Source organism: Actinoplanes sp. ATCC 53533 (genome assembly GCF_003947245.1).
Genome location: NZ_QHHV01000037.1, coordinates 1 through 54,038, shown reverse-complemented (window position 1 = coordinate 54,038; position 54,038 = coordinate 1). Strand labels below are relative to the sequence as shown.

The following is a 54,038-nucleotide window of genomic DNA, read 5'->3' as shown; positions in this document are numbered from 1 at the left end:
GACTGGATCGAGAACCTGCTCGGATCGGACATGCGCAGCGCCGACGACATCCTGCCGCAGTTCCAGGATCTCGCCGTGGGCGACGTACTGCCGATCGGACCGAAGGGCCCCGGCATGCGGGTGGAGATCCTCGATCCGGAACGTACGCTCGCGCTCCGGTCGACCGACGGCGCCTGGGTGTGGATCTTCCACCTGGAGACCCGCTGGCTGGAGACCCGGCTGATCAGCCGGAACCGGATAGCCGCGGGCGCCTCGTGGCCGCGCCGCCTGGTCGACCGGGTCGTCATGGAGCCGGGCGGTCTCGTCATGGAACGGCGGATGCTGCGGGGCATCAAGGAGCGTGTCGAGTGGAGCGGGCACCTTTCCGCGTCGTTATCCAGCCCGTCATGAGCACCGCCTCCGGCGAACTGATCTGTTGAACGGGACCTTTGGCCCGGGTGTCTGGGGCACGATCATGGTGGGGTGAATCGGCGGGTTCGGGTCGCGTCGGTGTGTTTACGGCAGGAACCCGGCCACCCGAGGTCACCAGCGGAGGAACGAGGCGGCGAATGGCGGGCGCGACCGACAGCGCGGGACAGGCACTTCTCAAGTTCGGTGGCCTGGTGCGCCGTGCGGAGGTGTCCACAGACGGGCGAACTCTGCATCAGATCGGCGGCCGGGAGGCGGACAGCTTCTACCGTGACCGCTGGTCGTATGACAAGGTGGTCCGCTCCACCCACGGGGTGAACTGCACCGGCTCGTGTTCCTGGAAGGTGTACGTCAAGGACGGCATCATCACCTGGGAGCAGCAGCAGACCGACTACCCGAGCGTCGGTGCGGACCGACCGGAGTACGAGCCACGCGGTTGCCCGCGCGGAGCGGCGTTCTCCTGGTACACCTACTCGCCCACCCGGGTGCGCTATCCGTATGCCCGGGGCATCCTGGTGGAGATGTTCCGGGAGGCCAAGGCCCGCCTCGGCGGCGATCCGGTCGCGGCCTGGGCCGACATCCAGGCCGATCCGGTACGCCGGCGCCGTTACCAGCAGGCCCGGGGCAAGGGCGGCCTGGTCCGGGTGGGCTGGGACGAGGCGCAGGAGATCGTGGCCGCCGCGCACGTACACACCATCGCCACCCACGGCCCGGACCGGGTCGCCGGGTTCTCGCCGATCCCGGCCATGTCGATGGTGTCGCACGCCGTCGGCGCCCGGTTCCTGTCGCTGATCGGCGGGTCGATGCTGTCGTTCTACGACTGGTACGCCGACCTGCCGGTGGCCTCACCGCAGATGTTCGGCGACCAGACCGACGTGCCGGAGTCCGGCGACTGGTGGGACGCCTCGTACCTGATGATGTGGGGCTCGAACGTCCCGGTGACCCGCACCCCGGACGCGCACTGGATGGCCGAGGCCCGCTACCGGGGCCAGAAGGTCGTCGTGGTGTCGCCCGACTATGCCGACAACGTCAAGTTCGCCGACGAGTGGCTGCCCGCGCAGCCCGGCACGGACGGCGCTCTCGCGATGGCGATGGGGCACGTCATCCTCAAGGAGTTCTTCGTCGACAAGACCACCGAGCCGTTCGTCGACTACGTGTCGCGGTACACCGACCTGCCCTATCTGGTCGCCCTGGAGCCGGTCGACGGCGGCGGATACCGGCCGGGCAAGTTCGTCACCGCCGCCGACCTGGGCGAGACCGACGCCGAGGCGGCGTTCCGGCCGGTGCTGTGGGACACCGCGACCGACGCGCCGGCGGTGCCCAACGGCTCGCTCGGGCACCGCTTCAACGACGCCGGCGTCGGCAAGTGGAACCTCGACCTCGGTGCCATCGTCCCCCGGCTCAGCTGCGCCGGCGGGGACGGTGCCGAGATCGCGCTGCCCCGCTTCGACAACGACACCCCCGAGCTGATGCGCCGCGGCGTGCCCACCGCGCGGGTCGCCGGCAAGCTGGTCACCACCGTCTTCGACCTGATGCTCGCCCAGTACGGTGTCGCCCGGCCGGACCTGCCGGGAACGTGGCCGACCGGCTACGACGACGCGGAGGTGCCCTACACCCCGGCCTGGCAGGAGCCGATCACCGGCGTACCGGCGGCGGCCGTGGCCCGCATCGGCCGGGAGTTCGCCGACAACGCCGAACGCTCGGGCGGCCGGTCGATGATCTTGATGGGCGCGGGCACGAACCACTGGTTCCATTCCGACACCACCTACCGGGCCATGCTGATGCTCACCACGATCACCGGGTGCCAGGGTAAGAACGGTGGCGGCTGGGCGCACTACGTGGGTCAGGAGAAGTGCCGCCCGGTCACCGGCTGGTCGCATCTGGCCTTCGGCCTGGACTGGGTCCGGCCGCCGCGGCAGATGATCGGTACGGCGTTCTGGTATCTGCACACCGACCAGTGGCGCTACGACCAGTACACCGCCGACGTGCTGACCTCGCCGCTGGCCAAGGGCGAGTTCGCCGGCCGGCACACCGCGGACCTGCTGGCGAAGTCGGCCCGGCTGGGCTGGATGCCGACGATGCCGACCTTCGACCGCAGCCCCCTGGACGTGGCCGACGAGGCGCTCGCCGCCGCGCCGGAGGACCCGGCCGGGTACGTGGCCAAGGAACTGGTCGACGGCCGGCTCAACTTCGCCTGCACCGACCCGGACGCCGAGCAGAACTGGCCGCGGGTGCTGACTGTGTGGCGGGCCAACCTGCTGGGCTCGTCGGCCAAGGGCAACGAGTACTTCCTGCGGCATCTGCTCGGCACCGACGCCTCGCTGCGCGCCACCGAGGCGTCGCCGGAGAAGCGACCGCAGGACGTGGTCTGGCACGACCAGGCACCCGAGGGCAAGCTCGACCTGCTGCTGTCGCTGGACTTCCGGATGACCTCCACCACCCTGTTCTCCGATGTGGTGCTGCCCGCCGCGACCTGGTACGAGAAGCACGACCTCAATACCACCGACATGCACCCGTTCATCCACGCGTTCACCCCGGCGATCAATCCGCCGTGGCAGACCCGGACCGACTTCGACGCGTTCCACGGCATCGCCAAGGTCTTCTCCGAGCTGGCGGGCCCGCGCCTCGGCGTGCGCAAGGACCTCGTCGCGGCGCCGCTGCTGCACGACACCCCGGATGCGATGGCCACCCCGGGCGGCGTGGTGCGGGACTGGAAGACCGGCGAGGTGCCGGCGGTGCCGGGAAAGACCATGCCGAAGTTCATCGTGGTCGAACGCGACTACGGGGCGATCAGCGCGAAGATGGGCTCGCTGGGTCCGCTGCTGGACCGGCTCGGCACCACCACGAAGGCCGTCAATGTGGACGTCAAGCCGGAGGTCGAGTTCCTGAAGAAGGTCAACGGCACGGTGCGGGGTGGTGTCGCCGACGGCCGGCCGCGGCTGGACACCGACATTCGTTGCTGCGAGGCGATCCTGGCCCTGTCGGGCACGACCAACGGGCGGGTGGCCACCGAGGGGTTCCAGTTCCTCGAACGGCGTACCGGGCGGAAGCTGGCGGACCTGGCGGCCGAGCACGAGGGCAAGCAGATCCGCTTCGCCGACACCCAGGCCCGGCCGGTGCCGGTCATCACCAGCCCGGAGTGGTCGGGCAGCGAGCACGGCGGGCGCCGCTACTCGCCGTTCACCATCAACGTCGAGCGGCTCAAACCGTGGCACACGCTGACCGGGCGGCAGCACTTCTACCTCGACCACGACTGGATGCAGGAGCTCGGCGAGGAGTTGCCGGTCTTCCGTCCACCGCTGGACATGCACAAGCTGTTCGGGGAGCCCCGCCTCGGCCCCAAGGGCGAGCTGGAGCTGACGGTGCGCTATCTGACGCCGCACTCGAAGTGGTCCATCCACTCGGAGTACCAGGACAACCTGATCATGCTCACGCTCTCCCGCGGCGGCCCGACGATGTGGATGAGCGAGATCGACGCGGCGAAGATCGGGGTGACGGACAACGAGTGGATCGAGGCCGTCAACCGCAACGGCGTCGTGGTCTGCCGCTCCGTGGTGACGCACAAGATGCCCGAGGGCACCGTGTACCTCTACCACGCCGCCGAGCGGGTCATCGACGTGCCCAAGGCCGAGACGAACGGCCGTCGCGGCGGCATCCACAACTCGCTGACCCGGCTGCTGATCAAGCCCAGCCACCTCATCGGCGGCTACGCCCAGCTGTCGTTCGCGTTCAACTACCTCGGCCCGACCGGCAACCAGCGCGACGAGGTCACGGTCATTCGCCGCAGGTCCCAGGAGGTGGAGTACTGATGCGCGTCATGGCCCAGATGTCGATGGTGATGAATCTCGACAAGTGCATCGGCTGTCACACCTGCTCGGTGACCTGCAAACAGGCGTGGACCAACCGCTCCGGCGTGGAGTACGTGTGGTTCAACAACGTCGAGTCCCGTCCCGGGCAGGGCTATCCGCGCACGTACCAGGACCAGGAGAAGTGGCAGGGCGGCTGGACCCGGACCCGCACCGGGCGGCTCAAGCCCCGCGCCGGTGGCCGGATCAAGAAGCTGTTCAGCATCTTCGCCAACCCCAAGATGCCGGCCATCTCCGACTACTACGAGCCGTGGACCTACGACTACGAGCACCTGCTCACCGCCCCGGCCGGCGACGACACCCCGGTGGCCCGGCCGAAGTCGCTGCTCACCGGCGAGGACACCAAGGTCACCTGGTCGGCGAACTGGGACGACTCGTTGGCCGGCGGCAACGAGATCGCCGCCGGCGACCCCGTGCTGCGACAGCTGTCGGACCAGGTCAAGCAGGAGTACGAGAAGTCCTTCCTGTTCTTCCTGCCCCGGATCTGCGAGCACTGCCTCAACCCGTCCTGCGCGGCGTCCTGCCCGTCCGGCGCGATCTACAAGCGCGCCGAGGACGGCATCGTGCTGGTCGACCAGGACCGCTGCCGGGGCTGGCGGATGTGCGTGACCGGCTGCCCGTACAAGAAGATCTATTTCAACCACCGCACCGGCAAGGCCGAGAAGTGCACCTTCTGCTTTCCGCGCATCGAGATCGGCCAGCCGACCATCTGCTCCGAGACCTGCGTCGGCCGGCTGCGCTACCTCGGCCTGATGCTGTACGACGCGGACGCCGTCGGCAAGGCCGCCGCGGTCAAGGACGAGCACGCCCTGTTCGAGGCCCAGAAGTCGGTCTTCCTCGACCCGCACGACCCGTCGGTGGTGGCGGCAGCCCGGGCGGCGGACATCCCGGAGGACTGGATCACCGCGGCGCAGCGGTCCCCGATCTGGGATCTGATCATGAAGTACGAGGTGGCGCTGCCGTTGCACCCGGAATACCGGACCATGCCGATGGTCTGGTACATCCCGCCGCTGTCGCCCGTGGTCGACATCCTGCGCGACACGGGACACGACGGCGAGGATCTGAACAACCTCTTCGGCGCTGTCGACGCGCTGCGCATCCCGGTGGACTACCTGGCGGGCCTGTTCACCGCCGGTGACCCCGCGCCGGTCACCGCCGTCCTGCAGCGCCTCGCCGCGATGCGCGTCTACCAGCGCCGGATCAACCTCGGCGAGGAACGCGACGAGTCCATCGCCGCCGCCGTCGGCATGACCGGCACGGAGATGGACGACATGTTCCGGCTGCTGGCCATCGCCAAGTACGAGGAGCGCTACGTCATCCCGGCCGCCCACGCCGAGAACGCCCACAACCTCGAACAGCTCGCCACCGAGTGCAGCCTCGACACCCCGGGCGGGCCCGGCATGGGCGGCTCCGGCCCGTTCGGGGAGTCCTCCGGCGCGCCGACGCCGATCTCGATCGAGAACCTCCACATGCTCCGCGACCGGCAGACCGCCGACTCGGTCGCCTCGCCTGCGGACAAGCAAGCCCGCGTCAACCTGCTCAACTGGGATGGCAAGGGCACCCCCGCCGGGCTGTTCCCGCCGAAGAAGAACGGAGGCGACCCGTGACCGGCTTCACCAAGCCCTTCAGACCCGGCCCGGCGCACACCGCGGGTGAACCGACGTGGCGGGCGGTCGCCGCCCGCGCCGCGTCGCTGCTGCTGCGCTACCCGGACCACGACACCCTGGCCGTTCTCGCGACGCTGACCGCCGCGCTCGACGAGCTGCCCGCCGCCGTGGCCGAACCGCTGCGGTCGCTGGCCGAGCACCGCCGCACCACCGATCCCGGCCGGCTCGTCACCACCTACGTCGAGCTGTTCGACTTCCGCCGCCGGTGCTGCCTCCATCTGACCTACTACACCGCCGGCGACACCCGCAAACGCGGCGAGGCGCTGGTGCAGTTCGCCGCCGCCTACAAGGCAGCCGGCCTGGAGGTCGTCGGCGGCGAGCTCCCGGACTACCTGCCGGCGGTCCTCGACCTGGCCGCCGTCGACGACGACGGGTGGCGGCTGCTGCGCGAGAACCGCGTCGGCCTCGACCTGTTGGACAAGGCCCTCGCAGGCGAGAAGTCGCCCTACCGGCACGCCGTCGCGGCGATCCGGGCCATGCTGCCGCCGCCGCAGCCGGGCGACATCGCCGCCGCTATCCGCCTGGCCCAGACGGGCCCGCCGGTCGAGCAGGTCGGCCTGGAACCGTTCGGGCTCGTCGACACGACCGGAGGCCGCCGGTGAACGTCCTGCTGTGGGTTGTTTTTCCTTACCTGTCCATGGTCGTGCTCGTGGGCGGTCTGATCTGGCGCCACCGCTACGACAAATTCGGCTGGACCACCCGATCGTCGCAGCTCTACGAGAGTGCGATTCTGCGGTGGGGCAGCCCGATGTTCCACTTCGGTGTGCTGATGGTGCTCGTCGGGCATGTGGGCGGCCTGATCATCCCGAAACCCTGGACCGAGGCCGTCGGCATCACCGAGCACGCCTACCACCTGATGGCGGTGTTCATCGGCACCGTCGCCGGCTTCTGCACGCTGATCGGCATGGCCATCCTCATCGCGCGCCGCCGCCTGACCGGCCCGGTGTTCGCCGCCACGACGAAGAACGACAAGTCCATGTACGTGGTACTCGCCTCAGTGATCGTGCTGGGCCTGTTCTCCACCCTGCGAGCCAATGTCGCCGGCGACGGCTACGACTACCGCGAGACCATCTCACCGTGGTTCCGGTCGCTGTTCTACCTCAGCCCCGACCCCGAGATCATGGCGGCTGTCCCGATCGGCTTTCAGATCCATATCATCGCCGCGTTCGCGCTGTTCGCGTTCTGGCCCTTCACCCGCCTGGTCCATGCGTTCAGCGCCCCCGTCGGCTATCTCACCCGCCCCTACGTCCCCTACCGTTCTCGCGACACCCGCCCCGGGCTGCGCCCGTCCCGTCCCGGCTGGGAAGGCCCGCCGAAGCTGCCCACCGGTCAGAAAGCCAAGAAGGCCCGGCGTGGATGATCTGGCCGGCTTGGACAACCCCCGGTTGCTATGGCTGATGTCTACCGTGAGGTGTGGAGGGCGTCCGAAGAAGCTGGGGCGTCGTCGTGCAGGTCGCGGAGCAGGTCGGCCTGTCCGGTGAGGACGCCGGACAGGATGAGTCGTGCTACGGCCAACAGATTGGCGACGTGTGGGCTGGTGAGGGTGTAGTAGACGGTGGAGCCTTTCTTGCGGGTGGTGACGAGGTTCGCTCGTCGCAGCACGGCGAGTTGCTGAGACAGGTGGGCCGGCTCTATGCCGACCTCGGGGAGCATTTCGGTGACGGAATGTTCGCGTTCGCTGAGCAGTTCCAGGACGCGGATCCGGGCGGGGTGTCCGAGCGTTTTGAAGAATTCGGCCTTCATCTGGTATACCGGCCTGCTCACCAGTGCCCCCTTGGTCATCGGTCTCCCTGTCCGTCGGCGGTGGGTTGGTGTGGTGCTCGGCGTCGTGAGGACTCCACCGCGGCGACGGCCGCGGCCACGGTTTCCACGACCTGTGGGTCGAGGATGTCGGGCAGCAGCCGGTGCGCGCCGAGGAGATTGTCCCCGACGAGGCCGGCCAGCACGTCGGCGGCGGCAAGATGCATGGCGGTGGTGATGCGGGGTGCACGGGAGTTGAGCGCGCCGCGTGTCAGTCCGGGGAACGCCAGGGCGTTGGTGAGGTAGTTCGGGTGCTCGGGATGAGCGGTGGCGATCACCGCGGCCCGGTCGGCGAGTAGGTCGGGGTGCCACCGTGGTTCCGGGCTGGACAGGGTGAACACCACCGGTCTTGCCGCCATGACGGTCACGAGTTGAGGGGTGAGCAGACCCGGGTCGCTCAGGTCGACGACCGCGTCGGTGCCGGCGAGGACCGCCGCCGGTCCGCCATGGACGCGGCGGGGGCCGGTGAGGCGGGCCGGCCGCAGGTGACTGGCGGGCCGGCCGGTGTCCGGCTCGGCGTCCGGGAACCAGCGGGTCACGGTGCCGGACCCGGCGCGTCGCACCAGCCGGGTCAGGACGGCCCCCGTCGTGCTGGTGCCCAGCACGACGATGTGGGCCGTCGCAAGGCTCTTGCTGACCACGCGCAGCGCGTTGCGTAGCGCGGCGACTATCACCACTGCGGTGGCGTGCTGGTCGTCGTGGAACACCGGGATGTCGAGTTCGTCCTGCAGCCGTCGTTCGATGTCGAAGCAACCGGGGGCGGCGATCGCTTCCAGGCTGATCGCGCCGAATGCGGGTGCCAGCGCCCGTACGACGGCGACTACTTCGTCGGTGGTTGCGGTGTTGAGGCAGATCGGTACGGCGTCGATGTCGGCCAGCTGGGCGAACAGTGCTGCTTTGCCCTCCGCTATCGGTAGTGCCGCCAGCGGGCCGACAGCGCCCAGTCCGCGCACGCAGCTGCCGTCGGTGACCACCGCGACCCGGTTGGGCCGGCCGGTGACCTCGCGCCCGGTCTCGGGCACCGCGGCGATGGCCGACGCGAGCCTGTTCGCGCCGGTGGTGTGTAGCAGGGCCAGATCTTGTGCCGACCGTGCGGGCAGGCGCGGCCGTACCTGGATGGGTCCGCCGGCGGTCGTCGTCCACAACCTGTCGATGCAGCCGAGCACACGGCGGTGTCGGAGGGCCTCCTGGCTCAGCCGGCGTAATGCCGCCTCGTCGTCGACCTGTACCAGTACGCGTTTCTGGCCTGGCACGGCCCACGGCAGCGGGCGCAGCCCCCAGCAGGGTTCGAGGAAGCCCAGCAGTGGCGCCACCGGTTCGTCCCGCCTGGCACGCACGGTGATGACCGCGGCGAAAGCCGGGTCACCGCCGACGCGTTGTTCGTCCGATGCCTCAGCGCCTACCAGTTGCATGGTCGGACACCCCCACCTTCGCTCTCGTCGCACCGCCCAGGACTGTCACCGGTCCCGTGTTGGCCGACGCCGCAGACGGCAACGAATCATGACTTGCCAACCTTAGCAAGTAAGCAGAACGTAATGTACTCTGGTCCGGGTTTCCGAGGCGGCAATGCGTCCGACCCAGAGGCCACCCGGCTGCCTGATCCCGGCGGCTGAGGCGGCGACCCGTGTCCCCTCCGTGGGCAAGGTCACCGCCATGGCGGCATCCGCCTGGCTTGTTAATTGCTAATGTTCGCAAGTAGTGGATCCGATAGATGCCTGAGATGTCGAGGGGGTGAGCCGGGTGTCGTTGCCGGTGTGCCAGGTGAAAGCCGAGTTCTTCCGGACGCTGGGCCATCCGGTGCGGATCCGGGTGCTTGAGCTATTGCAGGGCGGGCCGAAGCCGGTCCGTGACCTGCTCACCATGATCGAGGTGGAGCCGTCCAGCCTGTCGCAGCAGCTGTCGGTGCTGCGTCGCGCGGGTCTGGTGGCCTCAACCCGCGAGGGATCGTTGGTAGTCTATTCGTTGAGTACGCCGGACGTCGCGGATCTGCTCGCCGCCGCACGCAGGATCCTCGGTGCGGTGCTGTCCGACCGCGACGGGCTGCTCGCGCAGTTGCGCACCGGTCAGCGGTCATGAGCACGGCACAGGCGATACGGTCGCTCGGTTCCCGGTTCACGGGCCTGCTACCGCAGCGTTCGGACTGGACTGCGGTACGGCGCTCGCCGCGCCGCGACCTGCTGGCGGGGCTCACCGTGGCGGTGGTGGCGTTGCCGCTGGCGTTGGCGTTCGGGGTCACCTCCGGTCTCGGCGCACAGGCCGGACTGGTCACCGCGGTCATCGCCGGCGCCGTCGCCGCGATCTTCGGCGGATCGAACCTGCAGGTGTCCGGGCCTACCGGTGCGATGACCGTGGTCCTGGTCCCGGTCGTGCAGCGCTTCGGCGCCCGCGGGGTGCTCATGGTCGGAGCGATGGCCGGTGTGGTCCTGATCGCCCTGGCCGTGGCCCGGCTCGGCCGGTACGTCCGTTACCTGCCCACCCCGGTGATCGAGGGCTTCACCGCCGGCATCGCGGTGGTCATCGCCCTCCAGCAGCTTCCGGCCGCGCTCGGCGTCACCGATGCGCACGGTGACAAGGTCTGGGCGGTGGCTGCCGACGCGGTCGCCCGCTTCGCCCGTACCCCGGACCCCGCACCCATCGCGGTCGCCCTCGGTGTCGCGGCGCTGATGCTGTTCGGTGCCCGCTGGCGTCCCGGATTGCCGTTCTCGCTGCTCGGGGTCGCCGCCGCGACGATCCTGGCGGAGGCCGCACCGATCGGTCTGACCCGTATCGGCACCCTGCCCGCCGGCATTCCGGCCCCGTCGCTGAGCTTCCTCGACTTCGGCGCCGTGCAGGCGCTGCTGCCGGCGGCGCTGGCCGTTGCCGCGCTCGCCGCCCTGGAGAGCCTGCTGTCCGCGACCGTCGCCGACGCGATGAGCGTCAACGAGCGCCACGATTCCGACCGGGAACTGTTCGGCCAAGGACTGGCGAACCTCGCCGCGCCCGTGTTCGGCGGGATTCCCGCTACCGCCGCGATCGCGCGCACCGCCGTCAACGTCCGCGCCGGCGCCGCCTCGAAACTGGCATCTCTGACCCACGCCGTGGCACTGGCCGTGATCGTGCTGGCCGCCGCACCATTGGTCGGCCGCATCCCCCTCGCGGCGTTGGCCGGGGTTCTGCTGGCCACCACCGTGCGCATGGTCGAGGCCGGTTCGCTGATCGCTCTGGCGCGTTCCACCCGCGGCGACGCGGTCGTGCTGATCCTCACCTTCACCGTGACCGTCGTGTTCGACCTGGTCACCGCCGTCGCCGTCGGGATCGGCGTGGCGATCGTGCTGGCTCTGCGCGCGGTGGCCCGCACCGCCCGTCTGCAGCAGGTCCCGCTGGAGGCCGGCGACCACAGCGCCGAGGAACACGCGCTGCTCGCCGAGCACATCGTCGCCTACCGCCTTGATGGCCCGTTGTTCTTCGCCGCCGCCCACACCTTCCTGCTGCAGCTGTCCGAGATCGCCGACGTGCGGGTTGTCATCCTGCGCATGTCACGGGTCTCCACGCTCGACGCCACCGGCGCACACGTTCTCGCAGACGCGATCAACCGGCTGCGGCGCCGCGGCATCGTCGTCCTGCTCTCCGGCATCACCCCCGGCCACGAACAGGTCCTGACCACCCTCGGATTAGCCGAGCAGCTCCGCCGCGACGGTCACGTCTTCCCCGACACCCCGACCGCCATCACCCACGCCCGCGCCCACGTCCTGAACCACGACAACGCCGACCTGACGCCACCCGCCGGCGCCACCGGACCCGCCGGCAACGGCGCCGGCCGACCCGGCAACGGACCCGACCGCGGTGGCCAGATCCGTACCGCGCCAACCCGGCACCAGCCGCAGACCGCCCCCTTCGAACCCTCACCCCCCGGAGCGTCTCCATGCGACTACTGCTGATCGGCCCACCCGGCTCCGGCAAGGGCACCCAGGCCGTGCACCTCGCCGAGCACTACGGCATCGCCCACATCTCCAGCGGCGACCTGCTGCGCCGCCACGTCGCCGAGAGCACCACCATCGGCCGGTCCGTCGCCGCATGCATCCGCCGCGGCGACCTCGTCCCCGACAGCATCGTCATGGACATCCTGCGTAAGCCCGTCGAAGCAGCCACCCGAGATGGCGGCTACATCCTCGACGGCTTCCCCCGCACCGTCGAACAGGCCGAAACCGCCTACCGGGTCGCCGAACTGCTCGGCGCCGAGGTCCGTATCGCCGTATACCTAACCGCCGCACGACCCGAACTGATCCGCCGTCTGCTCGCCCGCGGCGCGCAGACCGGCCGCACCGACGACACCGAACACGTCATCGGCCACCGCCTCGACATCTTCGACCACGCCGCCACCCCGCTGCTCGACTACTACCGGAAACGCGAAACCCTCATCACCATCGATGGCGATCGGCCGGAAGCCGAAGTCACCCGGACCGCGATCACCCACCTCGACCGGGCCCGCCGCGACCTCGGCCTGCCCGAACACCGCCACACCCCACCACCGGCCGGCTCCGATGACACCAAGCTGACAGCAACCGTCGCGACACCCGGCCGCCCGAGCCCACACGTCGCCCGGAGTCGGCTGAATACTGGGGGCGGCGGGCCTTCCCCGCTACGGCGACCGCCAGGATGGTAGGCCGCGGGAGTGGGTCATGTCGGCCCGCGCCTCCAGGCTCCCGCACGTGCCGTCGGATAGGTTGATCGTATGGCTGATCTGAGTCCATTGTCGCCTGCTGAGGCGTACGCCGTCCTGTTGGAAGGCAATTCTCGCTTCGTGCGCGGTGAGCGGCTGCATCCCAATCAGGATGCCGATCACCGATCGAGGTCGGCGCCGGGGCAGCGTCCGTTCGCTGTGCTGTTCGGCTGTTCGGATTCAAGGCTGGCGGCGGAAATCATCTTCGATCGAGGGCTGGGGGATCTGTTCGTGGTACGGACCGCTGGCCACGTGGCGGGCGCGGAGGTGCTGGGCAGTGTCGAGTACGGGGTTACCGTGCTGGGGGCACCGCTTGTCGTCGTCCTCGGGCATGACTCCTGCGGCGCAGTCACCGAGGCCAGCGAAGCTGAACGTGGGGGTGTGGCGCCGGCCGGCTACCTCGGAGACGTGGTGGAGCGTGTGATGCCGAGTGTGTTGGCCGCGCGAGCGCGGGGGTTCACCGAAGTCGATCAGTTTGTGGACGAACACATCCGGCGGACTGTCGGAGGGCTGGTGGGACGCTCGGTGCTGCTGGCCAATGAGGTGTCCGCCGGCCGATGCGCGGTGGTCGGCCTGTCGTACCGGCTGTCCGAGGGAACAGTGAGCTGCGTGGCAGAGCGAGGGCTCGGAGCATGAACGGCGAACATTGGTTTTGATCGCCGTGATCGGTGACGGCAGTGCCTTACCCGAAGGAACAGAACCGGACCCCGTGTTGTCCGGCCTTGCGCGCTGGCTCAGAAACCTGGGGTTCAATTCCTGCGCTGCGAGCTTGAGCGCTGATGAGTCAGACGCGTCTTCTGTCCTAAGTGTTGTGCGCGCTGACATGTCCGTCGTCTATCTGGTCCACACCCGAGCAGACCGGGCCTGGCAGTTTCGCCAGGCCCTTGAGGGCGCGGGCCATGTTGTGGTCACCGACACCGATCTCCTCGCCGTCGTGACTGCGACACGGGTGCTGACAGAGCTGCGTCTTACCGGACGCCCGGTTGAACGGAGCAGTGTGGTGGTTGCCGGTAGTGACGAACTGGTCGAGATGGCTCCTCTCCTGATCGCCATCGGCATCCGCAATCTGGTGTTCTGGAGGCAGGCCGACGCTTGGTCTGTGCCGCTTGCCCGGATCGCCCGAGACGCCGACGTCGTCGTGGATCTGTGCGCGACGCCCGTGGAAGATCCTCGAACGTCGGGTCAGGCGAGTCCACTGATCGTCCGGTTGCCGGCCCTCGCTGACTGCCTTGCGGTCCTACCCGGCCTGCTCGCTGCTCTGGTCGACACCCAGGCTGGCCGATTGCAGGTCGATGTCCTGGCAGCGGTAGCCCAGATGCTTGCTGCCACGGCAGCACCCGGCGCTGCGTGGGCAACGCCGGACCCGGCCCTGACCGACAGCATCGCCTGGGCGGCCCAGTGCGCCCTGTGCCACCCGCGTGGAGGATGACGGCGGTGACGAGCCCGGCCCGCGCTCACCGGCTGCTGCCATCGGCCTGTAGTTGCACCAACAGCCCACCCCGGTCGGCCAGTACCGAACCGAGAATGCGGCGGCCGGCGGCCAGGAGGTCCGCCACGTCGGGCGTGCTCAACGCGTACATCACCGACGCGCCTTCACGGCTGGACTCCACCAGCCCTGTCCGGCGCAACACCGCCAGCTGCTGGGACAGGTTCGACGCTTCCACGTCGATCTCCAGCAGGAGATCACGGACCGGTTTAGGGCCGTCTTGCAGCAACTCCAGCACTCGGATTCGCACGGGGTGGCCCAATGTGCGGAACAACTCCGCCTTCGCCTGATACAACGGCACCGACATGCGGTCACCACCCAGCCTAAGCTCGTCAGCAGCATTGATGACAAGTTTATCAGTTGCGCAAATATGCAAATTGCACGTTGACTGAGACCGTCACGGAAACTCCAGGGCCGACGTCGCTCGCTCCCGCCGGGGCCGCAGCCCTCGGAGGCGGTGCCCGCAACTACATGTCGAGCGTTCCCTCGATCGCTCGCAGTTGGTGGCGGGCCATGGCCAGGTTGGCGCGGTCCTTGTTCAGGACCAGATAGAGGAACAGGCCCTTGCCGGACCGGCTGCTCAGCGGACGGATGAGGTGATACTGGGTGTCCAGCGTGATGAGGATGTCCTCGACCTTCTCGGTGAGGTTGAGCATCTCCATGGCGCGCAGCTTGGCGCGCACCACGTCCGTGTTACCGGCCGCAGCGACCGCCAGGTCGAGGTTCTTGCCGCCGCCGGCGGTGCCCAGCGCCATGCCGCTGGTGTGATCGACTAGCGCAGCCCCGAGGGCGCCGTCGATCTGCATCGTGTCCTTCAGCGCCACATCCATCTCTGGCATGTCCGACTCCTTAGCCTGGGAATGTCGTCGGGGTCGAGCATGGTTGCGCCGCCCGGATGCGCGACACACAGACTGTCCGGCGCCTGCCAGTAGTGGCTGCGAGAGTTAGGTGGTGTTCGATGCGGCTTGAAGACTTTCGCAACTGGCAGTTTGCTGATTCGTTTCTTTGTCCTTTTGCCACGAGGCGCACTTCGGGCTGCGCAACATCTGACCTTGTCGATACGGTCGAGGGTGTGACCGCTGGCTGGCAGATCTTCCTTCGCCGAACGCTGCAGCAGTGCGGCTCGGTGATGGGTCACGGCGGGTACCTCGGCCCGGACTACACCGCCGAGTACCCTCGTAACTCTGCCGAGCACATCAAGGTCGAACTCACCGTCTCCGGGCAGCAGTAGCCGACAGAGGCCGTCAAGCGAATGCTGCGCGAGAACCGCTACGACGAGGCCAGCGGCGAGCTGGTGTTCACCGCGGAGCAGGTCTCGGCATTCCAGGATGCCACCAAGCGGTACGCCGACTTCTTCGGCACGAACAGCACGAAGTTCGGACTGATTCCTGAGGTGATCACCGACCCCGGGAGATCCACGACCGGCGTGACGAGGAGGAGCCGTGACCTGGTTCTCGGCCTCCGCCGCGACGTCCCGGCCCGGGTGAACGCCGTGGTGCTCTTCCGGGTGGTCGACCCGGTGAAGTCCGTGATGTCGGTGGAGAACCACGCGGTCGCCACGTCCCAGATCGCCCAGACCACCCTGCGTTCGGTCGTCGGCCGTGCGGATCTGGACACGTTGCTCGCGCACCGGGCGGACCTCAACGAGGACCTCGCGAAGTCGCTCGCCGCCATGATCGAGCCCTGGGGCGTCAAGGTCGACGTCGTGGAGATCAAGGACGTCGAGATCCCGGAGGCGATGCAGCGGGCGATGGCGCGCGAGGCCGAGGCCGAGCGGGAACGGCGCGCGAAGGTGATCAACGCCCGCGGCGAGCTCCAGGCGTCGGCGCAGCTCCGTGACGCCGCGAAAACACTCAGTGAGTGTCCGGCGAGCCTCCAGTTGCGTTACCTGCAAACCCTGCTCGAGTTCGGTGCCGACCACAACTCCACTGTGGTCTTCCCGTTGCCGATCGACATCATCGGCCCGTTCCTCGACGCCATCCGCGGTCAGGCCGCGCCCGGTGTCAACGGCACCTCGCCGGCGAGTCACGCCGTGGAAAGGACGCATGATGACCACTGATCTCGGCCCCGAGAAGGGCCGCCAGATCCGGCTGACCCCGGTCGCCTGGCTGCTACTCGGTGCTCATGTTCTCGACCCTGTCGGAGGGAGTGTGTCTCCGCGGGGTTGTCATCATGCGGCCACGGCTGTGCTGAGCACGAGCGTGGCGGCGACGATCTCGGCGATGCCGACCCGCTTCGGTGTCAGCCGGTATCGGGGAAGCACGGCCGCACGAACCAGCAGGAGAACGAAGACGGCCGCGATCGGGATGCTGAGAACGGCCGCCGCGCCGAGTGCGAGGACGTGGTAGGCCACCGATGCGCGGCGGTACGACGCGTTTCCGCGCTCGCGGATCATGGTCTTGACGTACAGGACCGTGCCGGTGAAGTACAGCAGGATCGCGGTAAAGGCCAGCACGACCTGGCCGATGCCGGCAGCGGCGACGGTGGCCGCGACGAAGACCATGAGGCAGCTCTGGACGACGGAGGTCAGATCGTTGACCAGGGCCCGTTCCCGGCGTCGCCACGCGTATGCGGCGTTGAGCGCCAGCAGCAGCGCGTAGGCGGGGGCGTAGGCCAGGACGTGGGGCCGGGCAAGGACGACAACCAGACCGAGTACGGCGGTGATCGGCGCGTACAGCAGTAGCTGCGGCCGGAAGCGGGACAGGCGACGGGTCTTGACGGCCTGTAGGGCGTAGTAGGAAAGCAGGTAGCCGGCGACCCATGCACCCAGCAGCGGCAGGTGCGCCCAGTGGAATCCCGCGGTCAGGACACCCGCGAGCCAGGGGACGATGAGCATCGCCCAGGCGCCGTGCTGGGGTGGGAGGTATTGCCGTGCCTTCTTGCGTCGGCCGGCCGAGGAGCGTGTGCTGCTGGTCGTCATCGGGTGGTTCACCTGACCTCGATGGTGCCGCGGTCGGGATCGACCATGACGTGGCTGACGACCGGATAGTGGCCCGGTGCGGGCAGGACGGTTTCGACGAAGCCGCCGCCGGCAGGGGTGAGGTCGAGCACCTGGGCGGCCCCGGGGTCGGCGGAGCGTAGCTGCCATCGGCCTTCCCGGTAGACGGTGTCGAACTGGGCCAGAAAGGCGGCCAGCACGGGCAGCCGCCACCGGACCGGCACCCCCGCCGAGCGGCTCATGACCGCCCCCCGGCCGCCGGGCGAGCGGGTGCCGACAGGCGTACGACACACGCGGCCGGCGCGCCGAAGGGCTCCAACACCACCGACTCGCCGGAGCCGCCGCCGTGCTCGAGGATCCCGCGGACGACCCCGAGGTGCAGTCCGCACATGGCATCGGGGTTCTGGCCCACCAGTTCCAGAAACGGGCACGTGTAGAGGTGCACCTGCGTGGTTTCCCCCACCTCGGGTGACTGGCGGCGAGGGCTGAAGCCGAGCCCGCCCAAGACGGTGATCACCGAGTCGACGGGGTCCACGTGTTCGGCACCGGCGGCGGCCAACTGCCGGCCCCATCTCTGACCCGCCCGCGCCGCGGCCTCGCGGACGTCGCTGCCGCCGCCGGACAGCTGATCGAGCAGGGCGGCGGCCAGCGCCCGGTACGGCGCCGGCGCCGGATCGGCGGCCGCCGCCCGGTAGCGCCAGGCCGGCCTGCCGGGCTGCCCACCGCTGGCGCGCGCCTTTACCAGCAGCCCGGTTTCGGCGAGCCGGTCCAGGTGGACGCGGGTCGTGGACAGGTGCTGCCCGGTCTGAGCCGCCACCTCGGCAGCCGTAACGCCGCCCTCGGCGGCACGCACCAGGCCCAGGATCGTCACCCGGCTGGCTGATCCGAGTGCCCGGTGGCGGGGCGTATCGATTGTCTCCCCGCTGGGGCCTGTTCGCGGTGTTTCCATGGTGCTTAACGTTATAACGTCGAACTACAGTAAAACTAGGGGAGGGTTCCATGTCACAGCCGAACCGCGTCGCCGATGAACAAGCCGCCCAGGCCGTGGTGCGCCACCACAGCGAACTCGCCGCCGCCCTGACCGGCCACGTCGCCCGGCTCGCCGTGCGCGACGTGTCCGGGTCCACTGCCATACCCCGACGGTGAGATGCCGTCCCCGGGCCGCACTGCGCAGGCTCAGTCGTCCGAGGTCAGCAGCACATCGGACAGTGGGCGCCGGGGCGTGCTCGCGGCGGGACGGCCGTAGCCGACGCGCAGGATCATCTGCGCCCAGATGCCCCTGGCCGGGTCGCTCAGTTGGCTGCGGACGGCGGGGATCTCGACGGGCTGGCTGACCGGTGTGGTGGCCAGATTCTGCCAGGTAGCGGTCAGAAGGACCCGTTGCAGGGCCTGGCCTGCGCGGACCCAGTCCGCGCGGTCGTCGCCGGCGGTGGCCAGCACCACGAGCGTCGGATCCGGTTCGAACTCCTCGGCCGTCCTGGCGAGGTGGGGTTGCAGCAGCCCGAAGTCGCGGATGGGCATGATCTCCAAAGCATCCCAGGGCCCGATCGCCAACGGGGGCACACCGTCGCGGTGCAGCGTGCGGTGGGTGGTCCAGCGGGCCAGCTCCGCCCGGTAGCCACCGATGGCTCGTTGCCGCCGATCGGCGTCCTGTGACAGGCGGATGATCGTGTTGCGGCTGACCGGGTTCGCGACGGTCAGCGTGGCGGCCTCCTGCCGGGCGGCGTCGATCAGGCGCTCGATCGCGTCGGCGGGAACGGCGGCGGAGGCGAATGGATACCGGTTGGTGTGCCGGTGCGGGATCGCGGCGGCCAGATCCCGCACGGCAGGGTCGAGCGCCGAGCAGTTTTCGGCGCTCAACCGTGCTACGAGGTTGGGCTTGCCCGCATCGGGAAAGAGGCCGATCTCCGGTCGATAGCCGGCACCGCGCAGTGCGAGGCCCAGCGTGAACACGGCCGCACCGACGCTGATCAGCAGTTCCCGGCCGGTCGGGTCGAGCACCTCCAGCTGTCGCCGCCAGTCAGCATACACGTCCACCACGCCGTCGCCGACCCGAAACAGCCATGGCTGGCTGTTGTGCAGCGACGGCGCGGTGGTCGCCAACCGGATGCAGCCCTCGAGAGTCTCGGGTGGGGGCATTGTCATGCTACGAGAGTCGTCCCTGCGGCGCCGGGACGGCAGGGCAGCACGTCCCGGGAGGGTAGGGCCGCAGGTCCCGTCGCTTCGACGATGAGGACCAAAGGCCCTATTCGACGGACACGACCGCGGACACGCTGGAAGGACCATCACATCCTCGTCAGGAGAACACCGTCGTGTGCGATTACTGCGGCTGCCGGGAATTCCCGCTGATCGGCCGGCTGACCGCCGAACACGAGGCGATCGCCAACTCGGCCGGGCGGCTGCGGACGGCGATCACCTCCGGCGCCGGCGATCCACTGGTGCGGCTCGACGCGCTGCTCGCATTGCTGATGCCACACACCGATTCCGAGGAGCGGGGTCTTTTCGTCGAGCTCCGCGCGGAGGGCAGCCTCACCGAAGCGGTGGACAAGTTGTGCGACGAACACGACGACATCCACGGCGTTCTCGGTGTGGTCGACCGGACGGCACCGGACTGGCCGGCGGTGCTGGCCGCCCTGGAGCGGTTGTACCGGCACATCGACAACGAGGAACACGGGCTGTTCCCGGCGGCGGTCATCGCCCTGCCCATACCGGCGTGGGACCGTCTCACCCCCCAGCAGCCGGCCGCGGCGTAGCCGAAACATGCCTGCTCCAGGCGCTGATCTCACCCGGTCGACCGGGTGCGGCATGGAGATCTTCCTGCCCGGGTCCCGCGGATCGTGCGCTGTGCCCGGGACGGCGGGCCGACCGAACCAATGACTTTCAAGCGGAAAACGGGTGAAGCGAGATGGGCAAGCAGCAGCGGGTGGCATCCCGCGAGACGCGCAAGGCGCAAGCGGCCATCGCCGCGCAACGCGGCCGGCGGATCAACTGGGTGCTCACCGTCGGCGGCATGATCATCGCCGGTCTGGTGGCCGCTATCGGACTCGTGGCGTTCAACGCCGCCAACAACGACGAGCCCACCGCCGGCGGCGGGAAGCTGGTCACCCCGGCGAATCTCACCGCGGCCGGGACGATCCCGGTCGGTGCGCCGGCCGCGCCGGTGACCGTGGAGATCGTCCTGGACTACATGTGCCCGGCCTGCGGCAGGTTCGAGCAGGCCAACGGCGCCGAACTGGACCGGCTCATCCAGGCCGGCACGGCGAAGGTGGAGCTGCGCCCGATCTCGTTCCTGGACCGTACGTCCCAGGGCACCAGATATTCCACCCGTGCCGCCAACGCGATGGCCACGGTCGCCGACCGCGCCCCGGAGAAGGTGTGGGCGTTCAACATCGCTCTGTATGACAACCAGCCCGAGGAGGGCACCCGAGGGCTCAGCGACCAGCGGATCGCAAACCTGGCCACCCAGGCCGGAGTCGGCCGGGAGGTGGTCGACGCGTTCGGCGAACGCATCTTCGAACCCTGGGTGGCCAAGGTGACCGAGGCCGCGTTCGACTCGGGTGTCGAAGGTACGCCGAGGGTGAGCATCAACGGCACGGTGTTCACCAGCGACGTGTACCGCGCGGGTCCGCTGACCCAGGCCGTAGCAGCCGCGGCCAAGAGCGGCACGTAGTGACGGGGCTACTGAGCACGATGCAGCGGGTCCGGCACGCCAACGCCTGGATCTTCGGCACGATGCTCTTCTCGTCGATGCTGAGTTTGATCGCCTCGTTCGTGCTGGCGGTCGACGCGGTCAAGCTCGCTGCCGATCCCACTGCGGAGCTGTCCTGCGACATCAACGCGGTGATCAGCTGCGGCACGGTCGCCGCCGCTTGGCAGTCCCAGCTGCTCGGATTTCCCAACGCGTTCCTTGGCCTGATCGCCGAGCCGGTGGTGATCACCCTCGCGGTGGCCTGCCTGGGCGGCGTGCGGTTTCCGCGCTGGTTCATGTTCGCCGCGCAGGTGGTCTACACCATCGGGCTGGGCTTCGCGTACTGGCTGTTCTACCAGTCGATGTTCCACATCGGCGCGCTGTGCCCGTGGTGCCTGCTGGTGACCCTCTCCACCACGCTCGTGTTCGCCACCCTGACCCACGTCAACATCCGCGACGGCAACCTGTTCCTGCCGGCCCGGCTGCAGGAGACCCTGGCCGGGGCAGTGCGGGCCAACCTCGATCTCATCGTCGTGGTGATCTGGCTGTTGATCTTGACTCTCGCCGTCGTGGTCAAGTACGGCGACCTGCTGTTCGGGTAGATCCAGACTTCCGGTCACAGGCCGGCGGCGGTCCCGTTCATGACGGGACTTTGTTCCCTGTGGCGGTGCTGGGCCCGCGAATACCCTGGGGGGTATCAAGGATCGGTCGGAGGTGGATGCGATGCGCAGGTTGCTCGTTCTGGGTGCCGGTACCGCGGGCACGATGGTGGTCAACAAGCTGCGTCACCGGTTGGCCCGCGCGGAGTGGCGGATCACCGTGGTGGAGCCCAGCGACACGCACTTCTACCAGCCGGGCTATTTGTTCCTGCCGTTCGGTATGTACACCCCGGATCAGGTGGTCAGGCCGACCCGGCCGCTGATCACCGACGGCGTGGAGCTGATAAGCGGCGAGGTTGACCGGGTGGTGCCCGACGAGAACCGGGTGGTGCTGTCTGACGGCCGGTCGTTGCCGTACGACTACCTGGTGATCGCTTCCGGCGTCACGCCGCGGCCGGACCAGACCCCGGGGATGCTCGACGGCGGGCAGTGGCGTGAGCGGATCTTCGACTTCTACACCTTCGACGGCGCCCTGGCCCTGGCGAAAGCCCTCGACGCGTTCGAGGGTGGGCGGCTGGTCGTGCACATCACCGACATGCCGATCAAATGCCCGGTCGCGCCGCTGGAGTTCATCTTCCTCGCCGACGCTTACTTCCGGCAGCGCGGCATGCGCGACCGGGTCGAACTGGTCTACGCCACCCCCCTGCCCGGGGCGTTCACCAAGCCGATCGCGTCCGCGCGGCTCGGCTCGATGCTCGACGACCGGAAGATCACCGTCGAAGCCGACTTCCTGGTCGAACGGATCGACGACACCAGCCTGGTCTCCTACGACGAGCGCGAGATCGGTTTCGACCTGCTGGTCACCGTCCCGCTGAACATGGGCGCTGACTTCGTGGCCCGTTCCGGGCTCGGCAACGAGCTGAACCTGGTCCCGGTCGACCGGCACACCATGCTCGCCAAGGCGCACGACACCATCTTCGCCCTCGGTGACGCCAACGACATCCCGACCTCCAAGGCCGGCTCGGTCGCGCACTTCTCCGTCGAGGTGTTCGCCGACAACTTCGTCGCCTACGCCGCCGGGAAGCCGATGACCGGCAGTTTCGACGGGCACGCCAACTGCTTCATCGAGTCCGGCGACGGTAAGGCCCTGCTGATCGACTTCAACTACGACACCGAACCGCTGCCGGGCAGCTACCCGGTGCCGGCGCTCGGCCCGTTCCGGCTGCTCGAAGATGCCGCGGTCAACCACTGGGGCAAACTCGCGTTCCGCTGGATGTATTGGAACGTCCTGCTGCCCGGGCGGCCGATCCCGTTGCCGGCGCACCTGTCCATGGCCGGCAAGCACATCCCGCAACCTGAGGAGTGAGCACCATGCCCATCACCACCATCGCCGGCCGCGACGTCCACGTCGACGACGAAGGCTTCCTGACCGCCTACGACGAGTGGGACCCCGACCTGGCCAAGCAGTTGGCCGCGCAGATCGGCATCGACCTGACCGACGCGCACTACAAGGCGATCACCTTTCTCCGCGCCGACTACGCCACCCAGGGCGAGACGGCCACGCTGCGCCGCGTGGCCACGCTGGGTGGCATCCCCACCAAGGAACTGTTCGCACTGTTCCCCAAGAAGCCGGCCAAGAAGATGGCCTACATCGCCGGCCTGCCCAAGCCGCACGGCTGCGTCTGAACGGGAGTACTGCCATGACCACCCAAGCCGCACCGGCGATCGTTCCGAACTTCGACGACGACGCCACCACCGGCCGCAAACTCGCCATCATCTGTTCCAAGGGCACCCTCGACATGGCCTACCCCGGCCTCATCCTCGCCAACGCCGCCCTGGGCGAGGGGGTGGAGACGCACTTGTTCTTCACCTTCTGGGGCTTCGACATGATCACGAAGTCGCGGATGGGTGACCTGAAGTTCACGATGCTGGGTAACACCGCCACCCACCTGCCGCAGGGGATCGGTGGCCTGCCCGGGATGACCGCGATGGCCACCCACCAGATGAAGAAGCAGATCGCCGAGGTCGGCGTCCCCGAGGTGCCCGAGTTCCTCGAGCAGATCGTCGCCTCCGGCGGCCACCTGTGGGCCTGCCGGATGTCCGCCGACATGATGCACCTGAGCAAGGACGATCTCTACGAAGGCGTCGAGGACATCATCAACGCCGCCGACTTCATCGAGAAGACCGACGGCGCCCAACTGCTGTTCATCTAGGCGAGTCGCCAGGAGGCACGAAGTCATGTCGGGTGTGGTCCTCGTGGTCGAAGACGATCGGGAACTGCGGGAACTCGTCCGCCGCTATCTCGAACGGGCCGGCCACGCTGTGCACACCACGGGCTCCGGCGCAGAGGCGTTGAGCCTGCTGGAAACCGGCGGGGTTGGCCTGGTCGTCCTCGATCTGGGCCTGCCCGACGTGGACGGGCTGGAAGTCCTGGCCGCGGCCCGCCAGAGTCGGGAGGTGCCGGTGGTGGTGCTGACGGCGCGCAGCCAGGTCGAGGACCGCATCGACGGGCTCCGTCGCGGCGCCGACGACTACGTCACCAAACCGTTCAGCCCCACCGAACTCGTCCTGCGGGTCCAAGCCGTCCTGCACCGCACCCAGGGCGCCGGCGGCGTGGCCGAGGCGGCCAGTTTCGGTAGCGGACGGCTGCGAATCGACGACCCGCGGCACGAAGCCCACCTCGACGGCGCCGAGTTGGAGCTGACGCCCACCGAATGGGGGCTGCTGACCGCCCTGGCAGCCGCCCCGGGCCGGGTGTACTCCCGCTACGAACTGGTCAACCGGGTCCGCGGGTACGAGTTCGCCGGCTACGAACGCACCATCGACTCGCACGTGAAAAACTTGCGCCGCAAACTCGGCGACCCCGGCGGCGAGATCGTCGAGACCGTCCTCGGCGTCGGATACCGCCTAGGGTGGTCCCGTGACCACTGACCGGTGGTTCCAGGGCCCGCTCCGCAGCCCGCTCGGGCGGCGGCTGCTCGCCGCGTTCCTGTTCGTCGCGCTGTCCTCGGTCGCGGTCCTGACCGCCGCGGCCCTGGTCGGCACCGCCCAAGGTCTGACCAGTGCCCAGCAGAGCGACCGCCGGCAGGCCGCCGCCCGCACCGCCGAGGCCGCCGCCGTCGCCTACGAGCGGGCCGGCGGCTGGGCCGGCGCGGACCTGAGCGCCGCGTCGGCGACCGCCGGTGCGGCCGGCGCCCGACTCATCGTGCAGGACACCGATGACCAGATGGTCTGGCCGGGCCGGGGAATGGGACCGGGAATGAGTGGAATGCACGCCACGGCAACCGCGGCAGTGATCGAGGCGCCCGTCGTCCTTGCCGGCGGGCAGACCGTCGGCAGCGTCCGGCTCGCGTTCACCACGACCGCTACCGCCGGGCGCGCGGTGGCCTGGTCGTGGGTGCTCGCCGCCGCCGCCGTCGCGTTGCTCACCGCCCTGGTCGCCGCGGGCTACGTGACCCGGCGACTGACCCGACCGCTGCACGCCCTCACCGGCGCCGCACGCCGGTTCGCCGCCGGGGAACCCGGCGCCCGCGCCGGCACCGGCGGTCCCGGCGAGCTCGGTGAGCTCGCCACCGCGTTCGACACCATGGCCGACGATCTGGTCCGCGCCGACCAGGTTCGGCGCAGCCTCGCCGCCGACGTCGCCCACGAACTGCGCACCCCGCTCGCCGCGTTGCAGGCAGGGCTCGAGGAACTCCGCGACGGCCTGCGCGCTGCGGACACCGAACGCCTCGCCGCCCTACACGACCAGACGCTGCGCCTCGGCCGGGTGGTCCAAGACCTCGCCGACCTGTCCGCGGCCGAGTCCGCCGCGCTGTCGCTGCGGCGCACCGACGCCGACCTCGCCGAGATCGCCCGCACCGCACTCGCCGCGCACCAGGCCCCACTCGACGCCGCCGGCCTGCACACCGACACCGACCTGCCGGCCGCGCTGCCCGTGCACGCCGACCCGGACCGGCTGCACCAGGCCGTCACCAACCTGCTCGCCAATACCGCCCGCTACTGCCACCCCGGCGACCACGTCACCATAAGCGGACACCGCGACGGCGGCCTCGCCGTCCTGGAGATCGCCGACACCGGCCCCGGCATCCCCGCCGACGAACTCCCACACGTCTTCCAACGACTCTGGCGCGGAGCCCACACCCGGTCCGTCGCCGGTTCCGGGATCGGCCTCGCCGTCGTCCGTGAACTGGTCACCGCCCACGGCGGCACCGTCACCGCAGCCTCACCCACCGGCGGCGGCACCACCATCACCATCCAGCTCCCGCTGACCGGCGAAGGCTGGGCAGATCGATAGGTTCGCCGCCCAAGACGGGGCTGGGTCGAGGCGACGGGTGTGACCCGGCCTCGACCCGCCGTCTACCGGGTGGACCAGTTCTGGAACGCGATCAGGTGATGCTGCGAGGCCATCCGCAGCCGGGTGTAGACCTGTGTGACATCGGGTGCGCTCAGCCCGTCCAAGGCGGCGGTGAGGTCGGCGATGTCGGTCTGCTCGACCGTCACGCCCGCCTGCAGCGCGGCCGCCTGGCCGGCCTTGCCCCGCGCCAGCAGCTTGTCGTAGGTCACCTGCACCGCCGGGTCGCTGAACTGCCCGGCGGGCTTGCCCACTGTCGGGTCGGCGACGCCGTACCGGGACAACAGGGTACGCACCGCCTCCAGGTGCCGGGACTCCGAGGCGGCGATCCGGTCGAAGACGACCGCGTCGTACTTGCCGGCGAACGCCGTGTACAGGTCGCGCGCCAGCTTCTCCTCCTGCGCCATCGCCACCAAGGTCGCCTCCTGCTTGTCGGTGAGCGTGCCCTTCGCGGCGGTGATCGCCGGGTCGAGGCAACTGCCGTCTCGGGCACCGGTTCCCATCATCCCGGAGCCGCCCATGCCGTACCCGGAACCCATGCCGTACCCGGAACCCATGCCGTACCCGGAACCCATGCCGCCGCCGTACCGTCCCGGCCCCGGAGCGGTCGCCGTGACCGATGGGCCGGCGAACGGACCCACCCCGGCCAGCGCCGGTGCCGTCACCACGAGCCCACCGAGACCGAGCGCACCCGCGGCCGCCAGAATCGTCGCCCGGCGTGTCGTCGTCCTCATCGCTTCCTCCTTCATCGATCTGGCTGATACCCCTACCGTTACGCCGCGCCGTGCGGGTCGGATGGAACCGATGTGGAGAACCCATGGAGCCCTCCGCGAGATGTCCCCGTTCGCCCACCTGGCACCGGTGCCGCTGACCGCCGTCGACTGGGCCGCCACACTGATCATGACTGCGCTCGCCGTGGCCCTGGCAATAGCGGGCGCCGTGGGCTACCAGCGGCGTGATCTCCAAGGGTGATGCGGACCGGGTCCGGTCAGGCGGGTTCGGGATCGGGGCGGGGAAAGCTCAGGCCGGCCTTCCCTGAGGACGGGACCTTCGGCCCTGAGCCCGAGGCGGGAAGATCCGCAGAATCGGGTGCAGCCGTGGAAAGGAAATTCCCGTGGATGCGCTCGATCTGGCCCGATGGCAGTTCGGCATCACCACCGTTTACCACTTCATCTTCGTGCCGATCACCATCGGGTTGTCGGCGCTGGTCGCGGGGTTGCAGACCGCCTGGGTGCGGACCGGCAAGGAGCAGTATCTGCGGGCCACCAAGTTCTGGGGCAAGCTCTTCCTGATCAACTTTGCGATGGGTGTGGTCACCGGCATCGTGCAGGAGTTCCAGTTCGGGATGAACTGGAGCGACTATTCGCGCTTCGTCGGTGACATCTTCGGTGCGCCACTGGCGATCGAGGGTCTGCTCGCGTTCTTCCTGGAGTCGACGTTCCTCGGGCTGTGGATCTTCGGGTGGGACCGGTTGCCGAAGCGGCTGCATCTGGCCACGATCTGGCTGGCGTCGATCGGGACGTTGCTGTCGGCGTACTTCATCCTGGCCGCGAACTCCTGGATGCAGCACCCCGTCGGCTACGAGGTCAACGCCGAGACCGGCCGGGCGGAGTTGCACAGCATCGGCGCGGTCCTGACCAACTCCACGACGTTGGTGACGTTCCCGCACACCATCACCGCCTGCTTCCTCACCGCGGGCGCGCTGCTGCTCGCCGTCAGCGCCTGGCATCTGCGCAAGCGCAATCAGGAGGAGATCTTCCGGCCGGGTCTGCGGCTCGGCGCCTGGGTGGTGCTGATCGCGGGGGTCGGGGTGCTGATCACCGGTGACCTGCAGGCCCGGATCATGACCGAGCAGCAGCCGATGAAGATGGCCGCCGCGGAGGCGCTCTACGACACCTCGAAACCGGCGAGCTTCTCGCTGTTCACCATCGGCTCGCTGGACGGGCGCGAGGAGATGGCCAGCGTCCGCATCCCGTCGCTGCTCTCCTTCATGGCCACCGGCAGCCCGTCCGGCGAGGTCGAGGGCATCAACGACCTGCAACAGCAGTACGCCGAGAAGTACGGCCCCGGCGACTACACGCCCTACGTGCCGGTCACCTACTGGTCGTTCCGCTTGATGATCGGCTTCGGCGGGCTCGCCATGCTGGTCGCGCTGCTGGCGCTCATGCTCACCCGGCGCGGCCGGGCACCGGCGAGCCGCTGGCTCTGGATCGCGGCGATCAGCACGGTCGCGATGCCGCTGCTCGCGAACTCGTTCGGCTGGATCTTCACCGAGATGGGCCGGCAGCCGTGGACCGTCTTCGGCGTCTTCAAGACCGCCGAGAGCGGCTCGCCGTCGGTCAGCACTGGCGAGGCCGCGACCTCCCTGATCGTGCTGACCGCCCTCTACGGCGTGCTCGCCGTGATCGAGGTCGGCCTGTTCCTCAAGTACGCCCGCGCTGGCGCGCCGGAGATCGAGCCGCCAGCCGAGGACGAGGACGCCGACCGCCCGCTAGCCTTCGCCTACTGAGAGGCCGACATGGAACTCACCACCGTCTGGTTCGGCCTGATCGCTGTGCTGTGGGCCGGCTACTTCCTGCTTGAGGGCTTCGACTTCGGCGTCGGTATCCTGCTGCCGATCCTCGGCCGCGACGACCGGGAACGCCGTCTGCTGATCAATACGATCGGCCCGGTCTGGGACGGCAATGAGGTCTGGCTGCTGGTCGCCGGCGGTGCCACCTTCGCCGCCTTCCCCGAGTGGTACGCCACCTTGTTCTCCGGCTTCTACCTGCCACTGCTGATCATCCTCGTCGCGCTGATCCTGCGCGGGGTCGCGTTCGAATACCGCGGCAAGCGCGACGACGCGGTCTGGAAGCGCCGCTGGGACTACTGCATCATCGGCGGCAGTCTGGTCCCGGCGCTGCTCTGGGGGGTCGCGTTCGGCAACATCGTGCGCGGGGTGCCGCTGGACGCGAACCACGAGTACGTCGGCGGGTTCTTCAACCTGCTCAACCCGTACGCGTTGCTCGGCGGTCTCACCACGCTGACGCTGTTCACGCTGCACGGCGCGGTGTTCCTGGCCCTCAAGACCGGCGGTGAGATGCGGGAGCGGGCGGGCCGGCTGGCGGCCGGCCTCGCCGTGCCGGTCATCGCGATCGCGGGCGGGTTCCTGCTCTGGACGGCCCTGGCCCACCACGATCCCGCGGGCTGGATCCTGTCAGGCGGCGCCGCGCTCGCGCTGGTGGGTGCCGCGGTCGCCACCCGGCTGCGCCGGGAGGGCTGGGCGTTCCTGGCCAGCGGCGTGACCGTCGTGCTCGCCACGTTCGCGCTGTTCGTCACGCTGTTCCCCGACGTCATGCCGTCGACCATCGCCGACGCGAACAGCCTCACCACCACGAACGCGGCCTCCACCCCCTACACCCTGCGGGTGATGACCTGGGTGGCCGTGGCGTTCACCCCCATCGTGCTCGTCTACCAGGGCTGGACGTACTGGGTGTTCCGCAAGCGGCTGACCGTCGAGCACATCCCGGTCGCGCCGGCCCCGGTGGGCCCGGGACCTACCGCCCGGGAAACGGTGTGAGGCCGCTCGATCCGCGGCTGCTCCGGTACGCCCGCCCGGCGCGGGCGTACCTGGCGGTCACGGTCGCCCTCGGCGTCGCCCTCGCCGCCCTGATCGTCGCCCAGGCGACCCTGCTCGCGCACGGGATCACGGCGGTGTTCCTGCACGGCGCGGGCGTCGCCGAACTGACGCCGGTGCTCGGGTGGCTCGCCGTCGTGGTGGCCGGGCGCTGTTTCGTGGCCTGGGCACAGGAAGTCGCCGCCGCACGCTCAGCCGCGGGCGTGAAGTCCGAACTGCGCCGCCGGGTGCTCGCCCGGCTGGCCGCGCTGGGCCCGGACCACCCGGCCCGCACCGGCGAGGTCACCACGCTGGTGACCCGAGGGCTGGACGCGCTGGACGCCTACTTCGCGCGGTACCTGCCGCAGCTCGTGCTGGCCGCGCTGATCCCCGCGATCGTCCTGGCCCGGCTGCTGCCGGCCGATCTGGTCGCGACCGCGACCATCGCGCTGACCCTGCCGCTCATCCCGGTCTTCATGGCCCTGATCGGGCTGCACACCGAGGCCGCGAATCGCCGCCAGTTCCGGTTGCTCACCCGGCTGTCGCATCACTTCCTCGACGTCGTCGCGGGGCTGCCGACGCTGAAACTGTTCGGCCGGGCCCGCGCCCAGGCCGCGACGATCCGCCGGATCAGCGGCGAACAGCGCCGGCTCACCATGCATACGCTGCGCACGGCGTTCCTGTCGTCGCTCGTGCTGGAACTGCTCGCCACTCTTTCGGTGGCTCTGGTCGCGGTCGGCATCGGGCTGCGGCTGGTCTCCGGGCACCTGGACCTGACGACCGCGCTGCTCGTGCTCATCCTCGCGCCGGAGGCCTACCTGCCGCTGCGCCAGGTGGGCGCGAACTATCACGCCAGCGCCGAAGGCCTGGCCGCCGCCACGGACGCGTTCGAGATCCTCGAGACGCCGGTCCCGGCGGCCGGCACCGCTGCGCCGCCGGCGGGCGCGCTCGCCTTCGAGGACGTCGTGGTGCGCTATCCCGGCAGGGACGGGGACGCCCTGCGGATTTCGGCGCTGATCCGGCCCGGAGAGATCGTGGCCCTCACCGGTCCCAGCGGCTGCGGCAAGTCCACCGCGCTGGCCGTGCTGCTCGGGTTTGTGCGGCCGGACTCGGGCCGGGTCACCGTCGGCGGTGTTCCGCTGTCGACAGTGGATCCCGACGCGTGGCGCTCGCGGATCTCCTGGGTGCCGCAGCGGCCGCATCTGTTCGCGGGCACGGTCCGCGACAACATCGCGCTCGGTGCCGCGGGGGACGTGGCGAAGGCCGCGCACCTGGCCGGGGTGGACACGTTCATCGACGACTACGACACGATGCTCGGCGACGACGGCACCGGGCTCTCCGCCGGGCAACGGCAGCGGGTCGCGCTGGCCCGGGCGTTCCTGCGCGACACGCCGATCGTGCTGCTCGACGAGCCCACCGCCAATCTCGACGCGGACACCGCAGCCGGCATCATGGCCGCCGTGCGACGGCTCGCGCGTGGCCGTACCGTTGTCATCGCCGCCCACCGCCCGGAGCTGATCGCCCTGGCCGACCGGGTGATCAGCCTGGCACCGGCGGGGGTGGCGGCATGACCATCCTCGCGGTCCTGCGGCCGGCCTCGGGCCGGCTGCTGCTCGCCGTGCTCGCCGGCGCCGGTGCGGCGGGCGCGGGTATCACCCTGATGGCGACGTCCGCGTGGCTGATCTCGCGTGCCGCGCTGCACCCGCCGGTCCTGCACCTGATGGTCGCGATCGTCGTCGTCCGCGCCTGCGGCATCGGCCGCGGCGTCCTACGCTATCTCGAACGTCTCCTCGGCCACGACGCGGCGTTGAGGATTCTCGGTGCGCTCCGGGTACGGGTGTTCACCCGGCTGGAGCAGCTCGCCCCGGCGGGGCTGGCCGACTTCCGCCGGGCGGACCTGGTGCAGCGCCTGGTCACCGACGTCGACGCCGTGCTGGACCTGGTGACCCGGGTGGTGCTGCCCTACGCCGTGGCCGCGCTGGTCGGGATCGGCGCGGTCGCCCTGGTCGGCACGCTGCTGCCGGCCGCCGGGCTGACGCTGGCGGCGGCCCTGGTGCTGGTCGGGATCGTGGTGCCGCTGCTGCAGTCGGCCGCCGCGCGCCGCGCCGACGGCCGGCTCGCCCCGCTGCGCGGCGAGCTCGCCACGGCCACCGTCGACCTGCTGCACGGCCTGCCCGACCTGACCGCGTACGGGTCGGTGGGGCGGCAGCTGGCCCGGCTCGACGAGGTGGACGCCCGTTTGCGCCGCGCGGAGCAGCGCTCGGCCACCGCCACGGGCGTCTCCGCCGCCGTCACCGCGCTGAGCACCGGCCTGTGCCTGCTGGTCGGGCTCGCGGCGGGTGCGGTGGCCGTACGCGGGGGTGAGCTTTCCGGCGAGCTGCTCGCCGTCGTCGTGCTCACGCCGCTGGCGGTCTTCGAGACCGCGGGCGCGCTGCCCCTGGCCGCGCAACGCTGGGCCGGGGCGCGGGCGGCGCTGCGCCGGCTGGCCGAGATCTTCGCGGCGCCCGTCCCGGTGTTCACCGTGCCCGACCCGGACGAGGTGCCCGCCGGCCCGCACACCCTGCGCCTGGAGAACGTGACCGCGGGCTGGGCGCCGGGCCACACCGCGCTGCGGAACGTCGATCTGACGCTCGCACCGGGCAGCCGGGTCGCGCTGGTCGGCCCGAGCGGATCAGGAAAGTCCACGGTGGCGGCGCTGCTGGTGCGTTTCCTCGACCCGAGGTCCGGCCGGGTCACGCTCGACGGGATCGACCTGCGCACGCTCGCGCCCGACCGGATCCGGCAGATCGTCGGCTACCTCAGCGAGGACGCGTACCTGTTCGACACGACCATCGGCGAGAACCTGCGCCTCGCCGCCCGCGAGGCGTCGATGGACGAGCTGCGTGCCGCGCTCGGGGCAGCCCGGCTGCTGGACTGGGTGGACGCCCTGCCGCGCGGGCTCGACACGTTGGTCGGTGAGCACGGCCTGGCGTTGTCCGGCGGGCAGCGCCGACGGCTCGCCCTGGCTCGGGCGCTGCTGGCCGGCACGCCGGTGCTGATCCTGGACGAGCCCACCGAACACCTCGACGACGAGACGGCGGCGGCGCTGACCCGCGATCTGCTGGCGGCCGCCGCCGACCGCACGGTCCTGCTGATCACCCACCGCACGGACGACCTGGCGGCGGTTGACGAGGTGATCACCCTGACCGCCGGACGAATGCGAGACGCGGGCACCCGAGACCTCGTGCTACCTCTTGCGGCGGGACCTTCGGCCTGTCGATGATCAGGACTCCTGCCCCTGATCGGCCGGGCACTGCGGCGGTCCGGCAGGCCCGCACGGTCGGGACCTCAGTCCACGCCGGTGTGGTCGTTCGCCTGTGGGCACCCCCTCGGCGAGGGAGAAAGCTCAGTCTCATCGAAAGACAACCACGAAGGGACGTGAGTTCGATGACACTGACCACCGGCGCCGAGGCCCTGTTCACGAGTCCGCTGCAACCCTCCGAGGAGCCCACCCCGAGCCAGATCGATGCCGCCATCAGTGCCAGCCTCCGGGCTCACCACGGTGTCCGTGGATGCGCGGCCGCGTGTGCCGCCGAATACGGCGAGCACCCGGAGACGGCCGCGCGCCGAATGCGCTGGGCTCTCGCCGAGGTCGACACTCTTCTGCACGCGTTTGCCGCCGCCTGACGACTGCGGCGGATACTGATGGGGCTGAGCCCGGATTCGGCCTGGCGGCCCCGCCTTCCCAGGCCCTTGGACTCTCGGCCGGCGGCCGATCGGCCCTGTCGTGGGCGTGCCGGCAAGGTGCACGATCAGGTGGAAGGGCGGGAACGCCCGGAACCACGGCCGGTAGACATGCGGCAACTACCCGAACAGGGTGAGGCGGACCGAGGGATTCCCCGCGCCTACATGCGAGGTTCGACTCCTCGCCCGGCCACCATATTCCCGGCTGCCCTGGTGCGGCGCCTCCGGCTTCGCACCGCGAGGATCGCGGCTGCGGCGACGGCGGCGAGGTTGACGGCGCCGGCGACGTAGATGGCCCTCGGTAAGGCGGCGAGGTCGCCGTCGCCGTGTCGTCGTATCCGGACGGTTGCCCACCGTGGCCAGAATCCGCGACCTACTCAGTCCTCAAGCGCGCGCCGCCCGGCCCGACGAAGTCTGATCGCCGATATACCCCGCGACATCTCACACATTCTGCGAACGCCCCGCGCGACCGGCCGAAGTTCCGCCAGCTGAAGGACACTAGCCTCTGTCCGCCGGCCGCCCGGAGGACGATCCTGGGCGCAACAGCGGAACGCGACGGGAGGCCACAATGAGCGCTCAGGTCGGTGACAGGATCTTCGTCGAACTAGCACAGTACGAGGTGACGTCATGACCAAGCTGGCTGGTGCGCCCGTCGTAGCGGGAGTGGACGGGTCAGCGCGGAGTCTGGCCGCGGTGAGGGCTGCCGCAAGCGAGGCGATCCGGCGCAACCGGCCGCTGCGCCTCGTCCATGCGTTCGGCTGGCCACCGGTCGCCGCCTCGTTGACACCTGACATGTCTGAGCCGGTGCGCCAAGCGGCCCGCGAGCGCGCGACGGCGGCGCTGCGCGAAGCGGAAGCTACTGCTGCGAACGCGGAGCCGCGAGTGGCCGTCACGTCCGCCATCGTCGAGGAGACGCCGGCCGCGGCGCTGCGTGCCGAGAGCCGGCGTGCCTTCATGCTCGTCCTAGGCGACCGAGGTGCCGGTGGCTTCACCGACTTGCTGGTCGGATCGGTGGCGGTGCAGACAGCGGCGCACAGCTTGTGCCCGGTCATGGTGATCCGTGGCGAACAGCACATGGGCGGTCCGGTGGTGGTGGGAATCGACGGATCGGCCACGTCGGTCCAGGCGCTGGACTTCGCCGCCGAGATCGCCGCGCTGCGGAGCGCGGAATTGATCGCGATCCACGCGTGGAGCGTCGACGACAGCACCGAACTCACCGACACCTTGCCGATGAACTGGGAGAACTGGGCACCGGGTCCGACCGAACGGCGGGTCTTCGCCGAGGCCCTGGCGGGGCTGGGCGAGCGTCACCCCGAACTGGTGGTCCGCAGGGAAATGCCCGAAGGCCCGGCCCGTCGCCTGCTGGCCGAACGGTCGGCCGGGGCGCAACTGCTGGTGGTCGGAGGCCGTGGGCACGGTGGCTTCGCAGGCTTGCTGCTCGGCTCGGTGAGCCAGTATCTCGTGCACCACGCCGCCTGTCCGCTCGTCGTGGTCCGTCAGGCCGGGTCGTAGGGCATACCGGGCTGAGACGAAGATGGGAGGTCTTCGGTGGAACACCGCTTCCCTCGTCGGGACCTGCTGCGCTGGGCCGGAAATGGAGCCTTGGCGCTCGGTGTCGCCGGTACCGGGATGCTGGCTTACCGGGCGGAGGATCAGTGCGTCATCGGCCCCGACCGAGGTGACGCGTTCCGGGGTTGGCACACCTGGCGTGCGGTGCCCGGACCATCCGGCCTGGTCGCCGCCGCGCTGCTGGCCGCGAGCCCGGCTGCCGCCACCACCGGTCAGGAGTCGTGTTGCTGCTGGCCGGGGCGGTGCCGTTCGCCATCCTGACGTGGTGGAGCCTTGTCGTTCCGCTCGCCGGTGGGCTGGCGGTGGTCAGCGGCATCACCGCCATGTCCCGCCCCGGACACCGTGCCCCAGCGGATCCGGCTGCCGGAAACCGCCGCCGAGTCGGGTCAAAGGACCCTACTCGTCCATCGATGACGTGTTGATCATTGAGGTAGGTCCTCGTGGCGAGGGCCGGGACGACGTCTCGGAGGTCACGCCATGACGTACATCGGTTCCACCATCCCCGTCCACATCCGCACTCACGGCGCTGTCCCGCCGGAGGCAACGGATTACGCGGTGGAGAAACTCGACGCGGCCCTGCAGCACGCACCGGATCCCGTGGTCGCCTCCTGGGTCACCCTGGATGCGGCAGCGCCCGGCGACCGGGTCGACGCCCACGTGAACATCAGCGGCATCCACGTGCACGTGCACGCGGTGGGGGAGACGTTGCAGGAAGCCACGGACATCATGCAAGAGCGGCTCCGGTCCCGGCTGCGCCGCATCCGTCGCCGGCACGGTCACGACACACCCATCGCGTTCTGACGCCGTCGCCCGGCGGTGGGCGCCGCAGGATGAGCGTCGCCGGATGGCAGAGACCGGGGACCAACGGCCCTGATCGCGTTAGCAGCGGATAGCTAATCTGTGAATTGAGATGAGGAAGGGAGGTTGCGATGACCACCACGACTACCCGGTCCGCCAAGCGCACCGAGCCGGCCAAGCCTGCCGCAGCTGTCGAGGAGCGGCGCGAGCGTACGCGCCACATCGGCCGCGAGATCGGCACCCTTGCGGTGAATGTCTACGAGCGCGGGGTCGCCGACCTCGTCGCGTTCGAGAAGGACGCCGCGAAGGTTACGCCGTACCCGTGGGCGAAGAACGCTCACCTTGAGCGCCGGGCTCGTCGAGGACGTCGGCGCGGCCTACGTCCGGACGGCCCGCCAGATCCTTCGGTGAACCGCCACCCGTCAACGGCCCGGGGTCAATCCCCGGGCCGTTCTCCGTCCCGGGCCCGCCGTTCCCTCCTGCGTCGGCCGATCGTGGTCTCGGCCATGGCCGCGTAGACCTCGCCGAGGGCCTGACGTTGCCGTGCGGTCAGGTTCGGATCGGCGGCGATGGCAGTGAGCACAGCCGGCGGCCCGGGCTCCACCGGTGCGGCTTGCTTCATCATCGCGTCGGCTGTGGTCCGCAGCGATGTCGCGATCGCGTGCAACACCCGCTCGGACGGGGCGCGCAATCCGCGTTCGATCTGGGACAAGTACGGGTTGGAGATGCCGACCATCGACGCCAGCTGCCGCATTGACAGCTCGGCCAGCTCGCGTTGCCGCCGGATGATCTCTCCCAGCGTCACCGGGTTGTCCTGGAACTCCATCGTGCATGCAGCTTAACCGCCTGGCGCGCCTGGGTCAGCGGCTTGCGACCGGCGGGGGCGCGGTGGCCAGCTGGTGCTCAGCCAGGGACAGGTACAGACGAGCCCGGTCCCGCTGTTTCTCCTCCGACCGCGACAGCGCGGCCGCGCAGGACGACAGCCGCCACCGCCACTGCGCCGTGATCCGCAACTGCCGGTCCGTCATCCGCCGGTAGCGGTGATCTCGGCGAGCGGCCAGGCGCAGGACTCGGTCGGTCTCCCGGGCCAGCCCGGCCCGCCACTTTTCGTGGCAGCGCTCCGCCTCGTGCAGGCAGGCCACGGCCTGCTCGTTCCAGTCGAGCTGACAATGCCTGTAGCCGGGCGGTACCCACACCGGCCAGTATCGCGGATCGCCGTCGCGGGGGGCGATGAGCCGGCCGGCGCAGGGCACGACGCCGTTGCGACCGGCCCGTGGGCAGGCCCCGTTGGGAGCCGGTCCGCGGCAGGCACCTGTTACCTCTCCAGTGGCCGGGCTCCGGATCTCGACTGCGCGTGTGTTCATCGTTCCCGCCTCCTCGCACAGCGTGGCTGGCGACTCTTCTACCTCCAATGTCGTCGCGGCCCAGGCAAGGTCAGCAGGGTCGAATGGGCCACCCCGGACGGCCAGTCGGCAGTGCGGAAGGCACGCGCCCAGGGACCTTCGCCCCTACAGATGGCACCGCTCAGGGTTTCGACTGGAGGCGAGGTGAACAGCTGTGACCACGAACGTCAAGCCAGGCATGCCAGCGGCCCGCGTGTTGGTGTACTGGTTGCCGCTCGGCGCCGGCGGGCACGTGGTGCGTTGGAACGGCCGGCTTTTCGAGGCGATCGCGGCTCGGCGCGAGCATCGGCCGGCCGCCGGCCTCTACCACAGCGCCCTGGAGATCATCGTCGACGGCGACAGCTCCGTCATCGAGATGGCACCGGTCTGGGCCACCCGCGCCGCCGACCGCGGCGTCGTCGTGCGGGGCCCGGTCGGTCTGCCATGGCTCGGCCGGTTCGCCGCGTTCCGATACGAGGTTCGACGGTGGCGCGACGGGGTCATCCCCGACATCGCCGAAGCCGTTGACAGCCCCTGCCTGGCCGGCGACGATGCCGCACGCGCCCGGCAGCTGCTTGAACTCGTACCGCAAGCACCACCTGTCACCTGGGGACGCGACGAACTCCGCACCGGCGACATGTGGAACTCCAACTCACTGATCGCCTGGCTACTGGCCAGCAGCGGGCATGACATGACCAGGATCCGGCCACCCGCCGACGGCCGCCTGCCGGGCTGGCAGGCCGGCCTGGTCCTCGCCGGCCGGCGACCCTTCAGGGCGCGGCGCGCTGCCGCGTCAGACCGCGATGGGAGGCCATCATGATCACCAAAACCGTACGCAGCCGACCGCCTAGGGCGGCGCGCATCTTCGGCTATACCATCGCGGCCGCCGTGAACTTCGCGCTGCTCTACCTGGTCAACGTCCGGCCCGGCTGGGGTGTGGTGCCGTTCCTGACCGCGGACACCCGCCAGGTGCTGGTCCTGTTCAACCTGTCGCTGGTCGCGGGGATCGCTACCAACCTGGCGTACGTGCTCTACGACGCGCCGAGGTGGAAGGCTCTGTGGGATCTGGTCGCTAATGGCATCAGCCTCGCCGTCCTGATCAAGGTGTGGGCGGTGTTCCCGTTCGCCTTCGACGCGCAGGAGTGGACCCTGGTCACCCGCACCCTCTTGATAATCGCGATGGTGGGCACCGCGATCGCCATCCTCGCGCAGGCCATCTCGATGACCGGCGGCACCATCCGCTCGGTCTCCGGTCGCACCTCATAGAGCGAGACTCACCACAGGGACGTGATCAGGCCGAGACTGTCGTCGGAGGACCGTGGCCGCACCCCCTCCTTTGCCGAGGACGTTGGCACCGCCGGTTACGCAAGCCCGTGCTGGGACCTTTGGCCCTGTCCGCACCGCCGCCGGCAGGGCTGTGATGGGCAGGGACGGACAGCTCAGGGAGGCTGGCGATGAACGACATCGGCACGCATGCAGCGGAACAGCCGAAGCAGGGTGACTCGACCGGCCTGGATCTCCTGGCTTGTGTCCGTGCGGCGACGGCCGCGCCCTCGCTGCACAACAGCCAGCCATGGCGTTTCCGTATCGCAGCGCGGACGGTCGATGTGTACGCCGACCCGCGCCGGCAGCTGGAAGTCCTCGACCCGGCGGGGCGCGAGCTGCTGATCAGTGTCGGCGCGGCAGTGTTCACCCTGCGGCTCGCCATCCGCGGCGCCGGGCACCTCAGCGATCTGAAGCTCTTTCCCGTCGCGGCGGAACCGGACCTCGTCGCCCGGGTCAGCGTAGGACGGCCGATGGCGCCGACTCCGGCCGCCGAGGCGCTGGTCGCCGCCATCCCGCACCGGCACACGAACCGGTGGCCGTTCGCCCGCTCCGTCGTGCCGGCCGACGCGGTCGAACGCCTGGCAGACGCCGCCCGTCGCGAAGGTGCGACCCTCACCGTCGCCAATCCGGTCAGCCGTACCACGATTCTCAATCTGTCCCAGGAAGCCGACCGGGTACTGCGATCGAAGGGGCTCTACCGCGCTGAGCTGGCCCGATGGACGAGTCCGCGCGAGGGCCGTGGCGACGGCGTACCGATGACGGCGGTGGGGCCGTGGGACGCGCTGGAGATCCTGCCGATCCGCGATTTCGGTCTGCTGCAGCCGCGCCTCGACCGGGCGGCCGCTGAGTTCGAGCCGTATCCGACCATCATGGTGCTTTCCACCGACGGCGACACCAGGCGCGACTGGGTCAGTGCCGGGCAGGCCCTGCAGCGAGTGCTGCTCACCGCGACCTGGCAGAACCTGTCCACCACCCCGATCAGCCAGCCGGTGGAGATCCCGGCGGTCCGCCGATTGCTGACAGACATCCGTGCCGGCCGATGGGCCCAGATGGTGCTTCGCGTCGGCTACGGCCGGCCGGCGACGGCGACGCCGCGGCGTCCACTCGCCGAAGTGCTTCTCCCCGACGACTGGGAGGAGCCGTGAGTCGGCGTCCGCCGGCGCCGGTGTGGGTGCGTCTCCTCAGGTGCTCGTAGTCGCCGATCCGGCCACCGCGTCGACGCGGAAGACCGGGAACTGGGCCGCGACCTCCTCGAAGGCCCCGACAGCGGCGTGCCGGTCCACCGGGATGTGTGGGCGTGCACCCGGTGCCACCTGCAGGTAACGACGCAGGATCGGCGCGCGCGACGCCGGGTCGACTTCCTCGAGATGCACGGGTGTACGGCTGCCCGCGCGGAGAACGGCTGCCCCACCAGCCGCCCGCACATTCGCGACCCAACCGGTGCCGGGGCCGAGCATCGCCACCAGGTACCGATCGCCCTGGTATTCGACGGGCACCAGCGGAAGCGAGATGAGCCGCCCGGTGCGCCGTCCGCGAACCTCCAGGGTCAACAGGCGGCTGCGCCACAGCCCCGTCGAGGCGACGAAGGCTCCGACCTTGTTCATCATCGACGCCAGGCGGTTCGGGCGACCTGACCGGTACATCCAGCGGGTCATCCGGCCGGGCCGCCGGTCTCGGGGCTGCGTGTCCATCACTCTTCTCCCACTCTCGAGCGGTCTCCACCCGATCCTGCCGAGACCGGGCCGAGACGTTCAGTGCCGGAAGTCCTCTTACGAAGGCCACGCCGGCCTGCGGCGTCGCGGCCGGACCGACGAACCGGGGGTGAGTAGGGCCGTTCAGCACTATCCCGCGGGGCGCAGTCGTGCGGCAAAGTGGATCGGAAGGCGTCGCTCAGCCCACCAGTTCGCAGGCGCGTTCGACCACCGCTGGGACGGCGGCGGCGACCGGCGGGGTCAATCCCTGGCCGAAGCCGAACTCGGTGCCGGAGACGGCGAGCACAACCAGCCGGCGGGGGAGCCGACCCAGCGCCTGCCCGAGCGCGACGGTGCTGCCCAGGCTGATGGCGTGGGAGCCGGCAGAGTGGTCGTCGGCGAGCTGGTCCAGGGCGTCGAGGGCGAGTTCGTGGCGGTTTCCGGCGTGGTGGTCCTCGTCGAGTACGGCGTCGACGACGACAGCGAGGTCGGTGCCGGTCCACAGGTCGATGAGCCGGGTGGGTTCGCCGTCGCTGACCCGCAGGTCGACCCCGGCCAGCCGCGGGTCGGTGGCCAGCCGGTCGATCAGTGCGGCGACGACCAACGGGCCGAACCCGTCGTCGCGGCGGTAGTCGTTGCCGACGCCGATCACCACGCGAGGGCCGGCGTGGTGCGGGCTCACCGGCGTTCCACCGTGAGGTCGAGGTAGTGCGTCGAGCAGGAGATGCACGGGTCGTAGTTGCGGATGGCCTGCTCGCACTGCCAGGTGAGGTGTTCGTCGTCGAGGTCCAGCCGGCCGGCGACGAATCGGCGCAGGTCGTCCTCGATGCTGGCCTGGTTTTGTGAGGTGGGCGGGACGATGCGGGCGGAGGTGATCAGGCCGTCGGCGTCCAGGCCGTACCGGTGGAACAGGATGCCGCGCGGCGCCTCGGTCGCGCCGTAGCCGACCGCCTGGCGGGGCGGAACATCCACGAAGGACCTGGCGGGTGGTTCGTACCGGTCGATCAGCCGGATCGCCTCGTCCAGCGCATACACGGTCTCGACCGCGCGAACGACGATGCTGCGGTACGGGTTGCGGCACTCCGCACCCAGCCCGGCCGCGTCCGCCGCCTCGAGCGCGAGCGGGGACAGCCATTGCCGGTTCAGGGTGTAACGGGCGGCGGGCCCGACGGCGTAGCGGCCGCCCCCGGCGAGCCGGGCGTGCAGGGCGGTGGAGTGCGGCACCTGTTCCTCGACGATGTGGTCCTCGAACCGTTGCACGTCGAAGGTGCGGCCCGCGGTGGTCGCGATGCTGCCGGACCCGATGGCGTAGCGCCCGGGGCTGACCAGGGCCAGCAGTTCGTGGTCGTGGTGGAAGTCGGGAAAGTCGAATCCGGCCACCCAGCGCACCGTCTCCAGGGCCTGATCGAGGGAGACGCGCAGCTTTGCCCGCAGCGGCGCCAACTCGCCCGGTGATGGCGTCCGGTAGAAGCCACCCACGCGCACGTTGATCGGATGGATCGCCCGTCCGCCGAGCAGCTCCACGATCTCGTTGCCGGCCTTCTTCATCGCCAGGCCGCGCTCCACGAGGTCGCGGCGGTCCTTGGCCATCTCCAGCGCGCTGGGGTAGCCCAGGAAGTCCGGCGCGTGCAGCAGATAGATGTGCAGGGTATGGCTCTCGATCCACTCTCCGCAGTAGAGCAGGCGGCGCAGGTCGGCCACGGCCTGGTCCACAGTCACGGCGCAGGCGTCCTCGATCGCCGCGCACGCGCTCATCTGGTACGCGACCGGGCAGATCCCGCAGATGCGTGCGGTGATGTCCGGCGGCTCGGTGTGCCGGCGCCCGCGCAGCAGGGCCTCGAAGAAGCGCGGTGGCTCGTAGATGTCGAGGCGCACGTCTTCGACGGTGTCACCGCGCACGCGGACGTGCATGGCGCCTTCGCCCTCCACCCGGGCCAGCGAACGCACGTCCAAAGTCCGATCGGCGCGGTGTGTCATGGTCTCCTCCGATCCGGCTCGTCGCGAGCGTATTGACCGCTGAGCAGGTGACGGTAGGGCCAGAAGTCACGGTTGGGATTCCGCACTGATGACCGGTTCGGGTCCATCGGCAGCGCCGCCGGGACCGTAGCCCCTGATCAACTCGTCTGCGGGGGCGTTGGCTTGCAGACATGTCCCGGATCACCCGGGCCGAACCCCAGAAGCAGCTGGAGGATCCCATGAAGTATTCGCCCCCCGGCACCGCCGGCAGCATCGTCGACGTTGCGCCGCACTACGACAACTTCATCGGCGGCAAGTGGATGCCGCCGACAACCGGTCAGTACCGTACCAATCTGAGCCCGGCCACCGCGGGCGCGATCACGGAGATCGCCCATTCGGCGCCGGCGGATGTCGAGCTGGCGCTCGACGCCGCGCACAGTGCGGCGCCCGCGTGGGGCGAGCTTGCCCCGGCCGCCCGGGCCGAGGTGCTATTGGCGATCGCCGACGCCATCGACAAGAACAAGGAGATGCTGGCCGTCGCGGAGAGCTGGGAGAACGGCAAGCCGGTCCGAGAGACCCTGAACGCTGACATCCCGCTGGTCGTGGACCATTTCCGCTACTTCGCCGGCGCGGTGCGGGCCGAGGAGAACCGGTCCACCGAGATCACCAAGGACCTGGTCGCCTACCACTTCCGCGAACCGCTCGGCGTGGTCGGCCAGATCATCCCCTTCAACTTCCCGCTGCTGATGGCCGCCTGGAAGCTGGCTCCGGCGCTGGCCGCCGGGAACTGTTCGGTGCTCAAGCCGGCCTCGCCGACGCCATGGTCGATCCTCAAGCTGCTCGAGGTCATCGAGGGAGTGGTGCCGCCGGGTGTGATCAACGTGGTGAACGGTCCGGGCGCCGAGATCGGCAAGGCCCTGGCGACCAGCAAGCGGATCGCGAAGATCGGCTTCACCGGGGAGACCGAGACGGGCCGGCTGATCATGAGGTACGCGGCGGAGAACCTGATCCCGTCGACGGTGGAGTTGGGCGGAAAATCGCCGAACATCTTCTTCGCCGATGTGATGGACCACGACGACAAGTTCCTCGACAAGGCCATCGAGGGTCTCGTGCTGTACGCGTTCAACAAGGGCGAGGTGTGCACCTGCCCGTCGCGGGCGCTGATTCAGCAGGACATCTTCGACGCGTTCATGGATCGTGCGATCGGTCGCATCGCGGCGATCCGGCAGGGCAACCCGCTGGACACCGAAACCCAACTGGGTCCGCAGGTCTCCGCGCGGCAGCTGGAGACGATCGCCGGGTACGTCGACATCGGCCGCAAGGAGGGTGCCGAGGTGCTGATCGGCGGGGCTCCGGCGGTGATCGGCGGCGACTTCGCGGACGGCTACTTCTACCAGCCGACCGTGCTCAAGGGCGACAACCGGATGCGGGTCTTCCAGGAGGAGATCTTCGGCCCGGTGCTGGCCGTGACCACGTTCAAGGACGAGGCCGACGCGCTCGCGATCGCCAACGACACGCCCTTCGGCCTCGGCGCCGGGGTGTGGACCCGCAACGGCAACCGCGCCTACCGGATGGGCCGCGGCATCAAAGCCGGCCGTGTCTGGACGAACTGCTACCACCAGTACCCGGCGGGAGCGGCATTCGGCGGCTACAAGATGTCCGGCATCGGCCGGGAGACCCACCTGATGATGCTGGACCACTACAGCCAGACCAAGAACCTCCTCGTCAGCTACAGCGACGACGCGCTGGGTCTGTTCTGAGCCGGGGGATGAGATGACGACATCGATCGGTGTCGTCCGGGAGGCAGCCGTGGGTGAGTGCCGGGTGGCGCTCACCCCCGACGGCGCCGGACGACTACAGAAGCTGGGACTACGGGTGGTCATCGAGACAGGCGCGGGGGAGAGCGCCTGGTTCGACGACGCGGACTACGTCGCGGCGGGTGCCGCGATCGGCAGCCGGGAGCAGGTGTACGCCGAGAGCGACGTGATCGTCTGCGTGCGGCCGCCCGCGGATGCCAGGTCGGCACGCACCGGCGTGATGGTGGTCGGGCTGCTCGGCTTGCTGGCCGATCCGGCACTCGCCGAACAACTGGCGGGTGCGGGCCTGACCGCGGTCAGCGTGGATCTGCTGCCGCGCACGCTCAGCCGGGCGCAGGGGATGGACGCGCTGACCTCACAGGCCAACGTGGCCGGTTACAAGGCCGTCTTGGTCGCTGCCGGCGCGTACGGTGGCTACCTGCCGATGCTGATGACCGCAGCCGGCACCACCCGCCCGGCCCAGGTGCTCGTGCTCGGCGCCGGTGTCGCGGGGCTGCAGGCGATCGCGACCGCGCGGCGGCTGGGCGCCATGGTCACCGGCTACGACGTCCGCGAGGCTGCGCAGGCGGACATCGCCTCGACCGGCGCTGCGGTGCTCGACCTGGCCGCCACGGCCGGGAACGGCGAGGGCGGCTACGCCCGCCGGCTGACCGACGAGGAGGCACAGGCGCAGCAGGGCGCCCTGGACGCGGCGATCGGCCGCTTCGACATCGTGATCACCACCGCCCAGGTGCCCGGCCGCCGGCCGCCGCTGCTGGTCACGGTGGATGCGCTGGACCGGCTGCGGCCGGGTGCGGTGGTGGTCGACCTGGCCGCGAGCGAGTTCGGCGGCAACGTCGCCGGATCGCAGCCGGATACCACCTGGGTGACGCCTCGTGGCGTGACGGTGATCGGCGCCGGGAACCTGCCCGCCTCCGTGCCGCAGGCCGCGTCCACCGCGTACGCCCGCAACATCTGCGCCCTGCTGCCGGTCCTGCTCGCCGACGGCGAGATCCGGATCGACTTCGGCGATGAGGTTCAGGCCGGTGTGGTCGTCACCCATGACGGCACGGTAGTCCACCCCCAGGTGCGGGCGGCCCTCCAGAAGAAAGAGGTGCGGTCATGAGCGTGCTCTTGATGGCTGACATCACGGTGTTCGTGCTCAGCTTGCTGGTCGGCTTCGAGGTGATCAGCAAGGTCCCGGCGACGCTGCACACGCCGCTGATGTCGGGCGCCAACGCCATCCACGGCGTCGTCCTGGTCGGCGTGATGCTGCTCGCGGCGAGTGCCAACACCCTGGCGGGATACCTGTTGCTGCTGGTCGGTGGCGCGTTCGCGGCGATGAACGTGGCCGGCGGCTACGTGGTCACCGACCGCATGCTCGCGATGTTCCGCACCCGCAAGGAAGTGCACTCATGAACACCTTCGACACCGTCGTCCACCTGGTGTACCTCGCCTGCGCGGTCTGCTTCGTGATCGGCCTGCACCTGATGAACGCCCCGGCCACGGCCCGCCGCGGCAATCTGCTCTCCGCAGCCGGCATGGCCGTGGCGGTGGCCACCACGGTGGCGGTGCTCGCCTGGAACGGCGACATCACGGCACTGGCGATCGCCGCACTCACACTCGGCGTCGTGGGCGGCACCGTGGCCGGCCTGATCACCGCCCGCCGGGTCAAGATGACCGACATGCCGCAGCTGGTGAGCCTTTTCAACGCCGTCGGTGGCGGCGCCGCCGCGCTGATCGCGTTCGGCGACGCCGTCGCGCACACCGGCCACCTGGCAGGCCTGCCGCTGCAGACCAGCCTCACCACCGTGCTCGACCTGATCATCGGTGGGATCACCTTCAGCGGTTCGCTGATCGCTTCCGGCAAGCTTGCGGGCAAGGTTCCCGGCCGGCCGATCCTGATCGCGGGCGGGCGGGGCATCTCGGCGCTGCTCGTCTTGACCGCAGCCGTGCTGTCCGTGCTGTTCGTGGCCGGTTACGGCGGGATGCCGGCACTGATCGGGATCACTGTGGCGGCTCTCGGCTTCGGGGTGTTGATGACTCTGCCGATCGGCGGCGCCGACATGCCCGTGGTCATCTCGCTGCTGAACGCATTCACCGGCACGGCGGTCGCGATGGCCGGCTTCGTCCTCGACTCCAGCCCGTTGATCATCGCGGGCGCGTTGGTCGGCGCGGCCGGTGGCATCCTCACCAAGCTGATGGCCGACGCGATGAACCGGTCGATCGGCGCGATCATCGCGGGAGGCTTCGGCACGGGCGACGAGCAAATCAGCGGCCCGGCGGGCGCCACCGGGACGGTACGGGAGATCACCGTCGACGACGCGGCCATTCAGCTCGCGTACGCCGCCAAGGTGGTCATCGTGCCCGGCTACGGTTTGGCAGCCGCGCAGGCCCAGCACGAGGTTGTCGCCCTGGCGCAGGCGCTGACCGAGAGAGGCGTGGAGGTCAGCTATGGCATCCATCCGGTCGCCGGCCGGATGCCCGGCCACATGAACGTGCTGCTGGCCGAGGCGAACGCGCCCTACACCGAGCTCAAGGACCTCGAGGAGATCAACCCTGAATTCCCCCGCACTGACGTGGTGCTGGTCGTCGGCGCCAACGACGTCACCAACCCGGCGGCGCGCCGCCCCGGCAACCCCGTCTCCGGCATGCCGATCCTCGACGTGGACAAGGCCAAGAGTGTCATCGTCATCAAACGCTCCCTCGGCCACGGCTACGCCGGCATCGACAACGAGCTCTATAGCGACCCGCACACCGCGATGCTGTTCTCCGACGCCAAGGCAGGCCTCGCCGCGCTCCTGGCCGGACTGCACGCGTACGCCGCATGACTCCAGCACCGAACCAGACAGTCCCCGTCTGCCCGGCGATCCCGGGAAGGGCCGGAAGCCTCGGCCGGCGGGGAAGGTCGGGCCCTCTGGCCCTGCCCGTGCCCGCGTGGCGCTTCTAACGTCGGGTGAAAGGAGGTTCGTGATGAAGAACTGGACAGTGGATGACGTGATGACCGAGGCGGTCGTGTCGGTGGATGGGACTGCCTCCTACCGGTCGGTGGTCGACCTGCTCGTCGAGCGGCGGATCAGTGCTGTGCCGGTGATCGACGAGTTCCAGCGGGTCAGCGGCGTGGTGAGCGAGGCGGACCTGTTGCGCAAGATCGAGTACGCCGGCGACGAGGAGCCGCGGCTGTTCGAAGGGCGCCGCAAGCGTGGCGAACGCGGCAAGGCCCTCGCCTCGACCGTGGCCGACCTGATGAGCGCACCCGCGGTGACCGTCCTGTCCGGGACATCGATCCCGGCGGCGGCGCGGTTGATGGACGCCCAGAAGGTCAAGCGGCTGCCGGTGATCGACGACCTGGGCCGACTGGTGGGCATCGTGACCCGTGGTGACCTGCTCAAGGTGCACCTGCGCCCGGACGACGACATCCGGGCGGATGTGGGCGCCGCGATCGCGGGCGCGGCACTTGCCGCGCCGGCCGGGAATCTCGAGGTCGCGGTCGCCGACGGGGTCGTGACCCTGACCGGCCGTGTCGAGCGGGCCACGGCGGCGGCCACGGCGGGGAGCCTTGCTCGGCAGGTGCCCGGCGCCGCCGAAGTGATCAACAAGCTCACCTTCGACTACGACGACCGGGTCATCATCGGCTCCGGAATCGGCTACGCCGCCCGCTGAGCGGCACCGCAGCTCGTGGGACGGCTCAGTTCACCGTGCGGATGGTCGCGGTGGCCCCGTTGTTCCACGGGCTGGCTTCGGCCAGCCGGGTAACGGTTGTGGTCTTGCCGCTGACCTCGAGGTCCAGGCTACCGGCGGTGAGCGTGGCGGCCCGGCGGAAGGCGAAGGTGTGGGTGATCGTGCCGCGGTGATACGGCACTACGAGGACGGGGCACTTGGTCCTGCCGAGGATGCCGAGTGGTGGTGCCGAGCGGCCCGTGACCTCGTGTGTGAAGACTCGTTCAGTGTCGCGCCATCTCTCCGAAGGCGTTGGCCCTGCCGAGCCAGAAGCGGCAGTCAGCACGGTTGTTCAGGTTGGCTATCGCGAGGGAATAGCACCGACGCGATTTGGCTAGGCTTTCTTTCCGAGTCCGCCGCATCCCACTCACCTTTCCTCGTCGTGGACCTGCCGATGCCTGACGCGGCGGCAGGTCCACCTCCGACTGTGCCGAATTCGCCGGTTGGCAGGCAGAGGAGAAGGTCACCGGGATCCGGGTGACCTTCGCCCCTCCAGCGGCGGAATTGTTGTCGGTGACGCTGAGGTGTCCTCCGGGTCGCGAGCGATGGCGGACATCGCCGCTGCTGGCGGTGCGACTGTCAGGGGAGATCCGCCGTGCGCAGCCGGCGCAGCATGGCATCCGGTTCGGCGCCGACGGGCGCGAGCCGGAGCTTGGCGTCCACTGCGACGACGCCGCCAGGACCGGCAAGCACGGGGTTGAGGTCGAGTTCGGCGATCTGAGGCAGGTCCTCGGCGAGGCGGCCGAGGCGCAGGAGCAGATCCTCCAGCGCGACCGTGTCGATCGGGTCTGCACCGCGGTAGCCGGTGAGCAGCGGAGCGGAGCGCAGGCTGCGCCACATCCGGCCGGCGTCCAGGTCGGTCATCGGAACGAGGCGTAGCGCACGGTCGTCGAGCAGATCGGTCTGGACTCCACCGAGACCGAGTAGCACAACGGAACCGAACAGCGGGTCGTGAGCCAGGCCGGCGACGAGTTCCACCGGCGCCTTGACCTGTCGTTGCACGAGGACGCCCCGACCAGGTCGGCCGGCGGCAGCGACGCCTTCGAACGAGGCCCGAACGGCAGCCGCGTCGGTGAGTCCCAGCCTGACGCCGCCGGTGTCGCTCTTGTGCACCAGATCGGGATCGGCCGACTTCAGCACTACGGGGTAACCGAGGCGCTCCGCCGCCGTGACCGCCGCGACGCTGGTCAAGGCGGTTACCGCCGGCAGGATCGCGATGCCGTAGGCGGCCAGAACGGCGGCCGTCTGGTCATAGGATTGCCAGCCGGCCTTGTCCCTCAGCGCATCCCGCACAAGCGTTTGGGCATGATCGACATCGATGCCGGTCAGCTCAGGCCGCCGGCCCAGCGGCTGGCGACGCCAGCTGGCGTACGAGCTGGCCTTGGCGAGCGCCGCGACTGCCCGCTCGGGCAGGTCGAACACCGGTGCGTCACGGCGGCCGAGGATCGGCGGGCCGTTGTGGTTTCCGACGAGCACCGCGGCGACGGTGAGATCGGGATGGGCATCGACGACCGGACCGAGCGCGGTGAGGATGGCGGCCGGCGAGTTGGCGCGGGTGCCGATGACGACGAGCAGCAGCGCGTCGGCCTCGCCGCTGTCCGCGACAGCCGCCGCAGCAGCTGCGAAGGCGGCTGGGGATGCCCCGGCACCGAGATCGATCGGGTTGTCCGGGCTCGCCGAGCCCGGTGCCGCCTCGATGACTCGCAGCCTCGTCGCCGAGCCGAGAGCGGGCACCGCGAGCCCGCTCGCTTCCGCCGCATCGGCGGCCAGCACGTTGAGACCACCGGCATTGCCGACGACCGCCAGGCGGTTGCCGGCGGGCAGTGGTTGATCGGTGAGGATGCGCGCCGCGTCGAGCAGTTCACCGAGGCTCTCGGTACGGACCACTCCCGCCTGCGCGAACAACGCGTCCACGGTGGCCGCGGGCGCGGCTGCGGCGGCGGTGTGCGACGCCCCGGCGCGCTGGCCGGCTCCGGACCGGCCGCTCTTGAGGGCGAGCACAGGCTTGCGCCGCGACAGCGCCCGCACCGTACGGGCGAACTTGCGGGGGTTGCCGAACGATTCGAGGTAGAGCGCGACGGCATGGGTGGCCGGGTCGTCGTACCAGTACGCGATCAGGTCGTTGCCGCTGACGTCGGCCTTGTTGCCGAGCGATACGAACGAGGAGATGCCGCATCCGGTGCGGATAGCGTTGTCCAACAGCGCGATCGCCACCGCTCCCGACTGCGATGCGACGGCGAGGCCGCCGGCCGGCGGCGGTGCCGGAGCGAAGCTGGCGTTGAGCCTGACCCGCGGGTCGGTGTTGATGACACCCAGGCAGTTGGGGCCCACCAGGCGGATGCCGTGGGCACGGGCAAGGCGGAGGAGCTCATGCTGCCGCTTGCGTCCTTGGGGACCGTCCTCGCCGAAGCCCGCGCTGAGCACTACGGCGCTGTGCGCGCCGGCCCCGGCCGCCTCGGTGAGTACCGTACGGACCTGGTCGGCGGGGACCGCGATGACCACGAGGTCCACCGGCTTCGGGAGTTTCGCGATGGATCGGTAGGCGGGGACGCCGTCGACCGCTCTACCGCTGCGATTGACTGCGAACAGCGGACCGGCGAAGCCGTATTCGCGCAGCGCCCGCAGCGTTTCGTGACCGACCCCGCCGCGGCGGTGCCCGGCGCCGACGACGACGACCGATTCGGGAGCGAGCAGCCGTCGCAGGGAGGCGCGCTCGGCGGTGCGGTCTCGCACGTCGATGGCCTGCTGCGTGGCCTCGTCGTAGTTCGTCGCCAAGCGAATGTCGACGATGCCGTCCTGGAGATCCGACCGGGATCGCGCGCTGAGGTCCCGGGCGACCCGCAGCATGCGGGCGTTACCCGGCAACACCTCACCGGTCAGTTCGGTGATGCCGTAGGCATGCGCCCTGGCCGCGAGATCCTCCAGCAGCAGCGTTCCGATTCCTCGGCCCCGGTGTGCGTCGGCCACGAAGACGGAGAACTCACCGCGGTCATCCGCGCCGTCGGTGCGCTCGCAGGCGGCGACGCCGACCAGCGTGTCGCCCTCCGCGGCGAGGATGGCGACATGCTGGTCGGACTCGGGCTGGCACAGCCGGTCGATCTCCGCGCCGAGGATGTCGCCGCTGGGCCGGGCGAAGAAACGTAGTCGCAGGCTGTCCGGGGATGCGTCACCGTACAGTGTGGACAGCGCCCGGCGGTCGCTGTCGCGGATCGCACGAATGGTGACGATGCCGCCGTCCGCGGTCAGCGCGTCCGCGCTTCCCGGCTCCAGAGCCAGCAGGTCATCGGTGTCGACGATCAGTTTCCTGGAACGCACAGTCTCACCCTTCCTGTCCCCGTGCTGAGGTCGGTCGGGTCCCTGATCGCGCCCGGAGTCACGGCGACGCCCGGTGGGTCGGCGGATCGGCAGCCGATGGTCCGTCTTGACGACGGTGGGTCTGGTGGTCTCTGCCACCGCTGTGTGCATCTCGGTGCCGCATCCGGCGGGCCCGTCGGGCGTCGCACGCTCATCATTCATCGGTGGTGCCGCCCGCGACCAGAGGCCATCGGCCCGGTGTTTCAGGGTCCCGCCAAGGGCCGTTCGGCCCTTGGTGCGGAACGCCGGGGCAGGTATTACGAAGTGATGATCCGTGTCTTTCTGCTTGACGACCACGAGGTAGTTCGTCGTGGCCTGGTCGATCTGCTGACGGCCGCCGGCGACATCGAGGTGGTCGGCGAGTCTGGCTCGGCGTCCTCGAACGCATCCGCCATGGCGTCGAGGCGCCCCGCGAACTGTCCCTGCTGAGCGTGCAGGAACGAAGGACTCTCGAGTACGTGGCGGAGGGTTTGACCAACCGTGAGATTGCGGCCCGGATGTTCCTCGCCGAGAAGACCGTCAAGAACTACGTCTCCAGCCTGCTCGCCAAGTTGGGCTTTGAACGCCGCACCCAGGCCGCGGTGCTCGCCACCCGGCTTCTCGGTGAACACCCGCCCCGGTCAGTCGCCGCCCGCCAGGAGGTCACGACGGCTGGGACGAACGGGCCTTGAACTCTGTCCGGCGCGGCCCGGGCGAGGGAGCGTGAGTGTGAACGGTAGGTGACTCGAGGAGGTCACGATGAACACATTGGGCACGAACGCCGTCACGGAGCAACCCATGGACGACGTCGAGAGAGTGACTTTGGAACCCCGCGTGATCGTCGGGTTGCGGCAGCGGGTGACGGTGGCGGAGTTGAGTGGGTTCTTCGCCCGTGCGATCCCGGCCGTCGCCGGTGAGCTCGCCCGGGCGGGCACCCGCCCGACCGGTCCGCCGGTCACGGTGTACCGCAACGAGGAGGCCGGTCACTTCGATGTGACCGTTGGGTTCCCCGTGACCGACGCACCGGCGTTCATCACCGCGTTGGTGCGTGAAGTGCTGCCCGGCGGCCCGGCGGTCCGCGCGCTGCACGTCGGGTCCTACGAGACCTTGTCGCAGACATACGCGGGTCTGAGCCACTGGTTCAACCGGCGCAGGTTGCTGCCGCCCGACATGATGTGGGAGGAATATCTCGCCGGGCCCGGATCGGTGGACGAGAGCGAATACCTCACCCGCGTCGTCTATCCGCTGCGCTGATCGCTGCCCCACGCCCGATGGGCGTGGACCCTCGACCCGGGCGGGTCCAAGGGCCCGCGTGGACAGTGCCGCTGCCTCTGCCCGGCGGCGGGCGGCCGAGCGACGATCAGCTCAGGCACGAAAGCCCGGGAGACGCCGTCACCCGCGATCGAGGACCTGATCGACCGGCTCTGGCAACGCGGGAGATGACCGATCCGTCCGAAAGGGCACACCACGGAACTTACCGACGGTGGCTGCACGGCACAGTGAACCGCTGTCACGTACAGAAAGGCAAGGCCATGACCGCTTATCATCCGAGCGGGGTGACCCCGCAGGACGACGAGGCCGAGCTGCGGCAACTGGCCGTCGAGCAACTGCGCAAGAAGCGGGATCTGCAGGCGCATCTCATCGCGTACCTGCTGGTGAACGCCTTCCTGAACGCCATCTGGCTGCTGACGAACCCCGAGGGCTTCTACTGGCCGATGTTCCCCCTGTTCGGCTGGGGCATCGGCGTCGCCTTCCACGTCTGGGACGTCTACGCACCGGCGGAGCCGGCGGAGAGCCGCATCCAGCGGGAGATGAAACGCCTCGAAGGACACTGACCGCCGAGAGCCGATCGGGCGAAGGCAGGCGGCCGCACCGCCGCTGAGGTGCTGCACGATGCGACGCTGTCCGAGGGGATTTGTCATGGTGAGGCAGGCGAACACGAATGTGCTCGAGGCGGCCTGGCGGGATCGAGCGGGGTTCTGCGGCGTCGAGGTCCTCGATCAGCCGGCTGGATCGATCGATCTCGCTCAGCGTGCCCACCTGCGCGCCGTGGCGGTACGGATCAAAATCGCGCATGACCTGCTGGTTGCCTTCGCCGACGAGTATGCCCCGTTCCCGGGCGAGCTCGTCGCTGCGCAGACCCGCGAACTGGTCGCTGTCCGGATTTTGCTTCAACGCTACGGCGCCGGTGACCCGGGAACGGGCGTGGAACCGCGTCTGGTCACCGAAGCCGAGACTCGGCACGACTTCGAGCGGCTCAGGGCACGAGGCCGGGCTAGCCGGTCCGCGGCGCTGCGGGTGGTTGCGGAGACGCTCCGGGAGATGGTGGAGTTCTTGGAGCCAGTACTGCCGGGTCTTACCGCCCCGGACGTGCGTAACGTGTACCTCCAGCTCTGCGTCACATCGCTGCGCCAGTTGCGTGTCGTGCAGGCATGGAGTGCCCGCCGGTGAGTGCCTCGCGATATTCCTGGACACGGCTCACGCGATCATGCGCGGTCTGACGACCCAGGCCCGGGCTCACAGCCCAGGCCCGGGCTCACAGCGGCTCACCCTCCGGCCGGCCGAGCGGGACGGCGGCGACCGAGCACGGGGCATCGGCGGACACGGTGCGCGGTATGTCGCCGGTCCGGGCGCGGCTGACCATGCCGCGGCGCTTGTCGCCGATCACGAGGAGCCGAGCACCGGTTCCCGCCCGGGTCAGGCCCTGGGCGACCGAGCCGGTCATCACCGCTCGCCGGATCGCCACCGACGGGTACTTCAACGCCCACGGCTCGACCTCTTCGGCGAGCAGTCCCAGCGCGTGCGGTTCGGTGGCGAAGTGAGTGGAGAGCGTCGTCTCGTCGTAGAAGTAGTCGTCCCGACTCTCTGCCGACACATGCACGGCGGCCAGCGGGAAGTGATGCTCCGCGGCGTACGCGAAGGCGAACTCCACTGCGCCCCGCGCCGCTGGGCTGCCGTCCACGCCGACCACCACGTGCCCAGCCAACGGAGCGTCCCGGCCCGGGCGGCTCGGCCGGACCACGACGACCGGGCAGTGCGCGTGCCGGAGCACTCGCCGCACCGTACTGCCACCGCCACCAGCGCCGATCACCAACAGGCCGACGCCGGTGGAGGCGTCGACCAGGTGGATCGACGGATCGCCACTGCGAACTTCGAGGACGACGCGCTGCCCACCGAGCCGCGAGCGGGTGTTCACTAAGCACGTAGGCAGAATTCCGGTACGTAACTGGTGACGGGCGGTACGCGGACACGCTCAGCAAGAGGGACATAACAACGTAAAGACCCCGCCGCGGGTTCGGATCAGGTTTCCACACAAGAGCCTGAACCCCGACGAGGTCACCGTCAGTATGCGCCCCGCGCACGTCTACGCCAGCATGTCCGCGCAGCAACACACCGAACTGATTACCGCCCTGCACGGGCCTTGGCGTAACGCCACCCGGATCATGATGGTGGTGCTATCAGCGGCCGGCTGGTCCGCGAGCGAGATCGCCGATCTGCTGCACTACGACCCGAAAACCGTTCGCGCCTGGATCGCCCGCCACCACGCCGAGGGCCTCGCCGGGCTACCCGACCGGCCCCGATCAGGACGGCCCCGCAAGGGCAGCCCCCGCCTCGGGCAACGCATCCACACCCTGCTGCAGACA

Annotated in this window: 58 protein-coding genes and 1 pseudogene (1 of these 59 running past the window's edge); 42 read left to right on the top strand and 17 right to left on the bottom strand. The window is 69.7% G+C overall.

The features are described 5' to 3' along the window. From DMB66_RS14195 to narI, 5 genes are all read left to right on the top strand, one after another. On the top strand, nucleotides 1-390 hold the 3' portion of the coding sequence (locus DMB66_RS14195; RefSeq protein WP_125804541.1) for an SRPBCC family protein. It extends 264 nt beyond the left edge of the window; the window shows 390 of its 654 coding nt (coding positions 265-654); its start codon lies off the left edge, out of view; it ends in the stop codon at nucleotides 388-390. A 158-nt stretch (nucleotides 391-548) separates the two neighbouring features. Next, nucleotides 549-4,217 (top strand): nitrate reductase subunit alpha, encoded by a 3,669-nt coding sequence (locus DMB66_RS14190; RefSeq protein WP_125804540.1) that lies wholly within the window; start codon nucleotides 549-551, stop codon nucleotides 4,215-4,217. Further along, nucleotides 4,217-5,881, top strand: coding sequence for a nitrate reductase subunit beta (gene narH, locus DMB66_RS14185; RefSeq protein ID WP_125804539.1), 1,665 nt, complete (start codon nucleotides 4,217-4,219; stop codon nucleotides 5,879-5,881). The genes DMB66_RS14190 and narH overlap by 1 nt, the downstream gene beginning before the upstream one ends. Beyond that, nucleotides 5,878-6,543: a nitrate reductase molybdenum cofactor assembly chaperone gene (gene narJ, locus DMB66_RS14180; RefSeq protein WP_125804538.1), complete on the top strand. Its 666-nt coding sequence runs from the start codon at nucleotides 5,878-5,880 to the stop codon at nucleotides 6,541-6,543. Before narH ends, narJ begins: the two co-directional genes overlap by 4 nt. Beyond that, nucleotides 6,540-7,301 carry a respiratory nitrate reductase subunit gamma gene (gene narI / locus DMB66_RS14175; RefSeq protein WP_125804537.1) on the top strand — a complete coding sequence of 254 codons (762 nt, stop codon included), beginning with the start codon at nucleotides 6,540-6,542 and terminating at the stop codon, nucleotides 7,299-7,301. The genes narJ and narI overlap by 4 nt, the downstream gene beginning before the upstream one ends. 41 nt (nucleotides 7,302-7,342) lie before the next feature. Here narI and DMB66_RS14170 read toward each other — a convergent pair whose 3' ends face one another. Both DMB66_RS14170 and DMB66_RS14165 read right to left on the bottom strand, forming a co-directional pair. Next, nucleotides 7,343-7,723, bottom strand: a complete 381-nt coding sequence (locus tag DMB66_RS14170; protein ID WP_233624543.1) for a metalloregulator ArsR/SmtB family transcription factor — start codon at nucleotides 7,721-7,723, stop codon at nucleotides 7,343-7,345. Then, nucleotides 7,720-9,153 (bottom strand): NADP-dependent malic enzyme, encoded by a 1,434-nt coding sequence (locus DMB66_RS14165; RefSeq protein WP_125804536.1) that lies wholly within the window; start codon nucleotides 9,151-9,153, stop codon nucleotides 7,720-7,722. The genes DMB66_RS14170 and DMB66_RS14165 overlap by 4 nt, the downstream gene beginning before the upstream one ends. 328 nt (nucleotides 9,154-9,481) lie before the next feature. Between DMB66_RS14165 and DMB66_RS14160 the strand changes: the two genes are divergently transcribed. The 5 genes from DMB66_RS14160 to DMB66_RS14140 all read left to right on the top strand — a co-directional run bounded on the left by DMB66_RS14160 (nucleotide 9,482) and on the right by DMB66_RS14140 (nucleotide 13,869). Beyond that, nucleotides 9,482-9,817 (top strand): helix-turn-helix transcriptional regulator, encoded by a 336-nt coding sequence (locus DMB66_RS14160; protein ID WP_125804535.1) that lies wholly within the window; start codon nucleotides 9,482-9,484, stop codon nucleotides 9,815-9,817. Further along, on the top strand, nucleotides 9,814-11,658 hold the full coding sequence (locus DMB66_RS14155; protein ID WP_125804534.1) for a SulP family inorganic anion transporter: 1,845 nt from the start codon (nucleotides 9,814-9,816) through the stop codon (nucleotides 11,656-11,658). Before DMB66_RS14160 ends, DMB66_RS14155 begins: the two co-directional genes overlap by 4 nt. Next, entirely contained in the window at nucleotides 11,643-12,383 is a 741-nt protein-coding gene (locus tag DMB66_RS14150; RefSeq protein ID WP_125804533.1) for an adenylate kinase, read from the top strand. The genes DMB66_RS14155 and DMB66_RS14150 overlap by 16 nt, the downstream gene beginning before the upstream one ends. 216 nt (nucleotides 12,384-12,599) lie before the next feature. Beyond that, on the top strand, nucleotides 12,600-13,076 hold the full coding sequence (locus DMB66_RS14145; RefSeq protein WP_370318390.1) for a carbonic anhydrase: 477 nt from the start codon (nucleotides 12,600-12,602) through the stop codon (nucleotides 13,074-13,076). A gap of 175 nt (nucleotides 13,077-13,251) precedes the next feature. After that, on the top strand, nucleotides 13,252-13,869 hold the full coding sequence (locus DMB66_RS14140) for a hypothetical protein (RefSeq protein ID WP_125804531.1): 618 nt from the start codon (nucleotides 13,252-13,254) through the stop codon (nucleotides 13,867-13,869). A 25-nt stretch (nucleotides 13,870-13,894) separates the two neighbouring features. Here the strand turns inward: DMB66_RS14140 and DMB66_RS14135 are convergent, their stop codons facing one another. Both DMB66_RS14135 and DMB66_RS14130 read right to left on the bottom strand, forming a co-directional pair. Then, nucleotides 13,895-14,233 carry a helix-turn-helix transcriptional regulator gene (locus DMB66_RS14135; RefSeq protein ID WP_125804530.1) on the bottom strand — a complete coding sequence of 113 codons (339 nt, stop codon included), beginning with the start codon at nucleotides 14,231-14,233 and terminating at the stop codon, nucleotides 13,895-13,897. A 160-nt stretch (nucleotides 14,234-14,393) separates the two neighbouring features. Then, nucleotides 14,394-14,765 (bottom strand): hypothetical protein, encoded by a 372-nt coding sequence (locus DMB66_RS14130; protein ID WP_125804529.1) that lies wholly within the window; start codon nucleotides 14,763-14,765, stop codon nucleotides 14,394-14,396. Nucleotides 14,766-14,884: 119 nt separating this feature from the next. Between DMB66_RS14130 and DMB66_RS14125 the strand changes: the two genes are divergently transcribed. Both DMB66_RS14125 and DMB66_RS14120 read left to right on the top strand, forming a co-directional pair. Continuing rightward, a complete protein-coding gene (locus DMB66_RS14125; RefSeq protein ID WP_125804528.1) occupies nucleotides 14,885-15,157 on the top strand; it encodes a hypothetical protein in 273 nt (90 codons plus the stop codon). Between the two features lie 21 nt (nucleotides 15,158-15,178). Continuing rightward, entirely contained in the window at nucleotides 15,179-15,985 is an 807-nt protein-coding gene (locus DMB66_RS14120) for an SPFH domain-containing protein (protein ID WP_199752323.1), read from the top strand. Nucleotides 15,986-16,096: 111 nt separating this feature from the next. Here DMB66_RS14120 and DMB66_RS14115 read toward each other — a convergent pair whose 3' ends face one another. The 3 genes from DMB66_RS14115 to DMB66_RS14105 are packed head-to-tail and all read right to left on the bottom strand — an operon-like array spanning nucleotide 16,097 to nucleotide 17,813. Continuing rightward, a complete protein-coding gene (locus tag DMB66_RS14115; protein WP_125804527.1) occupies nucleotides 16,097-16,846 on the bottom strand; it encodes a YwiC-like family protein in 750 nt (249 codons plus the stop codon). An 8-nt stretch (nucleotides 16,847-16,854) separates the two neighbouring features. Continuing rightward, complete coding sequence (locus DMB66_RS14110; protein ID WP_233624542.1) at nucleotides 16,855-17,106, bottom strand: hypothetical protein; 252 nt, start codon at nucleotides 17,104-17,106, stop codon at nucleotides 16,855-16,857. Further along, a complete protein-coding gene (locus DMB66_RS14105; RefSeq protein ID WP_125804526.1) occupies nucleotides 17,103-17,813 on the bottom strand; it encodes a metalloregulator ArsR/SmtB family transcription factor in 711 nt (236 codons plus the stop codon). The genes DMB66_RS14110 and DMB66_RS14105 overlap by 4 nt, the downstream gene beginning before the upstream one ends. Before the next feature lie 50 nt (nucleotides 17,814-17,863). Between DMB66_RS14105 and DMB66_RS61145 the strand changes: the two genes are divergently transcribed. Next, nucleotides 17,864-18,010 (top strand): hypothetical protein, encoded by a 147-nt coding sequence (locus DMB66_RS61145; RefSeq protein WP_158647230.1) that lies wholly within the window; start codon nucleotides 17,864-17,866, stop codon nucleotides 18,008-18,010. Between the two features lie 30 nt (nucleotides 18,011-18,040). On the opposite strand, the gene DMB66_RS14100 is transcribed toward DMB66_RS61145, so the two are convergent. Then, on the bottom strand, nucleotides 18,041-19,009 hold the full coding sequence (locus tag DMB66_RS14100) for a nitroreductase family protein (RefSeq protein ID WP_125804525.1): 969 nt from the start codon (nucleotides 19,007-19,009) through the stop codon (nucleotides 18,041-18,043). A gap of 167 nt (nucleotides 19,010-19,176) precedes the next feature. Here DMB66_RS14100 and DMB66_RS14095 point away from each other — a divergent pair, with 167 nt between their 5' ends. The 8 genes from DMB66_RS14095 to DMB66_RS14060 all read left to right on the top strand — a co-directional run bounded on the left by DMB66_RS14095 (nucleotide 19,177) and on the right by DMB66_RS14060 (nucleotide 25,448). Continuing rightward, complete coding sequence (locus tag DMB66_RS14095) at nucleotides 19,177-19,617, top strand: hemerythrin domain-containing protein (RefSeq protein ID WP_125804524.1); 441 nt, start codon at nucleotides 19,177-19,179, stop codon at nucleotides 19,615-19,617. Between the two features lie 152 nt (nucleotides 19,618-19,769). Then, a complete protein-coding gene (locus tag DMB66_RS14090) occupies nucleotides 19,770-20,534 on the top strand; it encodes a thioredoxin domain-containing protein (RefSeq protein WP_125804523.1) in 765 nt (254 codons plus the stop codon). Beyond that, nucleotides 20,534-21,154 (top strand): vitamin K epoxide reductase family protein, encoded by a 621-nt coding sequence (locus tag DMB66_RS14085; RefSeq protein WP_199752321.1) that lies wholly within the window; start codon nucleotides 20,534-20,536, stop codon nucleotides 21,152-21,154. Before DMB66_RS14090 ends, DMB66_RS14085 begins: the two co-directional genes overlap by 1 nt. Nucleotides 21,155-21,275: 121 nt before the next feature. Further along, nucleotides 21,276-22,517: an NAD(P)/FAD-dependent oxidoreductase gene (locus DMB66_RS14080; RefSeq protein ID WP_125804522.1), complete on the top strand. Its 1,242-nt coding sequence runs from the start codon at nucleotides 21,276-21,278 to the stop codon at nucleotides 22,515-22,517. A gap of 5 nt (nucleotides 22,518-22,522) precedes the next feature. Beyond that, a complete protein-coding gene (locus DMB66_RS14075; RefSeq protein WP_125804521.1) occupies nucleotides 22,523-22,837 on the top strand; it encodes a TusE/DsrC/DsvC family sulfur relay protein in 315 nt (104 codons plus the stop codon). A 14-nt stretch (nucleotides 22,838-22,851) separates the two neighbouring features. Further along, complete coding sequence (locus tag DMB66_RS14070) at nucleotides 22,852-23,364, top strand: DsrE/DsrF/DrsH-like family protein (protein WP_125804520.1); 513 nt, start codon at nucleotides 22,852-22,854, stop codon at nucleotides 23,362-23,364. A gap of 25 nt (nucleotides 23,365-23,389) precedes the next feature. Next, nucleotides 23,390-24,082, top strand: coding sequence for a response regulator transcription factor (locus DMB66_RS14065; RefSeq protein ID WP_125804519.1), 693 nt, complete (start codon nucleotides 23,390-23,392; stop codon nucleotides 24,080-24,082). Next, complete coding sequence (locus DMB66_RS14060) at nucleotides 24,072-25,448, top strand: ATP-binding protein (RefSeq protein WP_125804518.1); 1,377 nt, start codon at nucleotides 24,072-24,074, stop codon at nucleotides 25,446-25,448. Before DMB66_RS14065 ends, DMB66_RS14060 begins: the two co-directional genes overlap by 11 nt. A gap of 62 nt (nucleotides 25,449-25,510) precedes the next feature. Here DMB66_RS14060 and DMB66_RS14055 read toward each other — a convergent pair whose 3' ends face one another. Further along, nucleotides 25,511-26,239: a DUF2202 domain-containing protein gene (locus DMB66_RS14055; protein WP_125804517.1), complete on the bottom strand. Its 729-nt coding sequence runs from the start codon at nucleotides 26,237-26,239 to the stop codon at nucleotides 25,511-25,513. A 100-nt stretch (nucleotides 26,240-26,339) separates the two neighbouring features. On the opposite strand from DMB66_RS14055, the gene mprA reads away from it, so the two are divergent. The 8 genes from mprA (at nucleotide 26,340) to DMB66_RS14015 (ending at nucleotide 35,193) form a co-directional block, all read left to right on the top strand. Beyond that, on the top strand, nucleotides 26,340-26,477 hold the full coding sequence (mprA, locus tag DMB66_RS14050; RefSeq protein WP_125804516.1) for an MprA protease, GlyGly-CTERM protein-sorting domain-containing form: 138 nt from the start codon (nucleotides 26,340-26,342) through the stop codon (nucleotides 26,475-26,477). A gap of 142 nt (nucleotides 26,478-26,619) precedes the next feature. Next, on the top strand, nucleotides 26,620-28,014 hold the full coding sequence (locus DMB66_RS14045; protein WP_125804515.1) for a cytochrome ubiquinol oxidase subunit I: 1,395 nt from the start codon (nucleotides 26,620-26,622) through the stop codon (nucleotides 28,012-28,014). A gap of 9 nt (nucleotides 28,015-28,023) precedes the next feature. Then, on the top strand, nucleotides 28,024-29,064 hold the full coding sequence (cydB, locus tag DMB66_RS14040) for a cytochrome d ubiquinol oxidase subunit II (RefSeq protein ID WP_125804514.1): 1,041 nt from the start codon (nucleotides 28,024-28,026) through the stop codon (nucleotides 29,062-29,064). Next, nucleotides 29,061-30,671: a thiol reductant ABC exporter subunit CydD gene (cydD, locus tag DMB66_RS14035; RefSeq protein WP_125804513.1), complete on the top strand. Its 1,611-nt coding sequence runs from the start codon at nucleotides 29,061-29,063 to the stop codon at nucleotides 30,669-30,671. The genes cydB and cydD overlap by 4 nt, the downstream gene beginning before the upstream one ends. After that, nucleotides 30,668-32,362, top strand: coding sequence for a thiol reductant ABC exporter subunit CydC (gene cydC, locus DMB66_RS14030; RefSeq protein ID WP_125804512.1), 1,695 nt, complete (start codon nucleotides 30,668-30,670; stop codon nucleotides 32,360-32,362). The genes cydD and cydC overlap by 4 nt, the downstream gene beginning before the upstream one ends. 164 nt (nucleotides 32,363-32,526) lie before the next feature. Next, nucleotides 32,527-32,766: a hypothetical protein gene (locus DMB66_RS14025; protein WP_125804511.1), complete on the top strand. Its 240-nt coding sequence runs from the start codon at nucleotides 32,527-32,529 to the stop codon at nucleotides 32,764-32,766. A 684-nt stretch (nucleotides 32,767-33,450) separates the two neighbouring features. Then, nucleotides 33,451-34,335, top strand: a complete 885-nt coding sequence (locus DMB66_RS14020) for a universal stress protein (protein WP_125804510.1) — start codon at nucleotides 33,451-33,453, stop codon at nucleotides 34,333-34,335. Between the two features lie 534 nt (nucleotides 34,336-34,869). Further along, entirely contained in the window at nucleotides 34,870-35,193 is a 324-nt protein-coding gene (locus DMB66_RS14015) for an HPF/RaiA family ribosome-associated protein (RefSeq protein WP_125804509.1), read from the top strand. A 433-nt stretch (nucleotides 35,194-35,626) separates the two neighbouring features. On the opposite strand, the gene DMB66_RS14010 is transcribed toward DMB66_RS14015, so the two are convergent. After that, nucleotides 35,627-36,016, bottom strand: a complete 390-nt coding sequence (locus tag DMB66_RS14010) for a helix-turn-helix domain-containing protein (RefSeq protein ID WP_125804508.1) — start codon at nucleotides 36,014-36,016, stop codon at nucleotides 35,627-35,629. Nucleotides 36,017-36,050: 34 nt separating this feature from the next. After that, nucleotides 36,051-36,554, bottom strand: coding sequence for a hypothetical protein (locus DMB66_RS14005; protein ID WP_125804507.1), 504 nt, complete (start codon nucleotides 36,552-36,554; stop codon nucleotides 36,051-36,053). A 193-nt stretch (nucleotides 36,555-36,747) separates the two neighbouring features. Here DMB66_RS14005 and DMB66_RS14000 point away from each other — a divergent pair, with 193 nt between their 5' ends. The 3 genes from DMB66_RS14000 (at nucleotide 36,748) to DMB66_RS13990 (ending at nucleotide 39,043) form a co-directional block, all read left to right on the top strand. Further along, the gene (locus DMB66_RS14000; RefSeq protein WP_199752319.1) at nucleotides 36,748-37,392 is read left to right on the top strand and encodes a hypothetical protein; all 645 of its coding nucleotides are present in this window, start codon (nucleotides 36,748-36,750) and stop codon (nucleotides 37,390-37,392) included. Then, nucleotides 37,389-37,838: a hypothetical protein gene (locus DMB66_RS13995; protein WP_199752317.1), complete on the top strand. Its 450-nt coding sequence runs from the start codon at nucleotides 37,389-37,391 to the stop codon at nucleotides 37,836-37,838. Before DMB66_RS14000 ends, DMB66_RS13995 begins: the two co-directional genes overlap by 4 nt. A 188-nt stretch (nucleotides 37,839-38,026) precedes the next feature. Next, a complete protein-coding gene (locus DMB66_RS13990) occupies nucleotides 38,027-39,043 on the top strand; it encodes a nitroreductase family protein (RefSeq protein ID WP_125804506.1) in 1,017 nt (338 codons plus the stop codon). A 36-nt stretch (nucleotides 39,044-39,079) separates the two neighbouring features. On the opposite strand, the gene DMB66_RS13985 is transcribed toward DMB66_RS13990, so the two are convergent. The 3 genes from DMB66_RS13985 to DMB66_RS13975 all read right to left on the bottom strand — a co-directional run bounded on the left by DMB66_RS13985 (nucleotide 39,080) and on the right by DMB66_RS13975 (nucleotide 41,566). Continuing rightward, nucleotides 39,080-39,589, bottom strand: a complete 510-nt coding sequence (locus DMB66_RS13985; protein WP_233624541.1) for a nitroreductase/quinone reductase family protein — start codon at nucleotides 39,587-39,589, stop codon at nucleotides 39,080-39,082. Between the two features lie 199 nt (nucleotides 39,590-39,788). Beyond that, nucleotides 39,789-40,271 (bottom strand): hydrogenase maturation protease, encoded by a 483-nt coding sequence (locus DMB66_RS13980; protein WP_125804505.1) that lies wholly within the window; start codon nucleotides 40,269-40,271, stop codon nucleotides 39,789-39,791. Beyond that, nucleotides 40,268-41,566, bottom strand: a complete 1,299-nt coding sequence (locus tag DMB66_RS13975; protein ID WP_125804504.1) for a Ni/Fe hydrogenase subunit alpha — start codon at nucleotides 41,564-41,566, stop codon at nucleotides 40,268-40,270. The genes DMB66_RS13980 and DMB66_RS13975 overlap by 4 nt, the downstream gene beginning before the upstream one ends. 218 nt (nucleotides 41,567-41,784) lie before the next feature. On the opposite strand from DMB66_RS13975, the gene DMB66_RS13970 reads away from it, so the two are divergent. The 5 genes from DMB66_RS13970 to DMB66_RS13950 all read left to right on the top strand — a co-directional run bounded on the left by DMB66_RS13970 (nucleotide 41,785) and on the right by DMB66_RS13950 (nucleotide 47,004). Continuing rightward, a complete protein-coding gene (locus DMB66_RS13970; RefSeq protein WP_125804503.1) occupies nucleotides 41,785-43,305 on the top strand; it encodes an aldehyde dehydrogenase family protein in 1,521 nt (506 codons plus the stop codon). A gap of 13 nt (nucleotides 43,306-43,318) precedes the next feature. Then, the gene (locus DMB66_RS13965; protein ID WP_125804502.1) at nucleotides 43,319-44,467 is read left to right on the top strand and encodes an NAD(P) transhydrogenase subunit alpha; all 1,149 of its coding nucleotides are present in this window, start codon (nucleotides 43,319-43,321) and stop codon (nucleotides 44,465-44,467) included. Then, entirely contained in the window at nucleotides 44,464-44,760 is a 297-nt protein-coding gene (locus DMB66_RS13960; protein ID WP_125804501.1) for an NAD(P) transhydrogenase subunit alpha, read from the top strand. Before DMB66_RS13965 ends, DMB66_RS13960 begins: the two co-directional genes overlap by 4 nt. Next, nucleotides 44,757-46,172 carry an NAD(P)(+) transhydrogenase (Re/Si-specific) subunit beta gene (locus DMB66_RS13955; protein WP_125804500.1) on the top strand — a complete coding sequence of 472 codons (1,416 nt, stop codon included), beginning with the start codon at nucleotides 44,757-44,759 and terminating at the stop codon, nucleotides 46,170-46,172. The genes DMB66_RS13960 and DMB66_RS13955 overlap by 4 nt, the downstream gene beginning before the upstream one ends. 142 nt (nucleotides 46,173-46,314) lie before the next feature. Continuing rightward, the gene (locus DMB66_RS13950) at nucleotides 46,315-47,004 is read left to right on the top strand and encodes a CBS domain-containing protein (RefSeq protein ID WP_125804499.1); all 690 of its coding nucleotides are present in this window, start codon (nucleotides 46,315-46,317) and stop codon (nucleotides 47,002-47,004) included. Nucleotides 47,005-47,029: 25 nt separating this feature from the next. Here DMB66_RS13950 and DMB66_RS61140 read toward each other — a convergent pair whose 3' ends face one another. Both DMB66_RS61140 and DMB66_RS13945 read right to left on the bottom strand, forming a co-directional pair. After that, the gene (locus tag DMB66_RS61140) at nucleotides 47,030-47,203 is read right to left on the bottom strand and encodes a hypothetical protein (RefSeq protein WP_158647229.1); all 174 of its coding nucleotides are present in this window, start codon (nucleotides 47,201-47,203) and stop codon (nucleotides 47,030-47,032) included. 437 nt (nucleotides 47,204-47,640) lie between these two features. Continuing rightward, nucleotides 47,641-50,712, bottom strand: coding sequence for a bifunctional GNAT family N-acetyltransferase/acetate--CoA ligase family protein (locus DMB66_RS13945; RefSeq protein ID WP_233624540.1), 3,072 nt, complete (start codon nucleotides 50,710-50,712; stop codon nucleotides 47,641-47,643). On the opposite strand from DMB66_RS13945, the pseudogene DMB66_RS13940 reads away from it, so the two are divergent. The 4 genes and pseudogenes from DMB66_RS13940 (at nucleotide 50,683) to DMB66_RS13925 (ending at nucleotide 52,845) form a co-directional block, all read left to right on the top strand. Next, nucleotides 50,683-51,086, top strand: a pseudogene (locus DMB66_RS13940) (response regulator transcription factor). The gene DMB66_RS13945 and the pseudogene DMB66_RS13940 overlap by 30 nt on opposite strands. Before the next feature lie 67 nt (nucleotides 51,087-51,153). Continuing rightward, complete coding sequence (locus DMB66_RS13935; protein ID WP_125804498.1) at nucleotides 51,154-51,648, top strand: GyrI-like domain-containing protein; 495 nt, start codon at nucleotides 51,154-51,156, stop codon at nucleotides 51,646-51,648. 278 nt (nucleotides 51,649-51,926) lie between these two features. Next, nucleotides 51,927-52,229, top strand: a complete 303-nt coding sequence (locus DMB66_RS13930; RefSeq protein WP_125804497.1) for a 2TM domain-containing protein — start codon at nucleotides 51,927-51,929, stop codon at nucleotides 52,227-52,229. Nucleotides 52,230-52,314: 85 nt separating this feature from the next. Next, the gene (locus DMB66_RS13925; protein ID WP_125804496.1) at nucleotides 52,315-52,845 is read left to right on the top strand and encodes a DUF2202 domain-containing protein; all 531 of its coding nucleotides are present in this window, start codon (nucleotides 52,315-52,317) and stop codon (nucleotides 52,843-52,845) included. A gap of 85 nt (nucleotides 52,846-52,930) precedes the next feature. Here the strand turns inward: DMB66_RS13925 and DMB66_RS13920 are convergent, their stop codons facing one another. Then, complete coding sequence (locus tag DMB66_RS13920) at nucleotides 52,931-53,590, bottom strand: universal stress protein (RefSeq protein ID WP_158647228.1); 660 nt, start codon at nucleotides 53,588-53,590, stop codon at nucleotides 52,931-52,933. 151 nt (nucleotides 53,591-53,741) lie between these two features. On the opposite strand from DMB66_RS13920, the gene DMB66_RS13915 reads away from it, so the two are divergent. Next, on the top strand, nucleotides 53,742-54,038 hold a 297-nt coding region (locus DMB66_RS13915; protein ID WP_148112735.1), incomplete at its 3' end, for a helix-turn-helix domain-containing protein.

What these genes read in the sequence shown, in the direction of transcription:
- DMB66_RS14120 (WP_199752323.1), top strand. Translation starts at nt 15,179, where the DNA reads ATGCTGCGCGAGAACCGCTACGACGAGGCCAGCGGCGAGCTGGTGTTC.
- DMB66_RS13950 (WP_125804499.1), top strand. Translation starts at nt 46,315, where the DNA reads ATGAAGAACTGGACAGTGGATGACGTGATGACCGAGGCGGTCGTGTCG.
- DMB66_RS14165 (WP_125804536.1), bottom strand. Translation starts at nt 9,153, where the DNA reads ATGCAACTGGTAGGCGCTGAGGCATCGGACGAACAACGCGTCGGCGGT.
- DMB66_RS14055 (WP_125804517.1), bottom strand. Translation starts at nt 26,239, where the DNA reads ATGAGGACGACGACACGCCGGGCGACGATTCTGGCGGCCGCGGGTGCG.
- narH (WP_125804539.1), top strand. Translation starts at nt 4,217, where the DNA reads ATGCGCGTCATGGCCCAGATGTCGATGGTGATGAATCTCGACAAGTGC.
- DMB66_RS14075 (WP_125804521.1), top strand. Translation starts at nt 22,523, where the DNA reads ATGCCCATCACCACCATCGCCGGCCGCGACGTCCACGTCGACGACGAA.
- DMB66_RS14070 (WP_125804520.1), top strand. Translation starts at nt 22,852, where the DNA reads ATGACCACCCAAGCCGCACCGGCGATCGTTCCGAACTTCGACGACGAC.
- DMB66_RS14105 (WP_125804526.1), bottom strand. Translation starts at nt 17,813, where the DNA reads ATGGAAACACCGCGAACAGGCCCCAGCGGGGAGACAATCGATACGCCC.
- DMB66_RS13960 (WP_125804501.1), top strand. Translation starts at nt 44,464, where the DNA reads ATGAGCGTGCTCTTGATGGCTGACATCACGGTGTTCGTGCTCAGCTTG.
- DMB66_RS14100 (WP_125804525.1), bottom strand. Translation starts at nt 19,009, where the DNA reads ATGACAATGCCCCCACCCGAGACTCTCGAGGGCTGCATCCGGTTGGCG.
- DMB66_RS14015 (WP_125804509.1), top strand. Translation starts at nt 34,870, where the DNA reads ATGACGTACATCGGTTCCACCATCCCCGTCCACATCCGCACTCACGGC.
- DMB66_RS13965 (WP_125804502.1), top strand. Translation starts at nt 43,319, where the DNA reads ATGACGACATCGATCGGTGTCGTCCGGGAGGCAGCCGTGGGTGAGTGC.
- DMB66_RS14005 (WP_125804507.1), bottom strand. Translation starts at nt 36,554, where the DNA reads ATGAACACACGCGCAGTCGAGATCCGGAGCCCGGCCACTGGAGAGGTA.
- DMB66_RS13990 (WP_125804506.1), top strand. Translation starts at nt 38,027, where the DNA reads ATGAACGACATCGGCACGCATGCAGCGGAACAGCCGAAGCAGGGTGAC.
- DMB66_RS14170 (WP_233624543.1), bottom strand. Translation starts at nt 7,723, where the DNA reads ATGACCAAGGGGGCACTGGTGAGCAGGCCGGTATACCAGATGAAGGCC.
- DMB66_RS14190 (WP_125804540.1), top strand. Translation starts at nt 549, where the DNA reads ATGGCGGGCGCGACCGACAGCGCGGGACAGGCACTTCTCAAGTTCGGT.
- cydC (WP_125804512.1), top strand. Translation starts at nt 30,668, where the DNA reads ATGACCATCCTCGCGGTCCTGCGGCCGGCCTCGGGCCGGCTGCTGCTC.
- DMB66_RS14080 (WP_125804522.1), top strand. Translation starts at nt 21,276, where the DNA reads ATGCGCAGGTTGCTCGTTCTGGGTGCCGGTACCGCGGGCACGATGGTG.
- DMB66_RS14065 (WP_125804519.1), top strand. Translation starts at nt 23,390, where the DNA reads ATGTCGGGTGTGGTCCTCGTGGTCGAAGACGATCGGGAACTGCGGGAA.
- DMB66_RS14115 (WP_125804527.1), bottom strand. Translation starts at nt 16,846, where the DNA reads ATGACGACCAGCAGCACACGCTCCTCGGCCGGCCGACGCAAGAAGGCA.
- DMB66_RS14150 (WP_125804533.1), top strand. Translation starts at nt 11,643, where the DNA reads ATGCGACTACTGCTGATCGGCCCACCCGGCTCCGGCAAGGGCACCCAG.
- mprA (WP_125804516.1), top strand. Translation starts at nt 26,340, where the DNA reads ATGTCCCCGTTCGCCCACCTGGCACCGGTGCCGCTGACCGCCGTCGAC.
- DMB66_RS13925 (WP_125804496.1), top strand. Translation starts at nt 52,315, where the DNA reads ATGGTGAGGCAGGCGAACACGAATGTGCTCGAGGCGGCCTGGCGGGAT.
- DMB66_RS14110 (WP_233624542.1), bottom strand. Translation starts at nt 17,106, where the DNA reads ATGAGCCGCTCGGCGGGGGTGCCGGTCCGGTGGCGGCTGCCCGTGCTG.
- DMB66_RS13995 (WP_199752317.1), top strand. Translation starts at nt 37,389, where the DNA reads ATGATCACCAAAACCGTACGCAGCCGACCGCCTAGGGCGGCGCGCATC.
- DMB66_RS13930 (WP_125804497.1), top strand. Translation starts at nt 51,927, where the DNA reads ATGACCGCTTATCATCCGAGCGGGGTGACCCCGCAGGACGACGAGGCC.
- DMB66_RS14130 (WP_125804529.1), bottom strand. Translation starts at nt 14,765, where the DNA reads ATGCCAGAGATGGATGTGGCGCTGAAGGACACGATGCAGATCGACGGC.
- DMB66_RS13985 (WP_233624541.1), bottom strand. Translation starts at nt 39,589, where the DNA reads ATGGACACGCAGCCCCGAGACCGGCGGCCCGGCCGGATGACCCGCTGG.
- DMB66_RS13955 (WP_125804500.1), top strand. Translation starts at nt 44,757, where the DNA reads ATGAACACCTTCGACACCGTCGTCCACCTGGTGTACCTCGCCTGCGCG.
- DMB66_RS14125 (WP_125804528.1), top strand. Translation starts at nt 14,885, where the DNA reads ATGCGGCTTGAAGACTTTCGCAACTGGCAGTTTGCTGATTCGTTTCTT.
- DMB66_RS14010 (WP_125804508.1), bottom strand. Translation starts at nt 36,016, where the DNA reads ATGGAGTTCCAGGACAACCCGGTGACGCTGGGAGAGATCATCCGGCGG.
- DMB66_RS61145 (WP_158647230.1), top strand. Translation starts at nt 17,864, where the DNA reads ATGTCACAGCCGAACCGCGTCGCCGATGAACAAGCCGCCCAGGCCGTG.
- DMB66_RS14155 (WP_125804534.1), top strand. Translation starts at nt 9,814, where the DNA reads ATGAGCACGGCACAGGCGATACGGTCGCTCGGTTCCCGGTTCACGGGC.
- DMB66_RS13935 (WP_125804498.1), top strand. Translation starts at nt 51,154, where the DNA reads ATGAACACATTGGGCACGAACGCCGTCACGGAGCAACCCATGGACGAC.
- DMB66_RS14090 (WP_125804523.1), top strand. Translation starts at nt 19,770, where the DNA reads ATGGGCAAGCAGCAGCGGGTGGCATCCCGCGAGACGCGCAAGGCGCAA.
- DMB66_RS14020 (WP_125804510.1), top strand. Translation starts at nt 33,451, where the DNA reads ATGACCAAGCTGGCTGGTGCGCCCGTCGTAGCGGGAGTGGACGGGTCA.
- DMB66_RS13975 (WP_125804504.1), bottom strand. Translation starts at nt 41,566, where the DNA reads ATGACACACCGCGCCGATCGGACTTTGGACGTGCGTTCGCTGGCCCGG.
- cydB (WP_125804514.1), top strand. Translation starts at nt 28,024, where the DNA reads ATGGAACTCACCACCGTCTGGTTCGGCCTGATCGCTGTGCTGTGGGCC.
- DMB66_RS14025 (WP_125804511.1), top strand. Translation starts at nt 32,527, where the DNA reads ATGACACTGACCACCGGCGCCGAGGCCCTGTTCACGAGTCCGCTGCAA.
- DMB66_RS14135 (WP_125804530.1), bottom strand. Translation starts at nt 14,233, where the DNA reads ATGTCGGTGCCGTTGTATCAGGCGAAGGCGGAGTTGTTCCGCACATTG.
- DMB66_RS13970 (WP_125804503.1), top strand. Translation starts at nt 41,785, where the DNA reads ATGAAGTATTCGCCCCCCGGCACCGCCGGCAGCATCGTCGACGTTGCG.